Annotated in this window: 59 protein-coding genes (2 of these 59 running past the window's edge); 42 read left to right on the top strand and 17 right to left on the bottom strand. The window is 53.5% G+C overall.

Going from position 1 to position 56341, the window contains the following annotated elements:
• Nucleotides 1–377: the 5' portion of an MAPEG family protein gene (locus ACQ0MK_RS11655; protein ID WP_430472739.1), read on the bottom strand. 37 nt of this gene lie to the left of the window's left edge; only the first 377 of its 414 coding nucleotides appear in the window; its start codon is at nucleotides 375–377; its stop codon lies off the left edge, out of view.
• 144 nt (nucleotides 378–521) lie between these two features.
• Nucleotides 522–2597 (bottom strand): methyl-accepting chemotaxis protein, encoded by a 2076-nt coding sequence (locus tag ACQ0MK_RS11650; protein ID WP_430472738.1) that lies wholly within the window; start codon nucleotides 2595–2597, stop codon nucleotides 522–524.
• 339 nt (nucleotides 2598–2936) lie between these two features.
• Here ACQ0MK_RS11650 and ACQ0MK_RS11645 point away from each other — a divergent pair, with 339 nt between their 5' ends.
• Nucleotides 2937–4529, top strand: a complete 1593-nt coding sequence (locus tag ACQ0MK_RS11645) for a lysine--tRNA ligase (protein ID WP_430472737.1) — start codon at nucleotides 2937–2939, stop codon at nucleotides 4527–4529.
• A gap of 76 nt (nucleotides 4530–4605) precedes the next feature.
• On the opposite strand, the gene ACQ0MK_RS11640 is transcribed toward ACQ0MK_RS11645, so the two are convergent.
• The gene (locus ACQ0MK_RS11640; protein ID WP_430472736.1) at nucleotides 4606–5661 is read right to left on the bottom strand and encodes a hypothetical protein; all 1056 of its coding nucleotides are present in this window, start codon (nucleotides 5659–5661) and stop codon (nucleotides 4606–4608) included.
• 183 nt (nucleotides 5662–5844) lie between these two features.
• Here ACQ0MK_RS11640 and ACQ0MK_RS11635 point away from each other — a divergent pair, with 183 nt between their 5' ends.
• The 5 genes from ACQ0MK_RS11635 to ACQ0MK_RS11615 all read left to right on the top strand — a co-directional run bounded on the left by ACQ0MK_RS11635 (nucleotide 5845) and on the right by ACQ0MK_RS11615 (nucleotide 12789).
• The gene (locus ACQ0MK_RS11635; RefSeq protein WP_430472735.1) at nucleotides 5845–6810 is read left to right on the top strand and encodes a proline dehydrogenase family protein; all 966 of its coding nucleotides are present in this window, start codon (nucleotides 5845–5847) and stop codon (nucleotides 6808–6810) included.
• Between the two features lie 148 nt (nucleotides 6811–6958).
• Entirely contained in the window at nucleotides 6959–7555 is a 597-nt protein-coding gene (locus ACQ0MK_RS11630) for a TetR/AcrR family transcriptional regulator (protein ID WP_430472734.1), read from the top strand.
• Nucleotides 7552–8277, top strand: coding sequence for a hypothetical protein (locus ACQ0MK_RS11625; protein ID WP_430472733.1), 726 nt, complete (start codon nucleotides 7552–7554; stop codon nucleotides 8275–8277). The genes ACQ0MK_RS11630 and ACQ0MK_RS11625 overlap by 4 nt, the downstream gene beginning before the upstream one ends.
• Before the next feature lie 112 nt (nucleotides 8278–8389).
• The gene (locus ACQ0MK_RS11620; protein WP_430472732.1) at nucleotides 8390–8977 is read left to right on the top strand and encodes a DUF4136 domain-containing protein; all 588 of its coding nucleotides are present in this window, start codon (nucleotides 8390–8392) and stop codon (nucleotides 8975–8977) included.
• Between the two features lie 170 nt (nucleotides 8978–9147).
• Nucleotides 9148–12789: an AAA domain-containing protein gene (locus tag ACQ0MK_RS11615; protein WP_430472731.1), complete on the top strand. Its 3642-nt coding sequence runs from the start codon at nucleotides 9148–9150 to the stop codon at nucleotides 12787–12789.
• Nucleotides 12790–12867: 78 nt separating this feature from the next.
• Here ACQ0MK_RS11615 and ACQ0MK_RS11610 read toward each other — a convergent pair whose 3' ends face one another.
• The 9 genes from ACQ0MK_RS11610 to ACQ0MK_RS11570 all read right to left on the bottom strand — a co-directional run bounded on the left by ACQ0MK_RS11610 (nucleotide 12868) and on the right by ACQ0MK_RS11570 (nucleotide 24044).
• Complete coding sequence (locus tag ACQ0MK_RS11610) at nucleotides 12868–13746, bottom strand: branched-chain amino acid aminotransferase (RefSeq protein ID WP_430472730.1); 879 nt, start codon at nucleotides 13744–13746, stop codon at nucleotides 12868–12870.
• A 131-nt stretch (nucleotides 13747–13877) separates the two neighbouring features.
• Entirely contained in the window at nucleotides 13878–17084 is a 3207-nt protein-coding gene (locus tag ACQ0MK_RS11605; protein WP_430472729.1) for an MASE1 domain-containing protein, read from the bottom strand.
• A 162-nt stretch (nucleotides 17085–17246) separates the two neighbouring features.
• Nucleotides 17247–17867, bottom strand: coding sequence for a S24 family peptidase (locus ACQ0MK_RS11600; RefSeq protein ID WP_430472728.1), 621 nt, complete (start codon nucleotides 17865–17867; stop codon nucleotides 17247–17249).
• Nucleotides 17868–17950: 83 nt separating this feature from the next.
• The gene (locus tag ACQ0MK_RS11595; RefSeq protein WP_430472727.1) at nucleotides 17951–19255 is read right to left on the bottom strand and encodes a four-carbon acid sugar kinase family protein; all 1305 of its coding nucleotides are present in this window, start codon (nucleotides 19253–19255) and stop codon (nucleotides 17951–17953) included.
• Between the two features lie 2 nt (nucleotides 19256–19257).
• Nucleotides 19258–20529 (bottom strand): RuBisCO large subunit C-terminal-like domain-containing protein, encoded by a 1272-nt coding sequence (locus ACQ0MK_RS11590; protein WP_430472726.1) that lies wholly within the window; start codon nucleotides 20527–20529, stop codon nucleotides 19258–19260.
• Nucleotides 20530–20532: 3 nt separating this feature from the next.
• Nucleotides 20533–21072, bottom strand: a complete 540-nt coding sequence (locus tag ACQ0MK_RS11585; protein ID WP_350043421.1) for a VOC family protein — start codon at nucleotides 21070–21072, stop codon at nucleotides 20533–20535.
• 10 nt (nucleotides 21073–21082) lie between these two features.
• Nucleotides 21083–22360: a TRAP transporter large permease gene (locus ACQ0MK_RS11580; RefSeq protein WP_350160038.1), complete on the bottom strand. Its 1278-nt coding sequence runs from the start codon at nucleotides 22358–22360 to the stop codon at nucleotides 21083–21085.
• Nucleotides 22357–22947 (bottom strand): TRAP transporter small permease, encoded by a 591-nt coding sequence (locus ACQ0MK_RS11575; protein WP_430472725.1) that lies wholly within the window; start codon nucleotides 22945–22947, stop codon nucleotides 22357–22359. Before ACQ0MK_RS11575 ends, ACQ0MK_RS11580 begins: the two co-directional genes overlap by 4 nt.
• Before the next feature lie 86 nt (nucleotides 22948–23033).
• Complete coding sequence (locus tag ACQ0MK_RS11570; protein ID WP_430472724.1) at nucleotides 23034–24044, bottom strand: TRAP transporter substrate-binding protein; 1011 nt, start codon at nucleotides 24042–24044, stop codon at nucleotides 23034–23036.
• A 184-nt stretch (nucleotides 24045–24228) separates the two neighbouring features.
• Between ACQ0MK_RS11570 and ACQ0MK_RS11565 the strand changes: the two genes are divergently transcribed.
• Complete coding sequence (locus tag ACQ0MK_RS11565; RefSeq protein ID WP_430472723.1) at nucleotides 24229–25263, top strand: LacI family DNA-binding transcriptional regulator; 1035 nt, start codon at nucleotides 24229–24231, stop codon at nucleotides 25261–25263.
• Nucleotides 25264–25732: 469 nt separating this feature from the next.
• Here the strand turns inward: ACQ0MK_RS11565 and ACQ0MK_RS11560 are convergent, their stop codons facing one another.
• Complete coding sequence (locus ACQ0MK_RS11560) at nucleotides 25733–26020, bottom strand: hypothetical protein (RefSeq protein ID WP_430472722.1); 288 nt, start codon at nucleotides 26018–26020, stop codon at nucleotides 25733–25735.
• 407 nt (nucleotides 26021–26427) lie between these two features.
• On the opposite strand from ACQ0MK_RS11560, the gene ACQ0MK_RS11555 reads away from it, so the two are divergent.
• The 6 genes from ACQ0MK_RS11555 to ACQ0MK_RS11530 all read left to right on the top strand — a co-directional run bounded on the left by ACQ0MK_RS11555 (nucleotide 26428) and on the right by ACQ0MK_RS11530 (nucleotide 30388).
• Complete coding sequence (locus ACQ0MK_RS11555) at nucleotides 26428–26868, top strand: hypothetical protein (protein ID WP_430472721.1); 441 nt, start codon at nucleotides 26428–26430, stop codon at nucleotides 26866–26868.
• Between the two features lie 62 nt (nucleotides 26869–26930).
• Nucleotides 26931–27386, top strand: coding sequence for a hypothetical protein (locus ACQ0MK_RS11550; protein WP_430472720.1), 456 nt, complete (start codon nucleotides 26931–26933; stop codon nucleotides 27384–27386).
• Between the two features lie 118 nt (nucleotides 27387–27504).
• On the top strand, nucleotides 27505–27741 hold the full coding sequence (locus ACQ0MK_RS11545) for a hypothetical protein (RefSeq protein WP_430472719.1): 237 nt from the start codon (nucleotides 27505–27507) through the stop codon (nucleotides 27739–27741).
• Nucleotides 27742–29343, top strand: a complete 1602-nt coding sequence (locus ACQ0MK_RS11540; RefSeq protein ID WP_430472718.1) for a portal protein — start codon at nucleotides 27742–27744, stop codon at nucleotides 29341–29343.
• Nucleotides 29340–29579: a hypothetical protein gene (locus tag ACQ0MK_RS11535; protein ID WP_430472717.1), complete on the top strand. Its 240-nt coding sequence runs from the start codon at nucleotides 29340–29342 to the stop codon at nucleotides 29577–29579. The genes ACQ0MK_RS11540 and ACQ0MK_RS11535 overlap by 4 nt, the downstream gene beginning before the upstream one ends.
• 71 nt (nucleotides 29580–29650) lie before the next feature.
• Nucleotides 29651–30388, top strand: a complete 738-nt coding sequence (locus ACQ0MK_RS11530) for a capsid assembly protein (RefSeq protein WP_430472716.1) — start codon at nucleotides 29651–29653, stop codon at nucleotides 30386–30388.
• Nucleotides 30389–30420: 32 nt separating this feature from the next.
• Here ACQ0MK_RS11530 and ACQ0MK_RS11525 read toward each other — a convergent pair whose 3' ends face one another.
• Nucleotides 30421–30798, bottom strand: coding sequence for a hypothetical protein (locus ACQ0MK_RS11525; protein ID WP_430472715.1), 378 nt, complete (start codon nucleotides 30796–30798; stop codon nucleotides 30421–30423).
• Between ACQ0MK_RS11525 and ACQ0MK_RS11520 the strand changes: the two genes are divergently transcribed.
• From ACQ0MK_RS11520 to ACQ0MK_RS11430, 19 genes are all read left to right on the top strand, one after another.
• Nucleotides 30763–31578 (top strand): phage capsid protein, encoded by an 816-nt coding sequence (locus tag ACQ0MK_RS11520; RefSeq protein WP_350043408.1) that lies wholly within the window; start codon nucleotides 30763–30765, stop codon nucleotides 31576–31578. The two genes, ACQ0MK_RS11525 and ACQ0MK_RS11520, sit on opposite strands and share 36 nt — an antisense overlap.
• Before the next feature lie 143 nt (nucleotides 31579–31721).
• Nucleotides 31722–31997 (top strand): hypothetical protein, encoded by a 276-nt coding sequence (locus ACQ0MK_RS11515; protein WP_430472714.1) that lies wholly within the window; start codon nucleotides 31722–31724, stop codon nucleotides 31995–31997.
• 92 nt (nucleotides 31998–32089) lie between these two features.
• Nucleotides 32090–32698 (top strand): phage tail protein, encoded by a 609-nt coding sequence (locus ACQ0MK_RS11510; RefSeq protein WP_430472713.1) that lies wholly within the window; start codon nucleotides 32090–32092, stop codon nucleotides 32696–32698.
• An 83-nt stretch (nucleotides 32699–32781) separates the two neighbouring features.
• On the top strand, nucleotides 32782–33309 hold the full coding sequence (locus tag ACQ0MK_RS11505; RefSeq protein WP_430472712.1) for a phage tail protein: 528 nt from the start codon (nucleotides 32782–32784) through the stop codon (nucleotides 33307–33309).
• A gap of 66 nt (nucleotides 33310–33375) precedes the next feature.
• Entirely contained in the window at nucleotides 33376–33954 is a 579-nt protein-coding gene (locus ACQ0MK_RS11500) for a hypothetical protein (RefSeq protein WP_430472711.1), read from the top strand.
• A 255-nt stretch (nucleotides 33955–34209) separates the two neighbouring features.
• Complete coding sequence (locus tag ACQ0MK_RS11495; protein WP_430472710.1) at nucleotides 34210–36144, top strand: hypothetical protein; 1935 nt, start codon at nucleotides 34210–34212, stop codon at nucleotides 36142–36144.
• Nucleotides 36144–36578 carry a hypothetical protein gene (locus tag ACQ0MK_RS11490; RefSeq protein ID WP_430472709.1) on the top strand — a complete coding sequence of 145 codons (435 nt, stop codon included), beginning with the start codon at nucleotides 36144–36146 and terminating at the stop codon, nucleotides 36576–36578. Before ACQ0MK_RS11495 ends, ACQ0MK_RS11490 begins: the two co-directional genes overlap by 1 nt.
• 29 nt (nucleotides 36579–36607) lie before the next feature.
• The gene (locus ACQ0MK_RS11485) at nucleotides 36608–38032 is read left to right on the top strand and encodes a hypothetical protein (RefSeq protein WP_430472708.1); all 1425 of its coding nucleotides are present in this window, start codon (nucleotides 36608–36610) and stop codon (nucleotides 38030–38032) included.
• 52 nt (nucleotides 38033–38084) lie between these two features.
• Complete coding sequence (locus ACQ0MK_RS11480; protein ID WP_430472707.1) at nucleotides 38085–39182, top strand: phage head spike fiber domain-containing protein; 1098 nt, start codon at nucleotides 38085–38087, stop codon at nucleotides 39180–39182.
• 9 nt (nucleotides 39183–39191) lie between these two features.
• The gene (locus ACQ0MK_RS11475; RefSeq protein ID WP_430472706.1) at nucleotides 39192–39533 is read left to right on the top strand and encodes a hypothetical protein; all 342 of its coding nucleotides are present in this window, start codon (nucleotides 39192–39194) and stop codon (nucleotides 39531–39533) included.
• A gap of 80 nt (nucleotides 39534–39613) precedes the next feature.
• Complete coding sequence (locus tag ACQ0MK_RS11470; protein ID WP_430472705.1) at nucleotides 39614–40603, top strand: hypothetical protein; 990 nt, start codon at nucleotides 39614–39616, stop codon at nucleotides 40601–40603.
• Nucleotides 40604–40797: 194 nt separating this feature from the next.
• Nucleotides 40798–41211, top strand: coding sequence for an MbcA/ParS/Xre antitoxin family protein (locus ACQ0MK_RS11465; protein WP_430472704.1), 414 nt, complete (start codon nucleotides 40798–40800; stop codon nucleotides 41209–41211).
• On the top strand, nucleotides 41208–41921 hold the full coding sequence (locus ACQ0MK_RS11460) for an RES family NAD+ phosphorylase (RefSeq protein WP_430472703.1): 714 nt from the start codon (nucleotides 41208–41210) through the stop codon (nucleotides 41919–41921). Before ACQ0MK_RS11465 ends, ACQ0MK_RS11460 begins: the two co-directional genes overlap by 4 nt.
• A gap of 341 nt (nucleotides 41922–42262) precedes the next feature.
• Nucleotides 42263–42508 carry a type II toxin-antitoxin system ParD family antitoxin gene (locus ACQ0MK_RS11455; protein ID WP_430472702.1) on the top strand — a complete coding sequence of 82 codons (246 nt, stop codon included), beginning with the start codon at nucleotides 42263–42265 and terminating at the stop codon, nucleotides 42506–42508.
• Nucleotides 42509–42765: 257 nt separating this feature from the next.
• A complete protein-coding gene (terL, locus tag ACQ0MK_RS11450) occupies nucleotides 42766–44325 on the top strand; it encodes a phage terminase large subunit (protein WP_430472701.1) in 1560 nt (519 codons plus the stop codon).
• Between the two features lie 270 nt (nucleotides 44326–44595).
• Nucleotides 44596–44901 (top strand): hypothetical protein, encoded by a 306-nt coding sequence (locus tag ACQ0MK_RS11445; protein WP_430472700.1) that lies wholly within the window; start codon nucleotides 44596–44598, stop codon nucleotides 44899–44901.
• Between the two features lie 204 nt (nucleotides 44902–45105).
• The gene (locus ACQ0MK_RS11440; protein WP_430472699.1) at nucleotides 45106–45423 is read left to right on the top strand and encodes a hypothetical protein; all 318 of its coding nucleotides are present in this window, start codon (nucleotides 45106–45108) and stop codon (nucleotides 45421–45423) included.
• Nucleotides 45413–45877 carry a cell wall hydrolase gene (locus ACQ0MK_RS11435; protein ID WP_430472698.1) on the top strand — a complete coding sequence of 155 codons (465 nt, stop codon included), beginning with the start codon at nucleotides 45413–45415 and terminating at the stop codon, nucleotides 45875–45877. Before ACQ0MK_RS11440 ends, ACQ0MK_RS11435 begins: the two co-directional genes overlap by 11 nt.
• 175 nt (nucleotides 45878–46052) lie before the next feature.
• Nucleotides 46053–46541, top strand: coding sequence for a 3TM-type holin (locus ACQ0MK_RS11430; protein WP_430472697.1), 489 nt, complete (start codon nucleotides 46053–46055; stop codon nucleotides 46539–46541).
• A gap of 57 nt (nucleotides 46542–46598) precedes the next feature.
• On the opposite strand, the gene ACQ0MK_RS11425 is transcribed toward ACQ0MK_RS11430, so the two are convergent.
• Nucleotides 46599–46913: a hypothetical protein gene (locus tag ACQ0MK_RS11425; protein ID WP_430472696.1), complete on the bottom strand. Its 315-nt coding sequence runs from the start codon at nucleotides 46911–46913 to the stop codon at nucleotides 46599–46601.
• Between the two features lie 383 nt (nucleotides 46914–47296).
• Between ACQ0MK_RS11425 and ACQ0MK_RS11420 the strand changes: the two genes are divergently transcribed.
• The 5 genes from ACQ0MK_RS11420 to ACQ0MK_RS11400 all read left to right on the top strand — a co-directional run bounded on the left by ACQ0MK_RS11420 (nucleotide 47297) and on the right by ACQ0MK_RS11400 (nucleotide 50555).
• A complete protein-coding gene (locus ACQ0MK_RS11420; RefSeq protein ID WP_430472695.1) occupies nucleotides 47297–47767 on the top strand; it encodes a helix-turn-helix domain-containing protein in 471 nt (156 codons plus the stop codon).
• A gap of 6 nt (nucleotides 47768–47773) precedes the next feature.
• On the top strand, nucleotides 47774–47995 hold the full coding sequence (locus ACQ0MK_RS11415; protein WP_430472694.1) for a hypothetical protein: 222 nt from the start codon (nucleotides 47774–47776) through the stop codon (nucleotides 47993–47995).
• A 41-nt stretch (nucleotides 47996–48036) separates the two neighbouring features.
• On the top strand, nucleotides 48037–49416 hold the full coding sequence (locus tag ACQ0MK_RS11410) for an AAA family ATPase (RefSeq protein WP_430472693.1): 1380 nt from the start codon (nucleotides 48037–48039) through the stop codon (nucleotides 49414–49416).
• Complete coding sequence (locus ACQ0MK_RS11405) at nucleotides 49409–50044, top strand: RloB family protein (protein WP_430472692.1); 636 nt, start codon at nucleotides 49409–49411, stop codon at nucleotides 50042–50044. Before ACQ0MK_RS11410 ends, ACQ0MK_RS11405 begins: the two co-directional genes overlap by 8 nt.
• Before the next feature lie 151 nt (nucleotides 50045–50195).
• On the top strand, nucleotides 50196–50555 hold the full coding sequence (locus ACQ0MK_RS11400; RefSeq protein WP_350043223.1) for a DUF952 domain-containing protein: 360 nt from the start codon (nucleotides 50196–50198) through the stop codon (nucleotides 50553–50555).
• 169 nt (nucleotides 50556–50724) lie between these two features.
• On the opposite strand, the gene ACQ0MK_RS11395 is transcribed toward ACQ0MK_RS11400, so the two are convergent.
• On the bottom strand, nucleotides 50725–51834 hold the full coding sequence (locus ACQ0MK_RS11395) for an NADH:flavin oxidoreductase (protein WP_430472691.1): 1110 nt from the start codon (nucleotides 51832–51834) through the stop codon (nucleotides 50725–50727).
• 155 nt (nucleotides 51835–51989) lie between these two features.
• Between ACQ0MK_RS11395 and ACQ0MK_RS11390 the strand changes: the two genes are divergently transcribed.
• The 5 genes from ACQ0MK_RS11390 to ACQ0MK_RS11370 all read left to right on the top strand — a co-directional run bounded on the left by ACQ0MK_RS11390 (nucleotide 51990) and on the right by ACQ0MK_RS11370 (nucleotide 55873).
• A complete protein-coding gene (locus ACQ0MK_RS11390) occupies nucleotides 51990–52373 on the top strand; it encodes a winged helix-turn-helix transcriptional regulator (RefSeq protein WP_430472690.1) in 384 nt (127 codons plus the stop codon).
• 90 nt (nucleotides 52374–52463) lie between these two features.
• Nucleotides 52464–53597, top strand: coding sequence for a quinone-dependent dihydroorotate dehydrogenase (locus ACQ0MK_RS11385; protein WP_430472689.1), 1134 nt, complete (start codon nucleotides 52464–52466; stop codon nucleotides 53595–53597).
• Between the two features lie 152 nt (nucleotides 53598–53749).
• A complete protein-coding gene (locus ACQ0MK_RS11380) occupies nucleotides 53750–54631 on the top strand; it encodes a TIGR01459 family HAD-type hydrolase (RefSeq protein ID WP_430472688.1) in 882 nt (293 codons plus the stop codon).
• A gap of 270 nt (nucleotides 54632–54901) precedes the next feature.
• Nucleotides 54902–55153 carry a hypothetical protein gene (locus tag ACQ0MK_RS11375; protein ID WP_430472687.1) on the top strand — a complete coding sequence of 84 codons (252 nt, stop codon included), beginning with the start codon at nucleotides 54902–54904 and terminating at the stop codon, nucleotides 55151–55153.
• 261 nt (nucleotides 55154–55414) lie between these two features.
• Nucleotides 55415–55873 (top strand): pyridoxamine 5'-phosphate oxidase family protein, encoded by a 459-nt coding sequence (locus ACQ0MK_RS11370; protein ID WP_430472686.1) that lies wholly within the window; start codon nucleotides 55415–55417, stop codon nucleotides 55871–55873.
• A 173-nt stretch (nucleotides 55874–56046) separates the two neighbouring features.
• On the opposite strand, the gene ACQ0MK_RS11365 is transcribed toward ACQ0MK_RS11370, so the two are convergent.
• Nucleotides 56047–56341, bottom strand: partial view of a DMT family transporter gene (locus ACQ0MK_RS11365; RefSeq protein WP_430472685.1) — the final stretch only. The gene runs 590 nt beyond the window's last position; 295 of the gene's 885 nt are visible here — the last part of the coding sequence; its start codon lies off the right edge, out of view; it ends in the stop codon at nucleotides 56047–56049.

Below are 56341 nucleotides of genomic sequence, written 5' to 3'. Positions count from 1 at the left end.
TGGATCAAAAGCCAAACCGCGGTAATCAGCAGGGTCAGATGCTGAATGATCATTGCCGGGGCGACAAGATGTTTGCGCATCCGCTGGAAGGTTCCCAGAACGTGCAGAATGCGGGCCCCGATAAGAAGCCCCGCGACCAAGGCAACCATGCCCGATGTCGCCAGAAGTGATTCCACGGCAAGGACAACCAGCGCACAGAGCGGGGCATTTTCAATAAAGTTGCCATGGGTCCGGATACGGCGCCGCAGGATACGGTCATCGCCATCCCCGATCGCAAGGTTCAAATCACGCCGCCGGAATGACACGGCAAGGCTCAGCCCGCATAACATGATGGCAAAGATCGCAATGGTGCAGATCGTGACAGGAATTGGCAGCATCTGGTTGATCCTTTGAGAATGGCGCAAGTGGCACAAGGTGCAATCACCTTTGGCAATTCAACCACTGAATGGACTATGTAGCAACAAAATGGCGGCATCGAGAACGATGCCGCCTTTAATATATTTGTCTGGGTTAGGTTTGCCCTAGATATTGCGCAAACGATCAAGGAAGCTTCTGACCTGTGTATCAAGGTTGCGGGCTTCTTCGGCAAGTTGGGTTGCCCCGGCCTGAACGTTTGAGGCGGCTTCACCGGTTTCCTGCGATGCATTGCGCACAATCCCGATAGAAGAAGATACCTCGTTCGTGCCTGCGGCGGCCTGTTGGACATTGCCGGAAATCTCGGCGGTGGCGGCACCCTGTTGTTCGACGGCCGATGCGATGGCGGTTGCGATTTCGTTGATGCTTGAAATGGTTTCGGTCACCCGTTCGATCGCCCCGACCGTGTTTTGGGTTTCGGACTGGATTGATCCGATTTGCTGGGCGATGTCGTCTGTTGCCTTGGCGGTTTGATTGGCAAGGTTTTTGACTTCTTGTGCAACCACGGCAAAGCCTTTGCCCGCTTCGCCAGCACGGGCAGCTTCGATGGTGGCGTTAAGCGCCAAAAGGTTGGTCTGGGCGGCAATGTCATTGATCAGGTTGACGACTTCGCCAATACGGTCTGCGGCCTCGGCAAGGCCGGTGACCATGGTATTGGCGCGGGATGCTTCTTCAACGGCGGTGTTGGAGATATCCGATGATTTTGTCACCTGAGAACTGATTTCCTGAATGGAGGCAGACAGTTCTTCGGTGGCCGAGGCAACCGTTTGCACATTGGCGCTGGCTTCATCGGCAGCAGCGGCAACAACAACAGCCTGTTCGGAGCTTTGATCTGCAGCCCGGCGCATCTGGCGGGAAACAGCTTCCATGTTTCCGGCACTGTCCGAAACATTGACCACAATCGAACCAACCGATTTTTCAAACTCGTCCGCCATTTGCAGGCGGGTGCGGTTGCGTTCTTCGCTGGCACGTTGTTCGGCCGCCAGCTTTTCGCGTTCGGCCTGCTGCATGCCAGAAGACGCTTCCTTGAAAGCTTCGAGGGCCTTGGCAATGGCGCCAATTTCATCATGACGGCCAAGATAGGGAACCGCGACGGCAAAATCGCCTTTTTGCAAGTGATCAATCACCCCTGCAACACGGGTCATCGGGCGTGATACAAGGCTGTTGGTTGAAAACAGAACCACTGAAATCACGATAACAAGCAAGATGACGCCACCAATCAAGGTGACATTGCGCAGATTGTCTGCCGGGGCAAATACCGTGGCAAGCGGGACATTCACAACCACGCTCCAGCGGTTTGGATAGCCTGCGATGTCGACCGGAACGATCATGTGCATTGTGGTTTCGTCATCAATGCGCAGCGGTTCGGTGCCTTTCATGGTATTCAGAATGGCTGCATCAACGGCATTGCCTGCATCAAGTTTGGTGCCGCGAATGTCGGGGTCTTCGTGGGCAACCCAGGTTCCTTGTGCCGAAACCAGATTGACCGTGCCGGTGCCAAACGGGGTCAGTTCGGCAAACCGTTCGGACAGGGCGTTAAGTTCAAGATCAACCCCCAGAACGCCAAGGAACTTTTTGGCTTTGTCTTGCACCGGATAGACAAATGAGGTCAGGACGACATCGCGCCCCTGAATGTCATAAGTGATCGCATCAGTGACATAGGGCTGATTGGTTGCCTTGGGGGCGGTGTAATATTCGTTGACTTCCGGGTTATCAAGCCCGGTCAGATGATAGGGCGTAATGCCATCGCCGAAATTGTAATAATAGGTCACATATTGCCCGGAACCGTCGCCAAACGGTTCGCCTTCATCCTTGTAATCGGCATCCTTGCCATCAAGGGCATTGGGTTCAAACCCCGACCATGCACCGGCCAAAGACGGGTTGTCGATCAGGGTTCGATTAAGAATTTCGTTATAGCCCGAACGATCCACACCCCCCTGATCGCGGATGGCGCGAAACGCCCCGGCAAGGTTTTGGGCAACGGCCATGCCACCGTTCAAGACGTGGCCAGCTTGTTCTGCGTGATAGAGCGCGACTGACCTTGCCTCGCCAACGGTGAGTTCTTCGGTGGTGTCAGTTGTTTTAAGTGTCTGGAAGAAAATGCCAACAATCAGGCAGGTGGCGATGGCGACTGCGCTAACAAGTGTCAGCTTTGCACCGAGGGACAGTGTGGAGAAGCGCATCAGATCATCCTTATCAAGCCTATGCTTTCGGGCAGTATAGAGAATGTGGATATGCAGCCTCTAGTTTCAATAAGTTGAATGAAATAGACAAGAGGTTTCGCACCGCACTCTGTTCTTTCGTGATTGTCTGTTATTACCACGGATTTCAGCGCAAACCGGGAAGACGAAATTGTGAAATCTGATCATGAGATGTCGTGATTATTTGGCAGCCATGCGCAACAGAAGCTTGATCTTGCGCCAGAGTGGGGTATAGCTTCGCACGCGCGTCGTCCGGGTGATGACGTGCTTTGACGTTCTCCAGATAATTTAACGATCCAACTGACAAACAAGGTTTCAAAAATGACAGCCGATCTTCGAGATGCCGCACTTAACAGCAACGTCTGGGCTTTTCAGGAAGCCAGCAAGCTGGTCAAGCGGTATAAACAGAAGGCGCCTGAAAAGGGCTATGTCCTTTTTGAAACCGGTTATGGTCCGTCGGGTCTGCCACATATCGGTACCTTTGGCGAAGTCGCACGCACGACCTATGTCCGTCGTGCGTTCGAAACCATGTGCGATATCCCGACCAAGCTTTTCTGCTTTTCCGATGACATGGATGGCCTGCGGAAGGTTCCTGACAACATTCCCAACAAGGAAATGGTTGGCGAACATCTTGGCAAGGCATTGACTTCTGTGCCCGATCCGTTCGGCACGCATGAAAGCTTTGCCCACCATAACAATGCCCGCCTGCGCGACTTTTTGGACGGGTTCGGCTTTGAATATGAATTCAAATCATCGACCGACTGTTACCGTTCGGGCATGTTTGATGACGCACTCTTGCGTCTTTTGGAACGCTATGACGCGATCCAGAAAATCATGCTGCCAACATTGGGCGAAGAACGCCGCGCGACCTATAGCCCGTTCATGCCGGTCGAACCGGGAACCAATAAAGTCCTGATGGCCAAGGTGACCGAGCTTAATGTCGAAGCCGGCACCATTGTCTATGAACATCCAGAAACCGGGAAACTGGTTGAAACCCCGGTCACCGGTGGCAATTGCAAACTGCAGTGGAAACCCGATTGGGCGATGCGCTGGTATGCGCTGGGCGTTGATTACGAAATGGCCGGTAAGGACCTTATTCCGTCGGTTGAACTGGGCAACAAGATCGTCAAGGCATTGGGCGGCACTCCGCCAGAAGGCTTTAACTATGAGCTGTTTTTGGATGAAAACGCGCAGAAAATCTCGAAATCCAAGGGCAATGGCATTTCGATGGAAGACTGGCTGAAATATGCGCCAGAAGACAGCCTGTCGCTGTTTATGTTCCAGAAGCCAAAAACCGCCAAACGTCTGTATTTCGATGTCATCCCGAAAACCGTGGATGAATATCTGACCTTTGCCGAAAAGCTTAAAACCGAAACCGATCCGACCAAGATTTTGCAGAACCCGGCTTGGCATATTCATGCCGGAACTGCACCGGACCGCGAAATTCCGCTGTCCTTCGGCATTCTTTTGAATCTGGTGTCGGTTTGCAATACCGATGATCGCGATCTTCTGTGGAAGTTCATTTCACGCTATGCCACGGGCGCAACCCCGGAAACCTCACCGTATCTGGATAAGCTGGTTGGCTATGCGATCAATTATTACAGCGACTTCGTCAAACCGTCGAAAAAATACCGCGCTGCGACCGAGGCCGAACAGGCAGCCCTGAAAGACCTGCGCGACGCACTGTCAAAAATCGAACAGGGTACGGAGCCATCCGACATCCAGACCGAAGTTTTCACCGTGGGCAAAAACCACAATTACGAAAACCTGCGTGACTGGTTCAAAACGCTTTATGAAATCCTGCTGGGGCAGGAACAGGGGCCGCGTATGGGCTCCTTCATCGCCCTGTATGGCCTTGATGAAAGCGTTGCCTTGATTGACCGCGCACTTGCCGGTGAAGACCTTAGCGCCTGATTACGGTTTGCTGATCTGAAATGACAAAGGCCCGCATCGTGATGATGCGGGCCTTTGTGTTTGAGTGTGTGCAGCGTTAACTTGGCGGCAGATAACGCCGCCATGCATGATCCTCGAACGGGCTCAGGATCACATGGCGGGCTTTTTGCCAGCCAACGCCAAAGGCCATGACCAGCCCGCCAATGATAAAGCAGACCAGAACAACTGTGACGGATGGGTCAATGGCAACGCCTTCGAAACCCGATTGCAGCAAATAGCCAACATAAATCAGCGCACTGATGATCGGGGACCGGCGGTCAACCACCAGTGAAAATAGCATGGCAATGATAATGACCGGCACCATGACCCATGCCGATGCCTCAAAGGCGATGGCAACCGAATGGATGGTCATTGGCGCACCCATGACATAAAGCCAGAACGCGCATTCCGCCCAGCCATTGATACGATCAGGATCGCGGCTGTCGATATAGACACCAAGGCCGAGTACCAAAAGCCCGGTCACCGTGATCAGGGCATGTTGATAATTGGCAATGTCCGGGCCGATCAACGCGGTCAAGCCGGACCACATCACGCCAAGAATCCCGGCTGCAATCAGGGCAAAGGATACCGGCAGCCGATAACGCAGGAAAAATCCGACCTGAAACGCAAATCCGATCAGGGAAACCACCACCAGCACATTGACCGATCGTTTGCCAAATTCAGCGATCTCTTCAAGGGACGATGCCGCATCTGACTGCACGGCAAATGACATATAAAGCGCAACCGCATAAAGCATGATGGTCACGCCAAGCGATACCATGATCGCAATGGAAGGCAGGGATGCCTTGAGCTTTCCGGCAATATATTCTGCCAGCGCGACATAGGCTGCAATGGCAAGTAATGGTGCGACCCAGAAAGCCGGGCTTGCGATCAGCATGCCCCATAGAATGAACCAGCCAACACTTAGGGCGACGACACCAAGGGCAATGAAGATATCATTCATGCCGCGAAACAGCGTGAATTTCTCTGTTTCGGCTGCTTGATGCGATTGGGCGGTCAGGAAGCTTTCAAGCTTTACGAAAGACTCTTCGCTTATGACACCGGCCGAGATGGCATTTCGGATGTCTGCAAGTGTGAATTGACGGTTTTCCACCAATGCTCCGGTTCTTTGTTGTTTCGGGGGCTCGTTGAATATGACTGTGATACACGGCAATCACGTCAGGTTCAATTTCGACAGTAGATCGTCCAAATTTGTTGGGCCTGTGGCGCATATCATTCAATATTGATCATTTGAGGCCGTGTTACGTTGATCAGCGCCATCAGAAAGGAGACATACATGGGGATCTGGCAGAAATGCATGATTGCAGTTGCCTGTAACACATCGCTGCGCCGTGCGGGCGAGGCCGTTGGGCGAAAAACCGGTTTGGCAGAACAGTTTGTCAGTGCCGCCGATATCAAAGGGCATGTTGCGCGCGCCACCCGGCTTGGGGGCGAAGGGGTTAGCATATCAAGCTTCTACCTTGGCGAATATGTCACTGACATCGCGCAGGTAACGGAAACCACTGCGCAATTGCGCGACCTTGTCCCGGCCCTTAATCAGGCTGGCGGGGATGTGCATATATCAATTGATCCGTCCCAGCTGGGCTATATGCAGGGCCGCGATATTCTGGACCGCAATGTTGATGCCATTGCCGATCTGATCCGTGGCCTTGGGCCAGTACAGAGTGAAAAGCAAACGGCGCGGACCATTCGATTAATGATCGATATGGAAGATTTCGACATGATCGACGAGACGCTGGCATTGCATAACCGGCTTGATGATGCCGGGGTGCCGGTAGCGCAGACATTACAGGCGCGCCTGTATCGAACCGAGGATGATCTTGATGCGATGATCCGGCGCGGGGCGATGGTGCGTCTGGTCAAAGGGGCCATGGCGCCGCCAGACACAGTGGCCTTTACCAAGCGTCCCGACATCGATGCCAATTATCTGATGCTTGCGGGAAAGATGTTGTCCGATGATGCGCGGAAATCAGGGTTCTTTCCGGTCTTTGGCACTCATCATCGCGACCTTGCGATCAAAATTGGTGCGCTGGCGGATCAAAACGGATGGTCGCGCGATGCGTTTGAATTTGAAATGCTTTATGGCGTGAACCAGCCGATGCAGCGCGAATTGCGCAATGCCGGATATCGGTTACGCCTGTATGCGCCATTTGGTCATGACTGGTGGGCATATGCCTGGCGTCGGGTTGGCGAAAACCCCCGAAATCTTGGTTTATTGTTGCGATCTGGCCTGAACCGTTGACCCTTCACATGCCGCCCGATTGATCTGGCGGCATTTTTTAAGGGCAGCGTTCGGGGAGGGGCGCGGGAAATAGCAAGCGGCACGTTGACAGTTTTTTTATCAATCCAATATTAAGTTAGTTAACTTACTTGTTTTGGATGATGGTGATATGGCAGTCAAATTCAGTTCTGAAGAAAAACGTCAGAAGCTGGCGCGTGCGGCAATGAATGTGATCTGGCGCGATGGATATCATGCCGCCACCATTCAAACCGTCGCCAAGGAGGCCGGATTGCCAGCCGGTGGCGTGTTTTACAGGTTCCCCAAAAAACATGATCTCGCACAGGCGGCGATGGAAACCATGGAAGCGGAATTTACCCCGCTTTTGGCGACCATTGCGCCGAATGGCACGATTGAAAAACGGGTGTCGGTGTTTTTTGATTATCTCGATGCGATGACGCCGCGCCGGGTAAGCTATGGCTGTCCGGTGGCTAAATTGATGCTTGATATCCCGGTTGATGCGGGGTTTGACGCTACACGCACAATCGGGCAGGCGATCTTTACCACTCTGATCGACTGGGTGGCAGATCAGTTCATTGCTGCCGGCGTGGCCGGGGCATCGGCACAAGATGAAGCACGGCGGATTGTTTTGCGCTGGCAAGGGGCGATTGTGTTGGCCCATTCATACAATGATCGCGCCATTCTTGATGCTGAAATTAACGATCTTCGCCAAACCGCACAGCAATTGATGGCGGGGGCCAGACGATGAGCCGTATTTTAACCACAGAGCTTGCGCGCGATTCAAAAGCCGCTCTGATTATGCGGTTTGCGCTTTTGGGGATCCGCGACAAGTTTTATCGCATCCGCCAATCTGTCGGGGTTGGGCTGCCGGACCGGGCTGTGCAAGATCACCTTGGCGTTCCCGACAGTCCGATTGCCCGTGAGGCAACCGCGTGGGCGGCATCACTCCAGCCCGATTTTGTGCAGTATCATGGATTGCGCAGCTTTGCCTTTGGCGTCGCATTGGCCGATTATCATAATGTGCGGTTTGACCGCGAAATGTTATATATTGCGTCGATCCTTCATGACATTTCGCTAGTATCACCTGAATGCGACGGCCCTGGATCGTTCGAGGTGGAGGCCGCCGGGTGCGCGCATCGCTGGCTTGGTGATCAGGGGTATGACCGCGATAAGGCCGACATCATTCATGAGGCCATGGCGCTGCATTCCGCCGTTTGCCATACTGGGCCGCGCGATGCAGAAGGATTGCTGTTGCATCTTGAGGCCGGGGTCGATGTGGTGGGGATGCAGATGATGAATGTTCATCCCGATGTGCGGGGTAAAATCCTGCGTGACTATCCGCGAACCGGCTTTGTCCGTGATTTTGGCAAGCTGGTGGCACGTCAGGCCGAGTGCAAACCGGGGTGCCATATTGCCGGGCTGGTCGGGGTCGGTTTTATGAAGGCATTGGCATCCAATCGGCTGGATTAACGGCTACACCCTTAAATTGCCATTATGAAACCAATTTCTGTTGATGGTATTGTGTCTGCCGAACGTCATATAAACAAAGACAGTTTCTGGTTGAAGCAAAGGGACCGACACCATGCAGATCATTAAAACCGCCATTGCGGGCATTCTCGTCGGGATGCTGGCGGCCTGTGCGAGCGGGCCGCGCGTCTACACCGATGCGGACCCGGCAGCCGATTTCGGTCGTTATCAAACCTTTGCCTTCTTTGAAGCGGCGGGCAAGGAAGCTGAGGAAAAATACACAACCCTGTCAGGCCAGCGTATCGAAGATGCGATCAGTACCGCACTTGAAGCACGCGGCTATCGGGTTGATATCCACAATCCCGATTTCCTTGTGAACTTTCATCTGAAAACCGAAGAAAAAACCCAAACCTCGCCCCCGGTCTATATGGGCGGGTATTACGGATATCGCGGCGGGATGTATGTCGGCTGGCCGGGCTATGTCGAACCGGGCACCACCAGCACCTATACCGAAGGCACGCTGAGTGTTGATTTCGTTGATCGCCAGTCAAACCAGATGATCTGGGAAGGAACCGCAGTTGGACGGGTTACAAGTTCAGTGCGCGAAGCACCCAATGAAAGCATGCGCACCGCGGTGGCGTCGATCTTTGCCAAATATCCCTATGTCGCGGGCAGCAGTGCGCCGGTGCCATTGGCACAGTAGTCTTTTTACAGATGCCGAAACCAAAAACGGGTCGGAATTTCCGGCCCGTTTTTCATTTGGAGCTGAACCTGTCGGTGGATAAGTCAATAAAAATACAATTTTAACTTGCTATGATGCATTAGGCCTCGCTAAACCGAATGCATAGAGGTTTTCACAGCAAGACAGATGTAATGAACAAGCTACTGATTGATTACTGGCGCCACTCCATTGCTGATACACAGCGTATGTCTCCATCCATAAGTGGGGAAACTGTTTTTGAACTAGACAATGCATACCTCTCTCAAGGGCACATTCCCTCAAGCATCGCGGCTAAGCTTGTTGATGAACATAGAAAAGAAATACGGCGCCGAGATAAAGATGCTGATGTCGAAAACGTTACGTCTGCACCGGTAGCAATTACACCATTTGTGTTACTGGAACGGCTGGAACATACCCAGGTTCGTAAGAGAAGTTCCCAGAATGAAGCGGCGGCGGTCTGGATTGTCGGGAAGGTCAATGAAGAAGGTCATCTTTTCTCGAATCCTGAATGTTTACCATGGATTGAACGCGCAAGTCTTACACCGGTAGCAACACGCTCATTCGTGGTTGGTACAGTTGACGATGTTGACCGTTATCTTGAGACACATAAGCCATCTGAAACAGCAAGCTGGCGAGATACGTTCGAATATGCGGCTGATTTCTGGAAAACGGTAACGTCAAAAGATCTGCTCCAGCCAGAGTTTGACGATCACGCTATTGCAGTTGGTCGTATTACGCTGTTTTCAGAACAAAAACCGGCTGGCAAAAGCTTGATTGAGCTTTGTGACAAGCTTCGCGATTATGAGCTTGAAAGTAGTGCCGAGAAAGATACTGCTTTACACAGAATTATTGATCAAGGTGATGTGCCCTGTCGTGCCGCGCCAGTATTTGTGTCAGCGGAACATGCCAAGGCACATTTGGGGCATATTGGCGAACATACATTGGCAAGTAGTCAGCGACAGGCTTTGACCTGTGTTGTCGAAAGCAATGTCGGTGATATTGTTGCTGTTAACGGACCACCCGGCACAGGGAAAACTACGCTCGTACAAAGTATTCTTGCATCAGGTGTTGTCAAAGCTGCACTGGCCGGTGAAACCCCGTTCACGATGCTTGCATGTTCGACCAACAATCAGGCTGTTACCAATCTTATAGACAGTCTGACCAAGGCGGCAACACCGATCCCCGACGATATTCTGTCTGAAAGGTGGATTCCAGAAGCAAGCTCTTTGGGTTTGTATTTTGCGTCATCGGATGCGCGAAAACGCAATGATAATGGAAAATACCTTTTTGCTGGGGTGCCGGCCTACAGTTTTCCGGACCAGATCGAAAACAGCGAATTTGTCGAGAGTGCAAAACAAGTCTTTCTCGAAAAGGCCAAACTGTATTTTGGTAATGATACCCTTGATTTTGAACAAGTTGGCCAGAATCTTCATGCCCAACTCAAGAACCTGAACCAAAGTTTTGAAGCTGTGATTGATGATGTGTTCAGCCTTGCGGATGGACTCAACGCGCTTAAGTCATCCGGACAGGATAACTTTTCCGGGTGGATTGAAACGCGGAAACAACAGGTTTTAAGTGCGAATGAGCAATTTGACAGTGTAAAAAAAGATGTAGCCAAAGCCCAACAGGGCATTGATCGTTCAACGCAGCAGGCGCGCTCACTTAGACGTCGTGTGCAGTCCCAGTTAAATGCAGCAAACCTGATCGAACTCCTGCTTGGCTTTATGCCCGATATTCGACGGCGTAAAATAAACCGTGCAATCGAAGCTATTGAAACAGCGGGTTTTCACAAAGAAGGCAATCGATTGCACGACCGCTCAGCATCACTCGAAGATGTCGATACGGTATGTGCAGACATTGTGCGTAAAGCGAGCGCAGCATCGATCCCTCAAGAGATCAGTGAGAATTTGCGACAGGCTGAAATCAATCAGAAGGACGCGATCACCAGTTTTCAGATCGCAGAAAATGCAGCAAAAAACTGGGAAGAAAAATGGTCTTTGGTTGCATCATCCATCAATAGTTTCAATGAAATGACAGTAACCGCCGGTTTATCGAAACTCACGGTCGATGGCCTGAAAAATCAATATGGTGGTGACCCAAAGACGTTGCTTGATGAACTCGACACGTTGCTTCGTCGGCGCCTGTTCTTCCTGTCATTACGGTATTGGGAAAATCGATGGTTATCTGCTGCTGAGAAGCTGACACCTGAAGACCGTAAGCGTCAGGGGGAGAAGCACATCAAGGAACGGTTTGAACGATATGCGATGCTTACACCTTGCTTCGTTGCAACGTTCCATAAAGCTTCTGCTGTTTTCCGGCATTATGGGAAGGTGCCTTCAAATACTAATGAGACGCCGCAAAGGGCCGAACGTCCCCTGCGCGGGTTCTTTGATCTGTTGGTCGTCGACGAAGCAGGACAGGTGTCTCCTGAACTCGGGGCTCCGTGCTTCTATCTGGCCAAACGTGCCGCTGTTGTTGGAGATACATTGCAAATTCCCCCGGTCATTACGCTTAACAAGCATGTTGATCATGGCAATTTGCATAAGGCGGGACTGGATGATTTCTCAGATGACCTTAGTGAAAAGGGATATGTTTCGACAACCGGGAACATCATGAAAATGGCTCAGAGCCTTACAAGCCATACGCTTGATGATGTGCCGGGGCTGTTTTTGTCCGAGCATCGCAGATGTTATAATGAGGTTATCGCTTATTGTAACAAGTTTTACCAAGGTCGGCTAAAACCCATGCGGGGGCCTGCGCCAACGGACGAGGGAGCTTTACCGCCAATAGGCTACGCCCATATTGATGGTGAAGCCGCCCGAATTTCGGGGAGCTGGGTAAACTCCGGTGAAGCACGGGCCATTGCAGACTGGATTTTGCGCAACCGCCAGAGGTTGGAAAAACGGTATTCAAAACCGATTGATGAAATCATGGCCGTTGTCACGCCATTCCGTCGTCAGGCCAACCTGATTATCACTGAACTTGAAAACGTTAATCTGAATGCGAAGCCGGGTAAGAAAAATGCGATAACCGTTGGTACAGTACATAGCCTTCAAGGTTCAGAGCGGGAGGTGGTCCTGTTTTCATCGGTCTATGACCGGACCAATGATCCAAAGTATTTCTTTGATAACGAGCATTCTATGCTCAATGTCGCAGTCAGTCGGGCCAAAGACAGTTTCCTTGTTTTTGGCGACATGCATATTTTCCGTCCGGGGAAAAGCCATTCGGGCCAGCTTGCGGATCTTATGTTTTCGAAAGAAAGCAATGAAATCGGCGATGTGCTTGCCCCGCAAAAACTTCTAACGATTGCACAGACCGAAGTGCAGCACATATCGACACTTGAGGGTCACCGAGAAGCTCTGGTTAAGGCATTTAATGATGCTACAGAAAGGCTTTTGCTTGTGTCTCCGTTCCTGTCGATCAATGCCGTAAATAAAGATAACATCATCAGTCTGGTGAAAGCGGCAATGTCACGAAACGTCGATATCAACATCGTGACCTGTGCAGAAAATATTGTGACGTCTGGAACGCGGGCTCGTGATGCTGTTACCGCACTGGAAGCAACCGGTGCAACGATTACGAAGAAATCGCGTATTCACAACAAAACCTTGGCTGTGGACAGTAAGACCCTGATTGAGGGATCGTTTAACTGGCTGTCGGCCTCTCGCGATGAGAAGTTTTCACAGCAAGAGCGGTCTTTTGCATATCACGGGGAAAAAGCCGGTCATCTGATCCAATCTGCTTGGGATGACGCCATGTCAAAAGACAAAGGGTCTCAAAACAAGAGGACCTGACATGTGGTAGACTGAAACTATGATCCAAAACGGGCCGGAATTTCCGGCCCGTTTTGGAGTTGGATGTATACGATGGGGTCAGTCGGTGCTGGCGGCGGTAAACGCCATATACAGCTCTTGCGCGCGCCGCGTGATCGGGCCGGGTTGAAGGTTACGCTCATCAAGTTTGACGCAAGGGGCGACCTTGTAATAATTGCCCGTGCCAAAGATTTCATCGGCGGTTTCAAGTTCTTCGTATTTGCAGGTTTTCTCGACCACTTCCATACCATCTTCGCGCAGAAGGGTGATGACGCGCTGCCGGGTCAGGCCGTTGAGGAACGTACCATTGATCGCCGGGGTATAGACTTTGCCGCCCTTGGCAAAGAACAGATTGGCATAGGAAAACTCGGCGACATTGCCAATCGGATCGAGCATCACGCCGGTATCAAAGCCGGAACTGGTCGCCTCGGTCACGGCACGGCCGACATTGGGATACAGGCAGGCTGCCTTGGCCTCTGTCGGGGCACTTTCGGGCGACGGGCGGCGGAAACTTGATTTTCGCGCACTAAACCCGGTCTGAACGGCTGCGGGCATTTCAGTAATTGAAATGCATAAAACGAACTGGGCACTTTCGGGAACGGGGGCAAGGAAGCCTTCGCCGCCATAAACAATCGGTTTGATATAAAGGGCGAGTTCAGGATCGAATTTGGTGACACCTTCTTTGACCAGTGCCACGATTTCATCAGTGGTGATGGCCGGTTTCAGGCCCATCAATTCAGCCGATCGCAACACACGCGCACAATGGGGATAAAGATCGGGCATCTTGCCATTCATGCGGCGTGCACCATCAAAGACGGTCGAGGCCATCCAGACACCGTGGGTTTGCGGGCCCATGATGTTGGGGTTGCCTTCATGCCATTCGTCTTTGTACCACGTCCAGGTGGTGACGGTGCTGTCGGTGGCGGCGTGATGACCCATTCTATGCTCCTGATGATATGCGCGGATGCCAAGGAAAATCTTGGTCATGTTGGTGGGGCGGTATGAAGTTGGCGCACAGAATAGGATTTTTGCCCAAGCCGGGTCAAAGAAAACATCACCAGTGGCGATGGTTAGTCATCGACCTTTTTTGCGATTTGGCGGCGTTGATCAGGCATGCGGTCGGCAAGGCGTGCAAGTTCGGAATTGATCGCCTTTATATCAAGCGGTTTGGTGCAATAGGCGTCAAACCCTGCTGCGCGAAAGACGGTCAGGTTTTCGTTGGAAATATCGGCCGTCAGAGCAAGCACAGGAATGGTCGCCTTGACCGGATCTTCGGAGGTGCGTATTTGACGGGTCGCTTCGAGCCCGTCGAGAACGGGCATGTGAATATCCATCAAAACAGCATCGAAATCCTGTTTGGCAAGGATATCAAGTGCTGCCTGACCATCGCCTGCCGGGGTAATGGTGTGACCTTCTTGTTCCAGAAGCTTTTGCGCAAGAATACGGTTGATTGCAATGTCTTCAACCAAGAGCAGGTTACGACCGACAATCTTTGGTTTTTCCTGTGGGTCGATGTCTGTGTTGTCCTGACCTTCAAGTTCGCGCGCTGCTTGTTCGGAGCTGCGCGGCAATGTCAGGTCAAACCAGAATGTGCTGCCTTTGCCTTCGGTACTTTCAACTTCAATTGTTCCGCCCATGGCTTGCACCATACTTTGACAGATGGCCAGACCAAGGCCCGTTCCCCCGTAACGCCGCGCGGTTGACGTATCGACCTGTGCAAAGGCTTCGAAAATCGATTTCAGTTTGTTGTGCGGGATGCCGATACCTTCGTCCTTTACCGTAATGCGGAAGCTCAATTCGGTGTCGGTTATCTTTACGGCAGAGGTTTGCACGTTAATGTTGCCAAATTTGGTGAATTTGACCGCATTGGACACAAGGTTGGTAACAACCTGTTTGAGACGAACCGGATCACCAATCACCCAGCCGGGCATGTCGGGATCAATTTCCAGATGAAGTGTATTTTCCTGATTGCGGGCGGGAACCATCATCATGGATGTCACTTCTTCGCACACCCGGCGCAGATCGAACGGCACTTCTTCAAGGATGAGTTTTCCGGCCTCGATCTTGGAAATATCAAGGATGTCGCCGATGAGTGACAAAACGTGGCGTCCGGCACCGCGAATGGTCGACAGATAATTTTTCAAGGTTTCGACAGAAAACTCTGCCTGGAGGCTGTCTTCTGCAAGCTGTGTGTAGCCCAGAATTGACGTCATGGGTGATCGGAATTCGTGGCTCATATGGGCGATGAATTCTGATTTTGCTTTGTCGGCTTGTTGGGCCTGGTTCATTGCACTTTCAGCCGCTTCACGCGCGTTTTCAAGTTCGCGGGTACGGATTGCGATCAAATCGACAATCTGGCGTTCGGTCCGCGTTAATGACCGCAAATAAACCATCAGAAGGATACTGATGGTCGCACCGAAAATGAAGATTGCCCAAGGTTGCCAGTATGTTAGTCCACTATATAAGCGTTCTTCTTCATGTAGGACAATGGTCCAGTCCCGATACCCGAAGGTGAAATTAGAGACTTTCGGATTATAACGGATTTCCTTTTCCTTGATGATGTGATCAAGCGCGTATCCCTGCGGACGATTGGAATAAATCATCTTTTGGTTACTGCGCGCATCAAGGTCGGCAATATGGATTTCGTAATTGGTCGGTAAGCGCGCCACCCGGGCTGCGCGGGTGATCATGTTCGTCAGTCTCAGGACACCAATTGCAATGCCCAATGGTGGTCCGGACGGATCGCGACGGTTATTGATTGATAAAAGAGCCAAAGATGTGATGACCGCAGAGTTCGCCTGCATCAGATTAAGCGGTTCGGTCAGTGTGATGTTGCCGGTACGCAAGGCATTCTCGACGGCCTGTTTTCGGATTGGATCGCCATAAAGATCAAATCCGATAATTTTCTCGTTTCCTGAGCGCGGGAAAACATAGAAAATCGGAAAATAGCCATCGCGTTCAGGGGCGGGAACGGCTTTGCCATTTCGGAAATCACGGATGGCAAAGTTTTCAACACCGCTTAAATGGGCGTTTTCTTCGATTAATCTACGGGCACGTTTGGGCACAAAGGGGGCCCATTCCAGCGCAGCGACACCTGGACGCCGACTTACCCACGGTGCAATCATGGCATCAAATGTGCTGAACGATACGTTGCCGTGGACATCAAACAGGGTGCGAACCGCAACCAGTGAGTCTGTGGCGCGACCAAGTTCTTCGCGAAGGGATGCTTCAAAGGCGCGGCGATATTGTTCATTCTGTGCGCGGGATGCTTCACTAAGCTGGTTGTAGGTGTACCATGCCGCTACCGCAGAAATACCAAACCCAAACACAGCAATGAAACCGGCAAGCGCACGCCGTAGTCGATGGATATCGCGCGATATTTTTCCGTCACGTGCCCGGGTGGTGATGTTCCCTATCTTTTCAAATCCAGCCGCCATGAGGATGGAAATGAACGAGACGATCAGAATATAGCTGTGGATTTCACGGATGCCGTCTTTGGCGTTGACGTTAACAAATCCGCCAAGGCCCGCTGCGGTGAACCCGACAATTGTAATGGCGATTAAACCGTTGACCAGTGTTGTCCCCATCATGCCAAACCGGATCGCAGACCAGATCACGAAAGGCAGTGAGACAAAGATGAACAGGTATTCCGGGCGTGATGTTACGGGGGTTGTATGAACCGTTGAGCTGACGATCACAGCCGCAATGGCGATGAATATCAATTCCAGATAATTTGCAGTGCTTCTGGATTGCCATGGGTAATTGACAACACGCAGGATCAGGGGGGCGGCAATTAACACCCCGACCATGCTTGAAAGCGTCCAGCTTAGCCATAATTCGTTGAAATTGGCTGCTTCGGGCATGCCATTCAGAAAGACAAGGCCTGATCCCAGAAATGCCGCAGTCACAGGGGTCGCAAATACGCCAATCAGGAAAAAGGCAGTGAGGCCGCGGAGACTGCTCAGAAGGTTGTCTTTAAAGAAACGTCCAATGATCGCGGCAGAAATTGTGACCGAAATCGTTGATGTGATACCAATCAGCAGCGCAGGTAAAACCGGAATGCCTGAGAAGATGGTGGTTAAAATAGACCCAAGAAATACGGCCGGGAAGTAACGCCATCCCCAAAGGATCATTGTGCCAAGGGCGATGCCCGGTGGTAGCCAGACCATGGATTGGCTGGTGCCATGATATTGCAGCTGTAGCCCTGCAAATCCGGTGATGAAATAAGCGCCGAAAATCACCAAGAACCGCAAAATATGATGGCGTTGCAGGTGCAAGCAGGTCTCCTGTTTCCCTTAAGCGCTTTGCGCTATCGGCTCGGATCAAATGTCTGTCTTTATGTAGGAATGTCCTGCCGCAATTTTAACAGGCTATTTTCGATCAAAATCATATTGGCAGTATGTATCTTTCAAAAGTATTTCGGTTTTGGTGTGAAATGTCTATTGGCTGCACCACAGAACACGGGCAACCCAATCTATTTGGTCTGCGGGCACAAAACGATCCTCATACTCGGGATTAAACGATTTAAGCTCAACGCCAAGTGCGCCGCGCCGGATCAGTTCCTTGGCCATGACTTCGCCCTCAACGGTTTTGACAACCACACGGTCCTGCGGGCGAATGTTCGATGCCGGGCTGACAATGATCAGATCGCCATCGCGAAAAACCGGCGCCATGGACTCACCTGAAATCCGTAATCCATAGGCGGTCGGATCATGCAGGGCCGGAAAGGTGATGTCTTCCCACGATCCGCCAACCGGATAACCCGCATCATCAAAAAATCCACGATTGCCGGCCTGGGCAAAGCCAATGACGGGAATGCGCCCGGCACCATTGCCATCCACCAGTTCGGAAAATTCACGAAAACTGACATCGGTGACGGAAAGCACCTTGGAAATGCTTTCGGTTGACGGCCAGCGGGCCTTGCCCTGATTTGTGGTGCGTTTGGACCGGTTAAAGGTGGTCGGGTCAAGTTGCGCCAATCGGGCCAGACCAGACGGGGTTAAACCGTGGTCTGTCGCGATTTGGTCAAGGGCGGCCCAGATTTGCTGATGTCGGATCATGCCCCATCCTAGCAGGAGCAAAAGCCCCGGCGAAAGGAATTAATTCCTGCTTTTGGTCAAATCTTTGTCGTCTGGTTGGCGGACTAAACGGCGGCAACCGGCAACGTCGTTATATTATCAAACAAGGCCGGTTTGCCCATTTGCCCGCCTTTAAGCAACATCGGCAGTCCATCAAGTGTCGCCAAAGACGCATGCGCACGAATAATTGGTGCACCGGCATCAAAGTCAGCGGCGAATGACAGGCTGTCAATGCCAAGTTCCTGAACCGCAAGGCTGGATGTATCGCCCCCGGCAATCAGCAAAAAGCCAAGTTTGACGGTTTGACTGATACCGGCAATGAAAGTAGCACTTGTCCGGGCCAGATCATGGCTGGAAATGGCATGGGCGCGCTCATCGGAAAGCGAGACCAAAAGATGTTTGCCATCACCCAGAATGGCCAGGCATTCAGCGCGCAGGGCATCAAGGGCTGCTGGATCGCAAAGATCGGATGGGGCGATGCTGCGTTTGACATAGTTGCGCGCCAGCGCGACCTGATCAGCGGTCAAAGATGATCGGCTTCCGGCAAAGGCAAAGACCGGGCCGGGACGACGATACATCTGTGATGGCTGGTCTGTATTGGGGCTGAGCGACGGAAACAGCGCCTGTGCGACACTGCTTGCGCCAACGCACAGTGTTGCGGTGGTTTTGGCAATCTCGTGGATGGCTTCACCGATGGTCACAAGATCGGCTTCATCGCTGACATCAAACAGGGTTTCGGTTTCCCCGGTTGCCAGGCGGCGGCGAATTTCGGCAATGAGTGCAGGCGGGCCTTTGCGAATGATGGTGAAATCAATCAAGTCGATATCGGGCCAGCCTTGGGCGCAAAGATGACGGCGCAAATCGGATTCATGCATCGGGGTGACGGGATGAACCGACATGACCGGATGGCGATCAATGCGATAAAGCTTGCTGTTGCCCGCCCCGGCAAAAAGATTGCCCAGCAGGCAGAACCGGCGAAGCGATGGTTGCCCGCCAATAACCGCCTTCCATTTCGCGCCGACAGAAACGGCATAGCGATCGGCAACGGCAGCGATATTGCCGGTTTCAGGGCTGCTGTCAAAGGTCGAGCAGATCTTGAAATGATAAAGGCCAGAACCAGCGCCTGCCAGTTTGGGGGCAATCGCGCCGATGGTGGCAACGCCGTCTTCGACCCCCATAGCACGGAGCGACGTTGCGACACCAAAGGCGTCAAGACTGTCAGGACCAAGATCAGGATCGTTTTTGCCAACCGACTTTGATTGGTCCGGGGCGGACAGATACAGACGTGCATTCAGACCCGCACGCGCCAGCGTCGCCAGCGTATCGGACGCCCCGGTAAAATCATCGGCACAAAAAACGATTTTGGTCATGATCAGCCTTTTGCCCCGTAAAAGGACAGGGCTTCGGACAAGGCCGAATTGGTCTTGGCATGGTGTTCCAGGCTAATGCCCGCTTCGCAGGCTTCCCATGCCTGGCGCAGGCTGGTTATCCCGGCTGCCGGGCCTGATGGATGGGCCAGAATGCCACCCCCGGCAAGGAACATGAAATCAGCCGATCCAACCGCGTCATGGGTGGCCGGAACCGTCCCGGCCCACTGACCAGATGAGAAGACCGGAAGAACATGGTCTTCATCGCCGTTTCCGGGGGCGAGGGGTTGGGCACAGATTTGGGCAGATGCCTGAACTTCGCTGTCTTCGTCGCAGAACTTTCCGCCCATACCATGAACATGCATGTGATCCATGCCGGTCAAACGATACAGCGTTTGATAGGCCGGAAACGCCATGCCAATCAATGGATGGCGCGAAAACGCCCCAAAGCCGTTGCGGTGGCCATGCAAAACAAGGCCGGTTGATTTGCGCAGGGTCTGAAGGGCCGAAAGCCCGGCCCAGTTCATGCTGACCATCGCGCACGCACCGCCTTCTTTTTCAATCAGATCGGCATGCTTGCGCATGGCATCGGTTTCATCGGTGATGTTAAACGCAATCATGACATCGCGTCCGGTGCGATCGCGATAGCGGCGCACACGGTCCATCACGGCCGGAATGCGTTCGGCAAGCGGCGAGGATTCCGGATTGGCACAGACTTCATCATCCTTGATGAAATCAACCCCGGCTTCACAAAGCTGTTCGACCAGATTGGCAATATCGGGGGTGCGCATGCCGACATTTGGTTTAATGATCGTGCCAAAGAACGGACGATCCTGCACATTCATGCGCGCCCGTGTGCCTTTGGTCCCGGCGACCGGATAGTCATAAAGATCGCGATAGGGTTTGGGCAGTTTGAGATCAATCAGTTTAAGTCCGGTGATTTCGCCGAGATCATAAAGATTGCCCGATACGGTTGATGCCAGGGTTGCCAGATTGCGCCCGATATTGCCGGTCGGAAAACCGATGCGGATTTCAGCCCGGCGGTATGGCCCCGTAACCCCGCGTGCGGTCAAATATGCACTTTGCAGGCTGGGCTGATTGGCAGGGGTAAGTTCGCGAAGGGACAACACCCGTGCCGAACAGCGTTCGCGCAGTTCGTCGGTTTCACCAGCCACACGCACAAATGTCCCACTGCTTTGCTCGCCAGCCATGATGGTGGCGATCTTTTCAGGGTCCATCGGTGTTTCAATAAGATACCGGGCTTCAATCAAGTCCATGGGTCAGATTTCCGAAAGCGATGGGAAAGGACGGATCGGATCAGTGCCATCCCAGTCAAGGGACGCTTCATAGATCGATTTGAACAGGCGGCCTTTCGGGCCGACAACTTCGGAAAGTTCGATCACGGTGCCCGGATGCATTTCCTTGTCGAAATAAACGAAACGACCGGCTTCGCCGACCTTGCCGCTCATCTTGACGGTGAAGCCTTTGCTTTCCATCAGGGCCAGATCGCTATCAAAGCTTTCGGTCCAATAGGCAACATGCTGCAGACCGGTATTTCCGGCCTGTTGGAAGTCGCGATACATCGAGGGTGCATCATTGCGGGTCTGGATCAGTTCGACCTGAACATATCCGGAATTGGCAAGCGCGACCGAGTTGTGAACGTCATAAGATTTGCCGTCATAGCGGTAATCTTCGATCGGAACGCGCGGATTATAATACCACGGGCCAACGCCCATTGTTTCGGCCCAATAGTCCATGGCCGCTTCAATGTCGGGCACGACGTAACCGAGCTGGCGAATTTCACCAAGAAATCTGCTCATGTTTCCTCACTTAATCCAGAAGGTTGGGCAACCAGGTAGAGATTGCCGGTATGCAGGTCACTGCAAGCAGTGACAAAAACAGGGGGAGAAGGAAGGGCAATGCACCACGGATCACCCGGTGCAGTGGCATCTTGGCGATGATGCTGACCATATACAGGCTCATGCCGACAGGCGGGGTCAGAAGCCCGATCATAAGGTTAAGGACAAAGACAACACCAAGCTGCAACGGATCAACGCCTGCGGCCGTCATGGCCGGGGTAATGATCGGTGCAATGATCAGGATGGCGGCAATTGATTCCAGGAACATGCCGACAACAAGCAAAAGCACATTAACAATCAACAGCAACACCAGCGGATCGCTTGACAGGCCCAGCAAGAACTCGCTGGCCGTGACCGGCAGGCGGTCCATGGTCAGAACCCAGGCAAACAGGGCCGCGGTCGATACGATGAACAGGACGTTGCCCGTTGCATCGACACTGTCACGCGCGGCAAGCACAACCCGTTTCAGATCAAGCTGACGATAGACGAATTTGCCAATCAAAAGCGCATAGGCCACCGTCACACCGGCAACCTCGGTCGGGCCGAAATAGCCTGAAATCAAACCACCGATCAAAAGAACCGGGGCGGCAAGGGCGGGCAGGGAAATGACAAACTTGCGGGCAAAGGCGGCAATGTTGAATTTAACATCGTCACGCGGCAGCTTATAAATCTTTGCCATTACCCCGACCTGCGCCATCAGAAGAAGCGTGATCAGAATGGCGGGAACGATCCCGGCAATCAGCAATTTGACCGCAGATACATTGGCGACTGAGGCAAAGATAATAATCGGAATGCTTGGCGGGAAAATCGGACCAATGGTTGCTGCTGCCATGGTGATGCCCGATGCAAATTCAGGGGTATAGCCCTGTTTACGCATCATTTTGATCTGAACCGCGCCCAAGGCACCGATATCGGCAAGGGCGGCACCAGAGACACCAGAAAAGATCAAACTGACCAGAACGCTGACCTGAGCCGTGCCACCGCGGATCCAGCCGACCATCATGCGAACAAGTTCAAACAGATGGTTGGTCACACCCGACAGGCTGAGAAGATTGGCCGCAAAGATAAACAGCGGCACGGCCAAAAGCGGGGTGGAATCAAGGGCATTGACCGTGCGCTGTGCCAGAACCGTCATCGGCAGGTTAAACAGGATCATGACGGTTGCCGATGACAGGCCAAGGCAAATGGCAATCGGCAAACGAATGATCATGAGTGCCAGAAACAGGATAAGAAGGGTTGCACTCATCATTTGTCGGAATCCCCACGGGATGGATCAGGCGAGAGTTCAGACGACATTTCTTTTGCAATCGCATCGGCAATTGCGTTGCTGCCATCATCAGATTCATAGTCAGGGGCGGTTTCGGTGCGCGTGATCAAGCGATAAAGCGCAACAGCCAGCAGCAGGAAAATGGCAATCACCGCCGGGGCATAAACCGCATAATTCGAAAGATTGAGCGACGGGGTGGTGAATTTGCCCGCCCGCATCAGAAATTTATAAAGACCAAACAGGAAAATGGCGGAAAACACGGAAATCAGCGTGTAGTTGGCAAAGCGCAGGATGGCTTTGCCGCGCGGACGCAAGGCGCTATAGAGCAGATCAATTGCGATATGGCGGTTATGGAGCATCAGGGCGGGAACCGCGAAAAACACCAATGCGACATTTGAAATGCGCGACAGTTCATCCGCCCATGGCAGGCCAAGATCAAACATATTGCGCATGATCACCTGACCAACGACCAGCACCGTCATCAGTGCCAGCATCACCATCGAAAATGCGGTCAGAACCCGGCAAACACGGTCCAGTCCCCTATAAATCGGGGAGTTCCTGTAGGGCATGACGATACCTGAAAATCAATTGGGCACAGAAAATTCGGGACGGCTTTGGCGAACAAAACGTTCCACAGGGCCGCCCCGAAGCGCGATTATTTTACGGCAGCAATTTCTTCGTAATACTTGCCGAATTTGTCGTCGAAACGTTCGTGAACAAGTTTCTCGACACCTGCGCGGAAGGCGGCAACGTCAAGCCCGTCATCCGGGCCAATGATCGTCATGCCGGCTTCTTTAAGTTTGGCAAGATCGCCTGCTTCCTTATCAAGGATCATCTGCGATGCTTTCATCCGCACGGTTTCGGCCGCTTTGGTGATGGCGTCCTTGATGTCTTGCGGGAAGCTCTGCCACAGGTCTTCGTTGATCACGACGATCTCGGCGGCTGAAATATGCCCGGTCAGCATCATATGTGTCTGAACATCATAAAGTTTGTGATCCACGGCCACATTGACCGGGTTTTCCTGGCCCTGAACGATGCCGGTGGCAAGGGCGGTCGGAACTTCGGACCAATCAACCGGCACCGGTGCCGCACCAAGGCCTTCGACAGCGGTCAGGTAAACAGGGGATGGAATGGCGCGGATTTTAACACCGGCCAGATCCGCCGGGGTTTTAACAGCCATATTTGCAGTCAACTGACGGGTGCCGAAATAAAACGCATAGAGAACGCGCATGCCGGTATTGTCGATCAGGCCCTGATTAAGTTCGGCCATGACAGGGGAATTGATATCGACAACCTTCATCAGGTGATCATAGTCGCGGTACAGATACGGGGTATCAAGCACGCCGAAATCTTCATAAAGCGAGCTTAGCGCACCAGCCGTGTTGTGTGACAAGGCGATGGAGCCCATCGATACGCCTTCGGCCAGTTCCTGAATCTTGCCAAGCTGGGATGACGGATAAACGTCAATCTTGACCGCGCCATTTGTGTTTTTGGCGACTTCTTCTGCCAGCCAATCGGCCTGTAGACCAACCACGCTGGTCGGGGAATTCATGTGGCCGTAATTCAGTTCATATTCCTGCGCCTGTGCGCCATGCGCCATGACGGTCAGGGATGCAGCAGCAGCGAGGGTCGTCGCGATATGACGAAATTTGTTCTGAATGACCATGGTTTCCTCCCGTGATGGTCTATGCGTTCTTTAGGGGCAGAAGCCGTCAACTAACAGGCGCTGACCCTAGTCTATTTTGCGGGGATTTTGTTTTTCTTTTCCCTTGAATGTTCTCAGAGTACGTGAAACATTTCCCATCATCAAACATCATAAATTGATGTGTTTTGATGTTTTTGAGGGTGCGATGCCAAAGACGAGCGGACCGATTATCAAGGATATTGCCGACATTTCCGGTGTTTCACCGGCAACGGTCGACCGTGTTTTGAACAAACGCCCCGGCGTGCGCGAACGCACGGCAAAGCGCGTTTTGCAGGCCGCATCCGAACTTGGCTATCTGCCTGAAACCGATATGCAGGAAGTCTTTCGGCCCAAGCCGATGCGGGTGGTGTTTTTGCTGCCATCAGGCACCAATCCGTATTTGCAATTGCTCGGTGATCGGATCAAAACCGCGGCAGAGGCGATTACGGGCTTTAACATCCGGGCACGGTGCTTTTTCATCGACAGTTTTAACCCGCAGCTTTTATCCGAAGCTCTGCGCCAACATGGCGAAAAGGCCGATGGCATTGCCTTTATGGCGATTGATCATCCGCTGGTGCGTGAAACCGTGTCGGATCTTCAGGGTGCGGGCAAACACATGATCACGGTGGTTTCCGATATTTCCGGCGTGCCACATGCGGCCTATGTCGGGTTGGATAACCGGGCGGTGGGCCGCACAGCAGGCTATTTGCTGGGCCGGTTTATGAAACCGACGCAAGGTCGGGTTGCGATGATTGCGGCCAGCCGGACGTACCGCGCTCATGAAGAACGCGAAATGGGTTTTCTTAGTCTGATGGAAGAAGCCTTTCCCGATATCCGGGTGGTTGCGGCCCGTGAAGGCCATGATGATCGCAGCGAAAACTATCTGCATACCAAATCGCTTCTGGCGGAATATCCCGATCTGATCGGGATTTACAATGTCGGGGGATCATCAGACGGGGTGGCACGGGCTTTGCGCGAAAGTGGCCGGGGGCGTGACATCATCTTTATCGGCCATGGCCTGACGCCCGATACACGGCGGTTTTTGCTTGAAGACATCATGGATGTCGTCATCACCCAAAGCCCCGGCGTGATTGTGCAAAATACGCTGCGGATTTTTGAAAATCTACGCAACGGGCTTGATGCCAATGCAGATGTTGCCAAACTCACCATGGAAGTCGTGGTGAAGGAAAACCTGCCTTAGTTAAAACTGATGCAGATTTTGACGTAAAATCTTTCGAATTTACTATTCGCAGAAGGCATGTGTCTGCCGATGCCCGTCAACGATGTAGGTATCGCCGGATTTCTTTGCGGTCAATGTATGCACGCAGGAATCTGAGTACGGTATGTATGTTGTTGTAGAAGGCCCAGACACGGGAACAACCCCGCCAGTTACTATATTCCATTGGTATGCGCGACGGTCGTCTCCAAGCTCAATCACATTGATTGGAGGGCCGTAATCAAGGATCGGTTCTTGGATTGATTTGCCAATGTAGCCTTTCATGATTTGGCCTGTGCAACCAGCCAACAACAAGAAGGCAAAGACAGCAAAAGTCTTCACGGAAACTCCCCCTATTACAGCGTCCAATGATGAGAGAATTCTCTCATATTGTGGCGTTCTATGCGAGGGCGAGTTGTTTTCGTGATTGCATGTCGATGGCTCTGAAAACCGATTAGCCCAAAAGTTTAAGCGCGCTTTCATTTCCAACCAGCAAGATCACATCCTTTTTCGAGGGGCGTGGGCAGGCTGTGGCCGGGCGCATGGCAAGGGCGGGTTCGGCAAGTTTTTTGGCATCTGGTGAAAGAAAATAGGCATCATCGGTGCCAAGCTGAAGCGAGCAGAAAAGACCCACATTTTCTGGTGCGTTGGCTGCTTGGAACAGTTTTTCAAAACTTTCGATAAAGCTGTTTGAGATGCCCAGTGCTTCTTGTTCTGTCATCTTGATGCTGAACCAGCCCATGGGAGTCTTTGCCTTATCTTGTGTTGATCAAGGGCCTATTATTCATTCAAACGGCCCCAAGTCGAGCAATTTCAGGGCATTGAGAAAATAGGAAATTAATCCTTTGCAATGAGAACAAAAAGGGATTATAGCTTGCATATCAACACCGGAACTGCATCCAGAAGTAAGTCCTGATCGACCTGGATATCGGCAAAGGCCTGGCGCTGACGTCATGTGCAGCGGCAAGAGGGGTGGGTAATCCACCATCGGGGAAATCACAAACCGCAATCTTGATACCGCGCGCACAGTCTTGTGCCCGTGACGGTCAAATATTGCCTTTTGCCGGATCATAACTGGCGGGTTTGCGCTGTTTCCCCTGGCATGCATGCACGGCGTTGAACGCAGGATATAACCAGCAGGAGGGCGACGTGACCGAACAAAGACTTTTCCCAAAACCCCTGTCAGAGCGCGAAATTACGCCGTTTTCCAGTGCCCGTCATGCGTGGTTCTGGTTTGTGCGCTGTCAAACCGCACGGATCGAAGGGGCGCGTGTAATTGCCGATGCAAGCGAGGTCGTGCGCCCGTGTGATCCCGATGATGTGTATAACGCGGTGATGCGCTTGAAACATGATGGCACGCTTCAGGATCGGCATTTGCAAGTGCTTGAATATTATGGGCTTGTCGAACGCGAACCCGATCCGCGCGACCGGCGCGAAGGGGCGAAATATGATCTGTGGCAACAGGCGCTTGATGCGCTTGAAACGGTTCTGATCAAACGCGGCATTGTCGAACTTCGCAAGGATGAGAATTTCCACGAAGAAGACGTTCTGGTCGAACTTAGCGGGGATTTGTCACCATGCGGGATGTGATTTCAAATACCATAATCTCAGCCAATGCGAATGAACCCGTATTGGCCAGCAGCGTTCAGGAAATGAGTGATCGTTGGGTCGCACAATCTGCATCCGGGCGCGAAGTTTCGGTGCTGGTGGTGTTTGCCGATGCGCCGGAAAAGCGGGTTTTAAAATTCCTCAAACCCGGGTTTCGCCATTGCTTTGTGCTGGTTTCCGGGGTGCGGGCCGGGGAATGGATTTTCCTTGATCCGCAAAGCCATCGGGTGCGGTGTGAAAGCTGGTGCTATTCGCCGATCTTTGATCCATGTTCCTATTACCGGTCCATCGGGCATCACTGTATCTGGGCGTCTTATCCGCAATCAGTCGCACAGAAAATCCGCATCGGTCCAATGAGTTGTGTCGAGCTGGTCAAACGGTTACTGGGCCTTTCAGGGTTCTGGATCGTCACCCCCTGGCAGCTTTATCGACACTTGCAAAAACAAAGTGATGCCACAGCAGAAATCAGGAATGTGCATTTTTCTGAAAAATGTTCTTGATTTGTTCTTTTTATGGTGCTATAAGAGCCACATCAACGCGATAATTGCGCCCGCAAGGCTTTTGCCCTTGCGGGTTTTTCGTTTGGGGTGCGTGCATCCCAACTTGCAGGAGAACCCGATGGGAAGCCTGTTTTCCACACCAAAGCCGGTTGCCACCAGCAAACCGGTCACAGCATCAAATTCAAGCAGTACAGAAACCGAGACCAGTGCGGAACAAGCGGCAAGCAATGCCCGCAAAGAGGCGCTTGAACGGCGACGCTATGGGCGATCAAGCCTGATTGCGACCAGCTATCGCGGGCTTTTGAATGACCGGATCAATCAGGCCGTGGGTGGCAAAAACTTGTTGGGGGATTAAATGCAACATGTTTTAGCGGTGATGAAGCAGGCGGCCGTCAACGAAGCGGCAACAAAGCGCGACCAAATTCCGGCAACAGGGCCAAGCATCGCATCTTTGCGCACCCGCTATCAAAAGGCGGTTGGCAAACGGCGCACCTGGCAAGCCCATTGGCAGGATTGTTATGAATTTGCCTTGCCACAGCGCAATGGTTCCACTCAGCAAACCGATGGCGGCAAACGCCTTGATCGGGTGTTTGATGCAACCGCCCCCGATGCGGTCGAACAGCTTGCCGCCAGCCTGATGGCTGAAATCACCCCGCCGGGCGGGGGATGGTTTGACCTTGAACCGGGTGGCAATGTTTCAAGTGATGACCGGCAGGTTTTGACCGAACAATTGGGCCGTGCTGTCCGCATTTTGCAGGGGCATTTTGATCGGTCAAACTTTGCGGTCGAAATGCATCAGGCGTTTCTTGATCTGGTCACGGCGGGAACCGCGTGTTTGCGCCTTGAAAAGGCCGACCTGCGCAGCCCGTCTGCCTTTCGCTTTGCCGCGGTTCCGTTACGTGATCTGGCATTTGAAGAACGCAGTGACGGCAAGATGGATGCGGTGTTTCGCAAACTCTTGCTGACCTTCGATGAAATTCAGCAAAACTGGCCGGATGCGAAAAACCTGCCGGCACAGGGTGGCAATGAGGCCGGGCAAGGCGAGCCAAAACGCTTTACTGTGATCGAGGCGGTCATTCCCAAAACCGATGGCGGGGCGGGATATGATATTTGCGTGTTTCTTGAAGATGGAACGACGCCCAATGGTGGCACAGGTTCGGGCACGGCTTCATCGATTGCGCATGATGATGTGATCTATCGCGACCATTTTGATGTGTCGCCCTATATCGCCTTTCGCTGGATGAAGGCACCGGGGGAAACCTATGGCCGATCCCCGGTGATGAAGGCACTGCCCGATATCAAGACCGCCAACAAGGTCGTCGAACTGGTGCTGAAAAACGCCTCCATCGCGGTGACGGGCATCTGGCAGGCCGATGATGACGGGGTGCTGAACCCGGCGACCATCCGGCTTATCCCCGGCAGCATCATTCCCAAGGCGGTGGGATCGGCGGGACTTAAACCGCTGGAGGCTCCGGGGCGGTTTGATGTGTCTGATCTCGTACTTTCGGACCTTCGTGATCGTATTCGCCGTTGTTTGCTGGCCGATCGATTGGGGCAGGTTGATCAACCGGGCATGACCGCGACCGAGGTGCTTGAACGGGCATCGGAAAATGCGCGGCTTCTCGGCGCAACCTATGGCCGGTTGCAGGCAGAATTGCTGTATCCGTTGATCCGCCGGGCACTTTATATCCTGACCAAAACCGGCGAACTTCCCGACATTCCGATTGATGGCGATGTCGTGGTTTTGCGCCATTCCGCACCGCTTGCACAATTGCCCAAACGGGTGAAGGCGGGACAGGCGCTTGATTGGTTATCACACATCGCAACCCTTGGCCCCGAAGCACTGGGCGAGGTTGATTTGCCGGTCATGGTCCGCTGGCTTGCCGATCAGTTTGGCGTGCCTGACCATGTGTTGCGCCCGGCCTTGCCACCCGAAGTGTTGGAGGGTGTATCATGAGCGGCTGGGACTGGTTCGACCCGATACCCGAGATGCCAGAGGGTGCCGATATCGATCACTGGCAGGCATGCTTTGATACTTCTGCCGGGCAACAGGTGCTTGCCGATCTTGAACGGCAAATCCTTCACACGTCACTGGGGCCGGATGCCAACAGTCACGCGATCTGGATGCGCGAAGGGCAGCGTGCCTTGGTGCTTCAGATGCGCAGGCTTGCATCGGGACATAAGGGCGACTGAGCACGCGGCTTGGGACTCTCAAACCGCACGTACCAAACCACTTTTCTCAAACCACATTGCGGAGTGTCAGCATGACAACCGATCCCGATCAGGGTGAGCAGCAAAAGGATGTGGCGTCGCACGATTTGGCAAGCCCGCCCACGACGCCTTTGGTGAATTTCGGGTTGCCGGGGGCAGATGACGCCACCGGTAATCTGGATGCGGGTGTAGGGGATAGCGCAGCGGATGGTGTTACGGATGGCAGGGTGCATGGTGCTTCAGGCGATGACGAAAACCCGTCGTTCGATATCACGCAAATCCCCGAAAGCCCGGATGCCTATGCCTTGTCGATTGATGCCGGATTGGGCCAAGCAGACCCGGCGTTAAATCAGCGTTTGTTTGATGCCGGGTTTAGCCACGCACAGGCGCAACTGGTTTATGATCTTGCCGGTGAAATCCTGAACCCGATGATGGATGAACTTGATCAGGCTGCAAAGCGGGCGACCGATCGCGCGGATTTGATCGCGGCATTTGGCGGGGTGGAAAACTGGCAAAAGCTTGCGCCGAAAATCGAAAGCTGGGGCCGGGCAAATCTGCCAAAAGCTGCCTTTGATGCCATGTGCCAATCCAAAGACGGGGTCACAGCCCTGCATCGATTGATGGGCCAGTCCCAGGAAGCCAAACTTGGCCGGTCACATGATACGGATGCCAATGACGATGTTCGGGCCGAAATTCGCCGCAAAATGAACGATCCGCGCTATTGGCGGGATCGGGACCCGGCACTGGTTGCCGATGTGCAAGCAGATTTCGCCAGCCTGTCCCGTCCATAAGCGGCAGCGTTCTTCGCAGCATTTGGCTGGTGTTAGAAAAGAAGCTCGAACCGGTTCAGAACCCCGTCGATATAGCCGGGTATCGGGGTCAGCGGCAGGATGAAATAGGCCGCAACACCAAGCCCGATCAGGGTGAAGATAAGCAGAACCGATTTTCGCAAAACGTAAAACTCTTCATCAGGTTTGAACAGGGGAAAGACCCGTTTGGGGCAACAGGCCGGGGGCAAACCGGCATGTGTTCCATTACGGAACTGCGTTCTTTTACCCATCAACCATGACCGGAAAATGACCAGTTTGCGGACAATTGTGGCAGGCGCTGCAAGGGCGCGTGGGCGGGCCGGGATAACCTTTTTGAACCAAGGGGAAAACACACCATGAGCGATACGATTGATCAAAGTTTTGTCGATCATTTTCAGGCCGATGTGCATCAGGCCTATCAACGCATGGGATCAAAACTGCGCAATACGGTGCGGGTGAAAAACAGCATCAAGGGGGCGAGCACCGTTTTTCAAAAAGTCGGCAAGGGCACGGCCACCACCAAGGCCCGCCATGGCAAGGTGCCAGTGATGAATGTTGATCACGAAGCAGTGCGTTGTGATCTGCGTGATTACTATGCCGGCGACTGGGTCGATGCTTTGGATGAGCTTAAAATCAACCATGATGAAAAGATGGTTCTGGCCAATGCCGGGGCCTATGCGCTAGGCCGTAAAACCGACGAGCTGATCATTACCGCCCTGACTGCGACCGATGACATCATCCCGGACAATGCCGAGGGCATGACACTTGAAAAAGTCATGATGGCGTTCGAAGGGCTTGGCGAACGCGATGTGCCCGATGATGGCCAACGCTTTGCAATTGTCGGGTGGAAACAATGGTCGGAACTGCTTCAGATCGATGAGTTTTCCCGATCTGATTATATCGGTGATGACGATCTTCCCTGGAAGGGCACACAAGCCAAACGGTGGTTGGGGACGCTCTGGATGCCTCATTCGGGCCTTCCGGTTGCAAGCGGCATTCGATCGTGTTTCTGGTATCACCGCACCGCCATCGGCCATGCGATTGGATCAGATGTTCAGTCCGATATCACCTGGCATGGCGATCACGCGGCACACTTTGTGAATAACTCCATGAGCCAGGGTGCTGCCCTGATTGATGGCGACGGGGTGGTGTGCCTTAAAGCGCAGGAATAATGCCCGCCATCGCACGGACCTGTGGCCCAAGGTCCCCGCCAGCGCGGGGATGACGGTGCCAGAACACTCGCATGGAACGAACGTCATTCCCGCGCAGGCGGGAACCCCGAGCCACAAGATCAAAAGAATAAAGGAGACCCAAAATGGCAGAAGGTTTCAAAGCCAGAAACCTCAGTGTTCTGGCCTATGCCAACGGCTTTACGCTGTGGCACTATATCACCCCAGATCTCGCCTCTGATGTTGATACCGCCGATTACTTTGCCGATGCGCGGGACATGCTGCGCATCGGCGATTTCATCATCGCCAACACCAACCGTGACGCCACAATGTCGGGCGGCATGTTCGTCGTCGCAAGTTCGGGTGCAGCCGGCGTTGATGTCCGCGACATGACGGCAATCGGTACCGGCAACACCGACTGATCCCAACCTTATTCTCTCTCTTCTTCCTCCCTCGACCTCGCCCCGGCAGCATCCGTTGCCGGGGTTTCTTTTACCAACCAAGGAGACTGCTCATGCAGGGTTCAACCCCGGTGGAATGCGAAGTTCTGAATGTTATTCAGGGCGCAGGCATCTGGCCTGATTGTGATGACAAAACCCAACTGCTGCAGGCAATCGAAAGCCTGATCGCAGGTGGTGGTTCTGGTGGCGGTGGTATCACCGGCAGCGAAATCGGTGCTGTTTCCGCCTTTGCCATGCCAACCCCGCCAGAAGGCTGGCTGGTTTGTGATGGTTCGGCTGTTTCACGTGCCGAATACGCCGATCTTTTCACCACCGTTGGTACGCTTTGGGGTCATGGTGACGAAGTGTCGACCTTCAATCTGCCGGATTTGCGGGGCGAGTTTGTCCGTGGGTTTGACGATGGTCGAGGCGTGGATGATGGGCGTGCTTTTGCTTCTTCGCAGGCAGATGAATTCAAAGCTCATTTCCATGGTTTCATCGAACAACTTGGTGCTTCAGGTGAGACAGGCCATGGGTACATCGTTTCTGGCGATGGATCTGTTGATCAATCACTTGAGTTATCGCAGACGGATGCATCTGGCGGTTCAGAAACCCGCCCTCGCAACATCGCAATGACCTATGCGATCAAGGCGTTTTACCCAACGGTTTCGTCCGGCCAGTAAAGTCAATTGACCCGCTTTTAAACGACACCCGGCAGGCATCAGCTTGCCGGGTTTTTCTTATCCACAGACTTGGGAAGTTAGAGATGAGCGATTCAATTACGATTTGCTATGAAGCCGATATTAACCAGTTCGGGGCAATTGCAGTTCCAACCGCTACGATTTTGCCGTTTGCTGGGGTGGCTGCGCCGTCGGGCTACCTTTTGTGTGATGGCGCTGAAATTCTTGAGGCCGAATATGCCAATTTGTTTAGCGCAATTGGCAGCACCTATGGCGTTGGTCAGGCGCCGGGTAGTTTTAAACTGCCGGATCTGCGGGGTCGTGCCCCGATTGGTGCCGGGCAGGGGGATGGTTTGACGGATCGGGTGATTGCTTCAGCAGATGGCGCTGAGGTTCATCAGTTGACGATTGATGAGATGCCATCTCACTCCCACGATTGGGACAATGGATATCGTACTTTGGTTATGACAGCTCTGAGTGGGGGTGTCGAAGGGAGCGGTCAAGGGCAAACAGCCATCGCGCCACTTACTGAAACAGGTTCGTCTCGCGGCGGCGATCAGCCGCATAACAACATGCAGCCTTTCCTGGTGGTGAATTACATCATCAAGGTTTGATTGCTGCTGAGATCAGTCTTTGCGGGGTCCGGTTTTCCGGGCCCCGTTTTTGTTTGGGGGGATCAGATGGCGTTGAGTGATGTGGCATTGTGTGCGCGGGCCTTGGTGATGATCGGGGCGGCACCGATTTCATCGTTTGAGGAAGACACGGCGGAAGCGGAAATTGCCCGTCTGCTTTATCCGACCATTCGCGATGGCATGTTGGCGGGCTATCCGTGGCGGTTTGCGGCGCGCGGTGTGTGGCTGGCGCGGTTGGTATCGGGTGATGACGGGCAGGGTCCGCAAGGCGGCAGCCATTTATTTGCCCTGCCGCGTGATTTTATCCGGTTGCTGTCGCTTGAAAATGACGGCGGTAAAATCACCCGGTTTGAGCTGCGTGACCGGGCTGTTGTGTGTGATGGGGAAACGGCCTGGCTTTCTTATGTCGGGCGCTTGGCCGAGGGCAGCTTTCCACCGTGGTTTGATCTCGCCCTGATTGCGCGGTTGGCGGCTGAATTCTGCCTGCCACTGACTGAAAGCAGCACACGGGCGGAATATCTGTTTAAGCGATCCGAAGATCAGTTTCGTCAAGCCCGCCTTGCCGATGCGCAGCAATCCACCCCGCAGGAGATTGAGGGGTTTTCGCTGATCGCTGCACGGGGGTAGGGCGGCGAGAACTGCGCATGTTGTGCGAATTCCCGCCGTCGCGGGGATGACGTTCGTTCGATGCACGTATTTTTGCCGTCCGTCGTTCCCGCGCCGGGACCCATTCCGTCGCAACATTCCAGTAGCAGCATGGATCCCCGCCTTCGCGGGGATGACGGCGCCTGAAACAGCAGGCTGGACCGAATTTCATCCACCCGCAGACACGGGCCACGAACTGCAAGCTTTTAAGCCGTCACTTTCATCAAGGAGCCGCCAATGGCACGCCGCGTTTTGGAGAAAAACACATTCTCGACCGGGGAACTTGCGCCGGAACTTTGGGGGCGGTCGGATTTGACAGCCTATGCCAATGGGGCGGCACGGTTGCGCAATGTGTTTATCGAACCATCGGGCGGGGTGCGTCGCCGTCCCGGCATCCGGTTGGTCGATGAGCTGGACGGACCGGTTCGCCTGATCACGTTTGAGTTCAATACCGAACAAACCTATCTTCTGGCCTTTGGTGATAAACGTGCGGTGGTGTTTGAAGACGGGGTGGCAACGCGCTGGTTTGAAACCCCGTTCGGGGTTGAGCATCATGATCTTTTAAACTGGACGCAAAGTGCCGATACGCTTTTGGTTGTCCATCCCGATGCATCGCCGGTGCGACTGACCAGAACACCATCGGGTGACTGGCGCATGACCCTGTGGGTCTGGCGCGCAACCAATTATGACACTGCCCAGCCCTATTACAAATTCATTGATCCTGCGGTGACTTTAACCCCGTCGGGGACCAGCGGGTCGGTAACAATTACAGCCAATGCGGATGTGTTTGTTGACGGGCATGTCGGCACATTGTGGCGGATTACCGGGATTGAGGGCGAAGTCACCCATGTTGCCGGGCCAAGAGTGGCAACCCTTGCGCTGAAAGACACCTTGCCAAATACCGATGCCACCATCGACTTTAGCGAGCAGGCCTTTTCCGATGTGCGCGGATGGCCGCGCAGTGTGACATTCCATCAGGACCACATGGTGATTGGTGGATCGCGCGATTTGCCCAATAGGTTGTGGATGTCAAAATCGGGCGATTTGTTTAATTTCGACCTGGGCGAAGGCCTTGATGACGAGGCGATTGAATTTGCCCTTTTGGCCGATCAGGTCAATGCGATTACCGGGGTGTTTGCCGGGCGGCATTTGCAGGTTTTCACCAGCGGGTCGGAATGGATGGTGACGGGCGATCCATTGACTCCCGCCAATATTCAGATCACCCGGCAAACCCGGATCGGCAGCCAAAGCAAGCGCACAGTGCCGCTGGTTAATATTGACGGGGCGACGATCTTTGCCGGGCGCAGCGGGCGGGAAATTCGCGAATTTCTGTTTACCGATGTCGAGCAGGCCTATGGATCGGCTGATCTGGCGTTGCTATCGCGCCATCTGGTCAATGATCCGGTCGATCAGGCGTTTGATGCCGATCGTCGGTTGCTGCATGTGGTGATGGGCGATGGGTCGCTTGGAACCCTGACCCTGTATCGGTCTGAAGCCATCACGGCCTGGTCGGCGCAAAGTGTTGCTGATTGCCAGTTTCAATCGGTTTCGGTTTCCGGGGGCGATGTCTATGTCTGCCTGCGCCGGGGGGATCGGTATTATCTTGGCGTGTTTGATGAAGCTTGCGGGTTTGATCTGCAAACCAATCAAGATGTTGGCGCCAATGAAGCCGCCCGACGCCATTGGGGAAATCTGGATGCGCTTGATGGCTTAACGGTCAGTGCATGGGCGGAAGGCACATTGAGTGATGGCCTTTTGGTGGCCGGTGGCACCGTGACATTGCCGGAAAACGTTGGTTCGGTTTCTTCGGTCAAAATCGGGGTGCCCTTTACCCATGAAATTTATGCCCTGCCACCGGCGGGACGCGATGGCAGTCGCCCGCATGGCGGCAATGCGGTGCGGTTGGTGTCGCTGACATTGCGGTTACAGCAAAGCGGGCAGCTTCGCGTTGATACAGGGCGCGGATTGCGCGACGTTGCCTTGCCGGTTTCGGATGCGAAGACAGAAACGGAACCAGACGCACTTTATAGCGGGGATATCACCTTGCGAAGTCTGGGGTGGCGGCGCGGCAGTGGCGGGACAATCAACAGTGGTTTATGGCGCATCGCCGGGGAAAATCCCCGGCCTTTTTTATTGTTGGGTGCGGCAAGCGAAATGGGGGTGAATGACTGATGGGCGGGTTTACATCAATTGTGCCAATGGCCGCATCGGCCTTGCAAACCGGGCAAAAAATTCAGGCAGGTCAGGCCGATGCCCAAAGCCAGATTAAACAGGCCCAAGCCGCCCGACAGGCCGAACTGGGCGACCTTGCCGCCAAGCAAAAACAACAGGATGCGACGCGCGAAGATGCCCTGCGCCGCCGACAGGCAAGCCTTCGTGCCCGGCAAGGGGCATCGGGGCTTATGGCCGGTGGATCTGGTTCTGCCAGTGCGGTTTTGGCCGGGTATGAAAAATCCGCCTTGCAGGACGCGGCATCGGATGAGGCGGAAGCAACCCGCAAACGTAATCAGATCAACAATCAGGCAAGCTGGCGCGAAAAGTCTCTTTTGCGATCAACGCAGGATGACACGGTCGCGCGCCTGACCGCGTGGTTTTCGCAACGCTGATCAAACGCCGATTAAGGGGGAGGCAGGATATGGGCACGGTTTTTTCCAATCAACAGGTCGCATCGATCCGGTTCGAGGGCGACGGCGCACGCACCGCCTTTCCGTTTGATTTTGAAGTGTTTGACAGCGGCGATCTGCGCATCACGATTGATGGTGACGAGATCATTTCGGGGTTTCACATCAGCCTTGGAACAACTGGTCAAATCGGTGGCCAAATCGGTGGTCAAACCGGCGGAACAGTTAAGTTTGAAACCCCGCCTGCCATGGGCAGCACGATTACAATCGCGCGGGTGTTGCGATTGCGGCGGTTAAGTTCCTATGACGCCATGTCGGTCCCGCGCGGCGATGCGATTGAACGTGATCTTGATTTTATCACCGCTGCGATTGGCGATGTGGATCGCGGGCTTGGTGGCACAGTTCGATTGGCGGCGGGGGATGTTGATCTGGCATCGGCGGAATTGCCCGACATCACGCCGGGTCGGGCCTTGGTCTGGAACGCCGATGGGGATGGCATCGCCAATGGCCCGCAAGCGCAAGAGATCAGCGCGGCACAGGATCACGCCACGCGGGCCACCGATGCGGCGAACCGGGCGGAGGCCGCCGAAACGCGCTGCGAAACAGCACGGAAATCCTTTGGTCGCGAAGATGCCGGTGCGATGCTTGATCTTGATTTTCGCAGCGGCAATTTGCTGGCGTGGGAGGATGAGCGCCGGATGCCGGTTCTTGATGCGCCGGTCAACCGGATCATGGATATCCGCGATACCGGATCGCTTGTTCGGTTGTCCAACGGGGCGCGATTGACCCTGCCCAATGCGGCGATTGCACGCAATGGGGTGCGATACCGGGTGTTTAACGGCGATGGGACATTGGTGGATGTGACCGCCGCGAGTGGCGATGTGATTTTGCCAACCAATGGGGCGGCGCAAAACGCGATTTATGGCCTGCCGTTGCGTGGCGATATGGTTGATGTAATTTGCGATGGCGGGCGGTGGATTGCCTGCCCGGTGCGCGAAGCCGGACCTTTGGTCAAATTGTTGAAAACCGGTAGCCAAAGCATCCCGGCCGGTGGGGCGTTTTTGATCGAATGGGATCAGGTGATTGAAGACAGCCACAGTCTTTATGACATCGCCCATTTCGGGCCGATGGGAGTGCCGCCGGGCTTTTATCATATTGATATCGGGGTGCGGTTTCCGGTGACAGACGAAACGGTGATGACGACCTTATCGGTTGAACGATATGACGGCATAAACTGGTCAAGCCACCTTCAGGCCAATGATATCACTGCGATTGGCACGGGGGCGGCGCATACATTGCGCTTAAGCGGGATGGCGCGGATTGATGCGGGGGCGGCAAACGGATTGCGGGTGCGTCTGGCCCATACAGACAGTACGACGCGCGACATCGGGCAAAGCGATCTTTTGAGCTTTTTCCATCTGCACCGCATTGGTGGTTAATCCCCGCAATTCCGCCAATTATCCGACATTTCGTTTCAAGGAGATGCATCCAATGGGATTGCGTTATCAGCCGCTTGGCACCTGCATGAAGCTTTCACGTGCGAGCACCAAATTGATCCGTGGCGAAAACGGATTGTTGCACAGCCATGCGATTGATCAGCCGGGTTTTGATCATGATGCCTTGGGGCGCAGGCGGGGGATTTTGATCGAAGGTCCTGCCACCAATGCATTGCGTTATTCCAACGATTTTACCAATGCACTTTGGGAAACAAATGCCGGGGTGACGGTTACCAGCAGCCTGATTGCTGCCCCGGATGGCAGCATGAGCGCGACACAGCTTACCCTTCCCGGTGGCGCGGATGGGCTTTATCAGGATGTCGGTGATCTTGATGTTGGTGAAACGTATAGCTTTGCCATCTGGATGCGGACTGTTTCCGGCGTTGCGGATATTACCCTTGGCGGGATCAACGGGGCATCGAGCCACGCGGTTTTGGTCGATGAGACCTGGAAGCGTGTCTGGATTTCCGAGGCCGCATCGGGCAGTGCCCGCTATCCCAAAATAAGCACCACCCTTTCCGGCCTTCCGACATCGATCCTGATCTGGAATGCGCAGCTTGAATTGGGGGCAGTCCCAACCAGCGATATCATCAGCGGCGGCATTCCGGTCACACGGGCCGGGGATGATGTCAGCCTTGATCCGGGTGACTGGTTTGCCCAAGGGGCCGGGACATTTGTCTTTGATCTTGAAACCGCATCGGGCTGGCAGGGCATCTGGCGGATATTGCAGCTTTATTCGACAAGCCTTGATGAGGATCATCTTGATCTTGGTTATGACAGTGCCGCCGATCAGTTGCGCATCTCGCTGCGCCGGGACGGGGTGCCGATCATCACCCAGTCACTTTATGGCACGTTGGCCCCCGCGACCTGCCACCGGATTGCACTTGCATGGGAGGATGACGGGGTTGCGGTGGGGCTTGATGGGGTGGTTTTAAAATCCCCGGATGGCTTTGCCATGCCGCGCAATTTTTCCAAGATCGTGCTGGGGTCTTATGACGGGGTGGATAGGCACCTTAACGGGCATTTGCGCAATCTGGCCTATTGGCCTGAGCGGCTTTCAGATGCGCGGTTATCAGCACTTTGCACAGCGTAAGGATCGGCGATGGGGGAGCCAGAAAAGAGCGATCCGTTGGCGGATTTGCGCGCGGAGATGTTGCGCGATTTGCCCGGTGACATCAGCCGGGTGCGCAAGGCCTATCGCCGGGCGGCACAGCAGGCAGCCCTTTTGCGCGATGCCAAGGATTTCACCGCCCATCAAGCGGCCTGCAAGGCGGGGCTTGGCCATCTTGAAATCCTGATCAAGCTTTTGCGCTGGGCGTCTGGTGCAGAGAATGATGCGTTGAGCGGCAAGGCGAAGGAGGGGGAGAGTTTGGATGTCGAGAAACTGATCAAGGAGGCGCGGGGGGCGTTGGGGGAGGGGAAGTTGAAGGAGACTTACCAATAGTTAGCGCTTAAAATAGGGTTTTCATCCGAGCAAGATTCGATCAATTCTGCAACAATAGGAAACCGTTGAGGGTGTTTCTAATGAGTGAAATGAAAAACAGAGACGCAGAAACAGGGTCGAATCATGATCAGGTTAAAACTATTCTTGAAGCCGATATCAGATCATTTGTCTTGGAAAACCTTCCATATGATCGGGCTAAAACAGCGACGGTTGCCGAGTTAAAGGCGAAGAGTGCCGAAGAGCTGTTGCTCTATTACATGAATTGGCTTCAAAGGCTTGTGCCTAATCTCCCGAGGCGGGCGCATCTATCCTCATCTTTGCTGCTTAATCCCTTGTTCTTGGAATACAAAGACGCATTCGCAAAAATCAGAAACCTAATTGAAACAGGTGCTTCGTTACAGTCGTATCTTAGTCACAGAGTTGAGCTTGGTTACGTTCGTGACAAGAAGCTTAAAAATCGTCAGCATTTGGATCTGCTTTTTAGTGAGTGTGGCATCCATCATTTGCATTTGGATAAAAAGCCTAACCCGGAACGCAAAGGTCTTGGATCCGATCATTTGCTTTTCTGCATTTTCAGGCAAAATGACGCCTATCTGATTGATATCTTGCCGCATAACCAAGATGGGTTATGGGCTGATAGTAGTTTGTTCAGAACAATAGTAGAGAACTGGCCAAACCATAATTTGCTGGTTCGATCCCCAAGTGTTCAAGAAGAATTGCGAGAGCACAATGCGACAGAGCACCTGATCCAGAGGAACAAAGGGGCCAACTCATCAATATGTATTGATGGTCAGGCATTCTTTGGAACTGGAATGATGTCACATGCGGGACTGTCTCAACATTTGACCCTTATGTATAAAAAGCTTGTTTGGCCCGAGTTGTTCAAATTTTACTATAGATGGCAAACTGACAGAGAACAGCTCTGCACAGAGCTTCTAGCTCAGGGAGCTTATTTGTCTTCGTCGTCAAACCCAAGATTCCACATTGATCCAGATGGCAGGTTCGGCGTTTTTGAGCATTCTCAGAAAGCATTTATGTGTTTGGGAAAACTGGCTCTTTTGTTGAACTGACTTGGAACGCAAAGGGCAGGAAATAAGCAACGTTTGGCCGCCCGGCATATCTAAGACGGGGTGATTTTCGCTTTATGTTGATGTTATCGACACATCACGCCGACGTGTCGAAATTTTGTGGTTTTATCGACATAACGCCTCAGATTTGCCATTTGGCATAAATGTGATATATTTTTGCCAAATGGAGGTGCGTGATGGAATTCGCGATTGTAGAGCCGATTGGCGCGCGGCCCGGTGCGGCGGTGATTACCGAGGATGAGGCGGCGGCATTGGCGCGGGCCACGGTCAATCTGTTTGGTGTTTGGAATTTAAGCGATCAGGAAGCGCGCGTGTTGCTGGGCGATATGCCTGCGCGAACATGGGCGCGATGGAAGAAAAAGGATATCGGGCGGATTGATCGTGATTTGCGTACGCGCATGGCGATGCTGATCGGGATTCATAAGGGGCTGAGATACCTGTTTCGCGATCCGGCGCGTGGTTATGCCTGGGTTCGCAAGCCCAATGCGGCGTTTGGCGGTGCAAGTGCGCTTGAAGTCATGATGCGCGGCGAGATCATGGATATTGCCGATATCAGAAGCTACCTTGATGCGGAGCGTGGCGGCTGGTGAGTGCGGTGAAAGAAGGACCGGATGATGTGCCAGCCAAGCATGTTGCGTGGCCGCACTGTGTTCGGATGATCCGGTCGATCTATCCGCCGATTGACCTGTTTGAAGACATTGCCGATCCCGCCGACTGGGAAGCATTGGCATCGGCTGAAGCCAAGATGAACCCGCGCATTCGAGACAGTATTGGCAATCTGGCCAAGGTGCCGGTCGCCCGCCGCGTCGCGGGGCCGGGGGCCAGTTATGTGATGGCGCCGTTTGTTCATTGCTCGCCCCATCGGCCGGGGCGGTTTTCCGATGGTACATATGGGCTTTATTACGCGGGCGACAGCCGGTCCGTGGCGATTGCCGAAACCGTGCATCATCATGCGCGTATGATGCGCGCAACCGATGAAGCACCGGGCTGGACATCGCAGTTTCGCGAGCTGATCGGCAAGATTGATCATGTGTTTGACGATGTGAGCGGCATGGGAGATCTGCTTGACCCTGATGATTACGCCGCGTCACAGAAATTCGGCGCGGCACGGCGGGAAGCCGGATCGGACGGGATTTACTGGCCCAGTGTGCGCTTTGATGGCGGCAAATGCATTGCGGCATTCTGGCCCGATGTGGTGCCGATCCCCGTACAGGGCGATCATTTTTCCTATCACTGGAACGGCGAGGCGGTCGATTATGTCCGCAACCTTGCCAGTGGAGAGACATGGCGGGTGATATGAACTCGCGCGATGTTATATCGCAATTGCAGAAACGATGAATACCAATATATAATACATATTGGTATTAGGGGCCAGACTCGTTCACATAACCGCCCCGGCAACTGATATAAAGGAAAACTCTGCGTCAAATTCCTTGACCGGGGATCACCCCGCTCGGCGGTCTTTTCCTAGTGTTTTCCTTTATATCAGTTGTTCTTCGGATCACCCGTATTTACACGGGCTACTTTGGCGCAAAACCTTGAAAGATGTATATCTTCCTGCGGTTTTGCTTCGCGTATCCGCACAAATACGGGTGACCGGGGTGGTTATGTGAATGAGTCTGGACCCTAAGGAGGCCCGTCATGGCGCGCAATACATCGGTTTCGTTGGGGGATCATTTCACCGGTTTTATCGACGGACAGATCCAGTCGGGGCGTTACGGCTCGGCCAGTGATGTTGTGCGGGCGGGATTGCGGCTTTTGGAAGAGCATGAGGCGAAAGTCCGTGCCTTGCAGGATGCGCTGAAAGAGGGCGAACAATCGGGCGCTGCGACACCGTTTGACGGTGAGGCCTTCCTAGCGCGCATGCGGGCCAAGCATGGCGGGTAATTCGCGATATCGGCTTTCGCCGCGGGCAGAGGCTGATCTTGAAGATATCTGGCTTTACACACAGTAGCGCTGGTCCGGAACGCAGGCAGGTAGCGCCATCGAGGTTGTCCGTATCCTGCATGGCCGGATGGATGTGAACCGACATCTTTGACGACAACGGGTTTCGGTTCGTTCTTCGGCCCATTTTTTGTTTCCAGACAGGTTAAGTGAATTTGCAAAACCGGCGATGTAAGCCGCCGGAACGAAGGGGTGTGGGCATGTCACAGGTGATTGAGCGCAGCCATGAGACGTGTGCCCGTTTTGCCGAATTCGTCTGGATCTGGGATCAGAGGTTGGGGTTGTCCTTGCCCGCCCATCACCGGAGAATGGCCGATTGGCTGGAAGAATGTTGGCAGTCGGGTCGGCGCGAAATGCTTCTGATGGCGTTTCGTAATTCGGGGAAGTCAACGCTGGTCGGGTTGTTTTGTGCCTGGCTTTTGTATCGCGATGCGGATTTGCGCATTCTGGTTCTGGCGGCGGATCTTGATCTGGCGAAAAAGATGGTGCGCACTGTGAAGCGCGTGATTGAACGTCATCCTTTGTTGGCGGCCCGTCTGCCGGAACGGTTGGTGGATTGGGGGAGTGAGCGGTTTACCGTTACCCGCGCGGGTGTTTTGCGTGATCCATCGATGCAGGCGGTGGGGATTGGCGGCAATATCACCGGGTCACGCGCCGATATCGTGATTTGCGATGATGTTGAGGTTCCGAAAAATAGCGATACGGCCCATAAACGATCGGAATTGCGCGAAAAGTTATCCGAAATTGCCTATGTCCTCTCGCCCGGTGGGGCGCAGCTTTATGTTGGCACCCCGCACAGTTTTTATTCGATCTATGCCGATGAGGTGCGCCCGGAAACCGGCGAAGTGGCGCCGTTTCTGGATGGTTTTTCACGTTTTATGTTGCCCATCGTCAATAAGCACGGGGCGTCAAACTGGCCGGAGCGATTTGATGATGCCGCGATTGCCGACATGCGGGCGAAAACGACGGATCGTAAATTTCAAAGCCAGATGATGCTTGAAATGGTCGCCCCGGTTGCCGGGATGCTGGATCCGGCGAAGCTTCATTATTATGACGCCAGTACCGAAATCGACTATGTCAATGGCCGCATGTGCCTGTCGATTGGCGGACGCAAGATGGTGGCAAGTGCGTGCCATTTTGATCCGAGCTTTGGGGCGATGAACGGCGATGGGGCGGTGGTGGCCTGCGTTTATATCTGCGATCAGGGTGAATATTGGCTTCATGATATCGCATGGCTTCGCACCATTGATCCGCAAGAGCACGGTCATGACGGGCAGGGCCAAAGCGTTTGGCGCGATGAAGCCAGCCAGCTTTGTGACCAGGTGGCCGAATTTATGGTGCGCAATCATTTGCCATCGCTTCGGGTCGAGACCAATGGCATTGGCCGGTTTTTGCCCAATATCCTGCGCCGGGCCTTGAAACAGATCGGATGGGCGGCCAGCGTCGTAGAACATTATGAAACGACCCATAAGGCGACCCGGATCGAAGATGCGTTTGGGGCTGTGATGGGGGCCAGGTTGCTTCATGTTCATCAGTCGATTGGCAAAACGCCGTTCCTGCGCCAGATGCGCGAATGGCATCCCGATGGAAGCAAAGCCGATCACGGATTTGGCAAAGGGCAGGATGACGGGCTTGATGCGGTTGCCGGATGCATTTTAAGCGAGCCCGTGCGCCTTCCAAGGGTCGATTTACCGTTAAAACGGGCGGATTGGCGGGCAAATAGTGGTGTTTTCCATGCACAAAATCGTTTCAATCCGTAAACACATAAAAACTTTTCGCACAATCTCAGGTGGTTAGCGGGGTTAAGTATCACTTTTGTGAAATATTCATGGAAAATTCAGGTTTAATGCTTACGTTTATTATATGAAAGCATAGTAAAGGCATTTTTAACCTATACTAAAGGGCAGTTTAAGCCAAGCCAGACACGGGTGGATTGCAGGAAACGGCCAAGGTCAATTTTTTGATCAATTTAGCAGTGCAGGACACCAAGACGCCCCTTTGGGCGCACCTGACTGTCAGGAGGCCTGACCATGTGGAGAACACTGAGCTTGATTGCTGTAATGGCAGGTGCCGTTACAGTGGCGATCCCGGAAGCCTCGGCATCCCCGGTGTGCGGTGATCGCAGTAAAGTCATCGACAGCCTGAGTGCCAAATATTCCGAAGAACCGGTTGCTGTTGGCGTGACCTCGAACGGTGGCGTGATCGAGGTGCTTAAGGCACCCGACGGGCAAACCTGGACCATCTTGTTTACATATCCATCCGGGCCAAGTTGCCTTGTCGCCTCTGGCGAGGCCTGGCAGGATCTTGAAGAAAAGCTTAAAGGACCAGCGGCTTAGAGCAGGCATTATGATTGATGCCGCCTGACGACGCTGCCTGCAACGGGTGCTCCGCCAACATCAAAGTTGGCGTGATGCGCCGGTGACCAGAGTTTTGTACCGCTCATCGAATTCGGGATGTGCCCGATGCAGATGACCTCCCTTGACTGACCCGCAATCCGATTGGTTTGCGGGTCTTTTTTTGTGCAAATCACGAGGCCCTCTATGACGGAGCTGACCCAACCTGTCGATGTGATCTGGTGGATTACGGCGGTGGAAATCCCCGCTGTTGCCAGCCTGTTCTGGCTTCATTGGCGCATGCGATCCGAACTTCTGACCCGGATAGAAGACCAACGAAGCCGCCATGACCGGGATGTTGGCGACCTGCGCGACGGTTTGGCGGAATTCAAGCTTGATGTCGCGCGCAATTACGTCTCGATCCCGTATCTCAAAGACATTGAAAAACGCCTCACCGGCCATTTGCTTCGGATAGAGGCAAAGCTTGATGTCCCGATTAAAAAGGAACCCGCCCATGAGCATTGATCTTAAATCCCGACCAAGCCAAACCGCCGTTGACCCCGAAAGTTTGAGCGAAACAGAAATCCTTGCCCGCACCCTTTATGGCGAGGCGCGCGGGGAAGAGCTTGCCGGGATCGAGGCGGTGGCATCGGTGATTTTAAACCGGGTGGCATTTGCCCAAAAACGCGGTCGGTATTGGTGGGGGAGTGATGTTAAGGGCGTGTGCCTTAAACCGGCACAGTTTTCCTGCTGGAACGCGGGGGACCCCAACCGCAAAAAGCTTCTGGCACTCAGCGCGCGTGATCCGGCATACCGTCTGTGCAAGCGCATTGCCCATCGGGCGGTGGCGGGGGATCTTTGCGATCAGACCGACGGGGCGACGCATTATCACACGGTGGCGGTTGATCCTTATTGGGCGCGTGGCCATGTGCCGGTTGCCGAGATCGGCGGGCATTTGTTTTATCGCGATATTGGATAATTTGATCGGTCGTATTGGCGTCAGAGTGGGCAGAAAAGCGCCATTGGCCAAGAACCTGCTGCTTCTCACGCTGTTGCAATTACGTGATGCGCGGGTTCTTCCAATGCACCTTTTCCGCCGCGTCCTCTGACGCCAATTCCTTTAATCTGCTTCGCATTCCTAAAGGAGGTATCAGGTGATACCAGCTCTCCTTGCCCAAATCGGCCTACCGCTTTTGATCAAAGCGGTCGGTGCCGGGCTTGATCATATCGACAACCCGATTGCCAAAACCGCGGCGAAGGGCCTTAAACAGGTTGAGGCCGCCGTGACCAAGGGGGATGTCACCCCGGCCGAAATCATTGAGGCCAACCGTCACACTGAGCGCATGGCCGAACTTGAGCTTAACCGCGATACCGAGACGCTTAAATCGGTCAACCGCACCATTCGGGCCGAAGTCGCCAGCGAAGATGCGTTTGTGCGCCGCTGGCGGCCAAGTTTTGGCTATGCCGTTGCCCTCACATGGATCATGACCATGGGGGCAATTGCCTATGCCATCATCCTCACCCCGCTTCAGGCCCCGGCGATCATTGCTGCATTGGTCAATACCAGCCCGATCTGGGGCATTGCGCTTGGTGTGCTTGGGGTCAGCGTGGTTAAGCGTAGTGCAGACAAAAAGCTGCAATAGTTGGGACGCGGGGCGCGCGTCAGGAAGGATGCGCGCGGAGGACGCCCCGTTTTCTTGTTATTTCAAGATCGGTGCCAACTCGGCGCTGATATACATTGCCAGCGTGATCAGTGCGACACCGGTAAGGGCATAGGCCGCCACGGTCGGCAGATATTTCTTTTTGGGTTTCGTGTTCTTGGCACTGGCATCATCAACCAAATAATTCGGGCCGCGCAACACGACATTCGGTTTTTCAACCTCGTCATTCGATGCCCAACGATGGCGGTTTTCCGGCAGGTCAACGCGCGGACGATCGGCATTTTTCGTCCCCTTGCACATTTGGGGCGTCATGTTTGAATGCTGATTGTTAAAGACGGGCTGACAAAGGGTCATGACGTTTCTCCTTCCGGGCAAGGTGCCTGTTTCGTGATGGCCTGATCCTACGTTTTTGCGCGGGAAGGTCTATATGGCAGTGTGTTGCCTCTATGTTAGTGGAGTGTAGGAAAGGGGGCGGTTGCCGATGCCATCGTTCTCACACGGCTTCAGGCCCTGGTGATCATTGCAGCATTGATCAATGTCAGCCCGATTTGGGGGATTGCGTTGGGGGTTCTGGGGGTGAGTGTGGGTAAGCGGCGTGGGGATAAGAATGTGCGCAGGTTATTTCGAATATTTCGATTGTTTCGAATATTGCGTTTATGGTGGGGCGGGCATATGATGCAGATGCATCTCGGGGCGCATGCGCCTCAAGCTGCGGGAACAGGGAATGGAGATGAGAGATGTCGGCAATTCGCAAAGACGATTTTGGCGGTCGATTGCCAACGCAGATCGAGAGTGCGACGGCGGATCAGCTTCGCCGGATTATTGCTTCGCAGACCAAGGAAGGTGAGGATACCAAGCTGACCGTCATGCCCGGTAACGGGAAGCCGGAAACAATTACATTGAGCCCGGCATTAACGGAAAGCCTGATGGATTTGTTGCGGCTGGTGTCGAGCCGTCAGGGATTTCAGATGATTCCGCTTTCGGCAGATTTGACGACGCAACAGGCGGCAGATCTGTTGAATGTATCCCGGCCTTATTTGATCAAGCTGCTTGAGGCAGGCGACATCAATTATGCCACCGTCGGGCGGCATCGTCGGATCAAGGCCGAGGATTTGTTTGCCTATAAGGAAGCCCGGGATGCAGAGCGCCGAGAAGCCTTGTCCGAACTGGCAAAAATGGACGCAGAGCTTCTTTTGGAAGGGTACTAAGCGCAGATGACATATCGGGCAGACCATTTTACAGCACTTCTTGATGCCTGTGTTCTGGCCGATGTGTTCAAACGTAACCTTTTACTTCACCTTGCCGAGGCCGAACTTTTCCGCCCGCGCTGGAGCCCGCAAATCCTTGATGCGCGCAAAAAAGGGGACTGTCCCCTTTTTCCGGGGGATTGCGTTGGGGGTTTTGGGCGTGAGTGTGGTGAAGCGGAGTGCGGATAAGAGGGGGTAGGCTAGTTTGGAAGTATCAAGTTTGTCATTTTATGCGGATATTTGTTGATATTTTGCAAATTTCACGTAAAAAGGGCATTCAAATTTTGTTGGAGAGTTCCATCGTGTTGCTGCGATTTGCTGTTTCAAACTTTCAGTCGATCTATGAAAGACAAGAGATTTCTTTTGTCGCGAGCAAGCTTAAAGATTGCAGCGACGGTCTGATAAATCATTCTGCGGTGCCCGGGATAGATATTTTGCCAGTTTGCTTGGTTTATGGAGCAAATGCTTCGGGTAAGAGTAATGTTATCAATAGTTTAAGATACATGAAAGCTCATGTTCTCTACTCTCATAGTAAGGGAAGTCCCGAAGGTGGAGTTCCGCGGAGCAAGTTCGCCTTGGCAGATGAAGATAGCTCAGACAACAAAGAGCTGTCTTCAATGGAGATTGATTTTGTTGTTGACGGAGTTAGATATCATTACGGCTATGAATATGACGATCAGTCATTCCAATCCGAGTGGCTTTATTCTTATCCCGAAGGCGTGAAAAGAACGTTGTTCGAGAGGGTGAGCCCTACCTCTGTGGTGCCAGGAAAGACACTGAGGGGAGAGAAGAAGACGCTGGAAACATTGATGAGGCACAATAGTCTTTATGTTTCTGTAGCTGCTCAAAATAACCATGAGCAACTCTCATCTGTGTATAAGTTCTTTAGGGATATTAAGTTTAACGCCGCGATATCCGTCGATCAAAATATGGTTTCTAGAAGTTTCCAAAAAAGCGATATCGACAACCGCGCTATTAAATTCTTAGGAATGATTGGTACCGGGGTTACTGGGGTACGCAAGACTAAACTTGAGGTGGAGCCGGACGGCGAAATAGCTTCTTTCAGAAAAGAGTTCAGCAACATTCTTCAAAAATACGTGGGATCGGTAAACTACGAAAAGGCGATAAATGAGGACAGGTTTTCAGTCGAATTGTCTCATTCCGCAAAAAGCGGTAAGGAGGTTTATTTCAAAATTGAAGATGAAAGTGCTGGTACCCGTCGTCTTTTAGTTGTCCTGTCTTCCGTTTTTAAAGCCTTGGATGCAGGTGATACTGTCGTAATTGATGAGATAGATGCAAGTTTGCATACCAAGGCAAGTGAAGCTATCGTCAAGCTCTTTTTGAATAAGAAGACAAATCCAAAAGGTGCGCAGTTGTTGGCGACGACTCACGACACAAACATGCTCATTGCTAAATGCATGAGGAGAGATGAAGTGTGGTTTGTTGAGAAGGACGATTTTGGCGCAACTGAATTGTTCCCTTTAACTGATATTGCGACGCGCAAAACAGATGACATTGAAAAGGGTTATCTGCAGAGCAGGTTTGGTGCGGTCCCGCCTGAGTTGAATGTTGAAGACGTTCTTTGTGACGAGGGTGACTTGGATGGCTAGGAAGGTAGCTCGTTTGGACAGGCGTCGGGCCAAAAGAACCGCTAAGGCCAAATACTACTTGCTTTGTGAGGGGGCAAACACGGAGCCTGACTATTTCAACTGCCTAAAGAATGTGGCCTGCTCAAATTTGCTGGAAATTGAGATTGTCGGGGGAGGTGGGGTGCCGCTAACCTTGGCGGACAAGGCCGTTGATAAGGCAGTGTCTCTTGGCTTGACTCGCAGAAAGGGAGCAAAGAAGCCGAGAGAGTCGTTTGAGGAGAGCGACAAAGTGTGGGCTGTGTTTGATCGTGATGAGCACCCAAACTTTGACGAAGCTATTCGTCGATGCGATGGGGCTGGGGTCGGAGCGGCGTGGTCCGATCCATGTTTCGAGCTATGGTTGCTCTTGCACATTAAGGAGTATGATCGTGCGTGTACGCATCACGAAGCTCAGGATGATTTGCAAAAGCTCTTGGAGGGATACAGTAGGGGGCGCGGCAAAACATGTGATTTCTCTGAGATACTTAAAAATATTAAGATTGCGGAAGGGCGTGCAGAGCGGCAGCTTAACCGACGCTCAGAAGAAGGGGCGGAGAAAAACCCTTCCACTAATGTTTATAAATTAACTCGCGAACTCAGAAAAAAATAGTATTTGGTTCGTTCGTTTTTTGCGTAAAAGGTGACAGTCCCCTTTTATACGGATATCCGAGGTGTCGGGCGATAATTTTACCTATGGGTAAAATTGAGGCTTCTGCAATTTGGGCCTTGTTGTTGGTGGTCTGTGGACATAAATTCCCCTCATGACAAACACATTAGACACCACGATCTTCCGTGTGCTGGGTTCGGATGAATGGGCGACTGCCCTTGCGACCGGCAAGTATGACGGTGCTGCGCATGATAAGGCCGATGGCTTTATTCATTTTTCGACCCGTGACACGCTGGCCGCGACATTGGCGCTGCATTATGCCAAGCGCACCGGGTTGCGGTTGCTGCATGTGACGGTGGCCTCGGTCAGGGACAAGCTGAAATGGGAACCGGCGCGCGGCGGTACCTTGTTCCCGCATTTATATGATGTGCTGTCGGTCGAGCATGTCACGCGGGTCGATGAATTGCCGCTTGATGATAACGGCGTTCACATTTTGCCGGAAGATTTGCGCTAGGTGCTTTCGGCTGTGATTAGGCCGATCAAACGAAAACCGGGCAGCACCATATCGGTGCTGCCCGGTTGTTTTTTGCGTTTGGGGGAAACGCAAAAGCGATCAGGGATGACCGCGCGGGTAGGGTTGGGGGTTCGAGGTGGTGCTTGGTGATGCTTGGCGGTTTGAGGGGTTAAACCAGTTCGGCCAAAGCAGCGGCGTTGAAATCTTCAAGCTGATCAAACGCGCCTTTTTGAACTTTGTTGGTCCACTGGGGATCGGAAATCAGCGCACGGCCAACCGCGATCAGATCAAATTCGTTGCGTTCCATGCGCTCGACCAAGCCATCAAGGTTGGATTTTTCCGATGCTTCACCGGAAAATGCGCCGATGAAATCAGATGACAGGCCGACAGAGCCAACAGAAATCGTCGCAGCACCGGTCAGCTTTTTGGCCCAACCGGCAAAGTTCAGACCCTTTTCACCGTCAAGTTCGGGGAATTCCGGTTCCCAGAAACGGCGTTGGGATGCGTGGATGATATCAACCCCGGCTTCAACCAACGGGCCAAGCCAATCGGTCATTTCATCGGGGGTGGTGGCAAGGCGGGCGGTGAAGTCCTGCTGTTTCCATTGGCTGACACGTAGGATGATCGGGAAGTCTTCACCGACGGCAGCACGCATGGCCGCAACCACTTCGCGGGCAAAGGTGGACCGTTCCTTGATCGTTTTGCCGCCAAAGCGATCGGTGCGCAGGTTCGTGCCCGACCAGAAGAACTGATCGATCAGATAGCCGTGCGCGCCATGGATTTCAAAGGTATCAAATCCGGCATTTTTGGCATCAAGGGCGGCCTTGGCAAAGGCAGCAATGGTGTCGGCAATGTCGGCATCCGTCATGGTGTTGCCGCGTGGCTCGTTCGGGCCAAGCAGGCCGGACGGGCTTTCGACCGGGGCATCGGGTTGCCATTCGGTATATCGGGTTGAGCCGGTATGCCAGAGTTGCGGGCCCATTTTGCCACCGGCCCCATGCACGGCCTTGGCAACATTGGCCCAGCCGGCAATCGCATCATCGCCATGGAAGAACGGAATGCCCGGATCATTGCGCGATGCCGGACGGTTGACCACGGTGCCTTCGGACAGGATCAGGCCAACGCCGCCTTCGGCACGTTTGCGGTAATATTCGGCATTGATCGCACCCGGAATGCCGTTTTCGGCCTTGGTCCGGGTCATCGGCGCCATGACGATACGGTTAGGAAGTTCAAGGGATTTCAGCTTGAACGGTTGGAACAGAATATCTGTGTTCGACATCGGGAATCTCCGAATCTGATGAAAGTCTATGATTGACACTAGATATCTGATATATACCTAGTGTCAATTAGGCACTTGAAAGAAACCAGGTATACAAAAGGAAACCGTACATTGCTGGTTGTGTGCCATACAGTCGGAAAGACAAGGAGGGCGTGATGGAAATGAAGGAATGTTCGGTCAAGGAATTCCATGCGGATTGCCCGTGTCGCGGGCTGATTGATCAGATCGCCGATAAATGGTCGATGATGATCCTGGCCGTTCTTGCCGACGGGCCGCTTCGGTTTAATGCGATCAAGCGCGGGTTGGAGGGGATAACGCAAAAGGCCCTGACCCAGACGTTGCGCAAACTTGAACGCAACGGGATTATCGAGAGGCGGGTTATTGCGACGTCCCCGGTCGCGGTTGAATATGAAATCACCGATCTGGGCCGCACGCTTATCGAGCCGTTCAAGGCACTTTATATGTGGACCAAGGACAAGATGCCCGAAGTCGAAGCCGCACGGGCGGCATTTGATGCGCGGTTGGAAGAGGTGGTTTAAGACCCGCCCTTTACGCTATTGATCCTTGCCCATCGGCGCTCAGCCGCGTAAGAAAAGGACAGGTTTTAAACGCTTGAGGGAGCCTGTCGCGTGGGGTGGTATAAGTCACTGGTATTGCCGATTGTCCGTTGGATGGATGCAGAGAGTGCGCATGGTCTTGCCATCTGGGCGCTGAAAAACAATCTGGTGCCGCGCGAAGATGGCGCGAGGGATGCAACACCAAGCCTTGAAACCGAACTGTTTGGCCGCAAATTTGCCAATCCGGTCGGGCTTGCTGCCGGGTTTGATAAGAACGGTGAAGTTCCCAATGCTGCCCTGTCTCACGGGTTCGGTTTTGTTGAAATCGGATCGGTCACCCCGTTGCCGCAACCGGGCAATCCCAAACCGCGCCTTTTCCGTCTTTATTCCGACCGTGCAGTGATCAACCGCATGGGGTTCAATAATGACGGGGCGGAGGCGGTTGCCGCGCGCCTGCGCAAACGTGCGCGCCGTGGCGTTTTGGGGGCCAATCTGGGTAAGAACAAATATTCCGAAGATGCGGCATCTGATTACGCCAAAGGGGTCGAAGCCCTTGGTCCCTATGCCGATTATCTGGTGGTCAATGTTTCCTCGCCCAATACGCCGGGGCTTCGTGCACTTCAGGGGCGCGCACCGCTTGAGAAGCTTTTGAAGGCGGTGCTTAAGGCGCGGAATTCCTTTGCCAAGGGCGTTCCGGTATTGCTTAAGGTCGCACCGGATCTGACCGAGGATGACAAATCCGACATTGCGGCGGTGGTGATGAAGGTCAAGCTTGATGGCATGATTGTATCGAACACCACGATTGATCGCCCGGTCGGGTTGAATAGCTATGATCAGGATGAAAAGGGCGGTCTTTCCGGCCCGCCTTTGATGGAACCATCGACCAAGGTTCTGGCCGATTTTTACCGCCTGACCGAAGGCAAAATCCCCTTGATCGGGGTTGGCGGGATTGCATCGGGCAAGGATGCCTATGAGAAGATCCTTAATGGTGCGTCGCTTGTGCAGCTTTATTCGTCGCTGGTGTATCACGGGATGGAGCTTGTCAGTGACATCAAGGAAGACCTTGAACGGCGTCTGCGCAAGGATGGCTTTGCCAATGTGTCTGATGCGGTTGGTGCTGCCTTCCCGGAAATTTCGGGCAAGGGCATTCCGGTTGATGAAGCCCGCGCGGCTAAGGAAGCACAGGCTGCAAAGTCTAAGGGGTGAGCTTGCCTTCCGGATGGATGCCCGCCTTTGCGGGCATGACGGGTAAACGGCACGATGTATGGTTGGGCACTCTTATCCCCGCGCAGGCAGCCCCGCGCAGGCGGGGACCTCGACCCGCAAGTATAACTGTTAAGCAGAAACGGAAAACACACATGCCGACCACGCCCTATAAAATGATCAATGGCCTTTCGGAAGTGATCGGCACATATGATGCCGTGATCCTTGATCTTTGGGGGGTGGTGCATGACGGGGTTAATCCGTATCCAAGCTCGATCCCGGCCATGACCGCGTTGAAAAATGCCGGTATTCCGGTGGCTTTGTTGTCGAACGCGCCGCGCCGGTCCTCGGTTGTGACCGCACGGATGGAAGATATGGGCATTGCGCGCGATTTATATGGTCCGGCGGTGGCATCGGGCGAAATCGCCTATGCCCAGCTTGTGAAACGTTCTGACCCCTGGTATGCCAAATTGGGGCGCAAGGTCCTGATGGTCGGGCCGGTGCGTGATATGTCGATGTTTGAAGGGCAGGATGTCGAGATCGTTAAAACGGTCGAAGATGCCGACTGGGTTCTGATCACCGGGCCGAACGAAGACCATGACCCTGTGTCAAAATACGAAGACCTTTTGCATGCGCTGAAGGCCCGCGATTTGCCGGTGCTGTGCCCGAACCCGGACCGCGAAGTGATCCGGGGTGGGGAACGCATCATTTGTGCCGGTGCCATTGCCGGACGTTATGAAGAACTTGGCGGCAATGTTCGCTGGGAAGGCAAGCCATTGGCCAGTGCCTATGATTTCTGCCTGCAGATGTTTGACAAGGGCCCGGATGCCAAATTGCTGGTGGTCGGTGACAGCATTTCGACCGACATTGCCGGATCAAACAATGCCGGGCTTGATGTTGTGCTTGTCACCGGTGGTATTCACGCCGCCGAGCTTGATGCCCCGCGTGGGACGTTGCCTGACAAGGGGAAGCTTGATGCACTTCTTGAGGCCACAGGTCGGCACATTACCTATGCGATGGGGGATTTCTGCTGGTAATGCGCTACCTTTGGTTTACCTATCAAGGGTAGGAAAACTGGGTTTCTCTGGTAAAATTAACATTATGATTGTCTAATTTCTCTTCTGAATGAAAATATCAGGAGGAAGTCGTGCCAAATTATCTTGTTAATAAAAACGCACAATCAACAGGCGAGCATGAAGTGCACGAAAGTACGTGCGGTCAGCGCCCCGATTATCCGAACCAACAACAGTTGGGGCTTTATGCTAATTGCCATGAAGCTGTGAATGCAGCGAAGAATTATTATCTGAATGTCGATGGCTGCTATTATTGCTGCAATCCCTGTCATACCCGATAGTGAACGTGTAATGCGCGAGATCACGATTGAAGAACTGGCGGAACGTATCAACCGGAAAAGAGCCGAGCTAGGTTTGTCCGGTACAGGTGACGTGCTGCCAAATTCTGGACGTCGACGCACCGAAAGCAAGCGAGCTCTTTTGCGCAATATTGCTGCTGCGGCGGCCGAGCGTGGTGAAGAGCCGCCGTTCAAGGCGAATTACTGAGGCTGATTTTCAAGTGATGTCTTGATATCTGATGTGCCCGCTTTCTGATGGAAGGCGGGTTTTTTGTTGTGCGGGTGGTGCTTGTGGGGCGAGATCCCCGCCGTCGCGGGGATGACGGGTGTTTTCAGGCAAAGGGGCTAACCGTCATGCCCGCATAGGCGGGCATCGCGAGGTTGGGGCATGTGCCGTGCATGTTTCCATACTGGCCTACATGGTGGCGGGATGCCAGAATGAGGCGGCGCCACAGGAAGGAAGTGCCCCATGCTCAATGATGATATTCGCGATTATGCCGACCGCTCGGTTCTGTGCTGGTTGGCAACAACGTCCGAAGACGGGCCGTCGGTCAGCCCCAAGGAAATCTTTGCCTGCTTTGGTGAAGATCGCATCGTCATTGCCAATATTGCCTCGCCAAACTCGGTAAAGAATATCGGTGATGAACCGCGTGTTTGTGTCAGCTTTGTCGATGTGTTTTCGCAAAAGGGCTGGCAGCTTTATGGGGATGCGGTGTTGTTGCGGGCAGGTGATGACGGGTTTGAGGATCGCAAGGCGATCTTGCAAGAACTGGCCGGGGATGCGTTTCGGGTCGCGACCCTTTGGGATGTGACCATAACCAAGGCCAAGGAAATCATAGCGCCGAGTTATCGGTTTAACCCGGATGTGAAAGAGGCCGATATGCGCAAATCTGCCATGCAGACCTATGATGTGAAACCGGTCGATTAAGTCTTCGGGTATGCTGGCGGGATTTGAAGCGGTGGCACTGCGGGCTGGATTCCCGCGTGCGCGGGAATGACGGGATTGGCGGTCGTGACTGTATCGGCGCGCGCTTCACTCGGTCGTCACGCCCGCTGACGGCGGGAGTCCATGGGGCTGCGGGTCCGGTCTTTGGCGGAGCTTCAACCTTCCGCCTCGACCTTTTTTTCACGGAAGATGATAAACAGCCCGCTGAGCGTGATGATGGCAGCCCCGACGAAGGTCAGGGCATCGGGTGTTTCGCCCCAGAAAATCCAGCCAAGGCCGGTGGCCCAGATCAGTGCTGTGTAATCAAATGGGGCGACTGTCGGGGCCTCGGCAACCCGGAAGGCCTGGGTGATCATGGTCATGCCGGCCGTTCCGAACATGGCAATGGCGATAAACAGCCAGATGTCCTCAGCCCGGATCGGGGTCCAGAAAAAGGTCACGATGGATCCG

The organism is Thalassospira lucentensis (genome assembly GCF_050516545.1).
Taxonomy (GTDB): Bacteria; Pseudomonadota; Alphaproteobacteria; order Rhodospirillales; family Thalassospiraceae; genus Thalassospira; species Thalassospira lucentensis_C.
Note: the sequence above shows the minus strand (reverse complement) of the source record. Positions and strands in the feature narration are given on the sequence as shown.

Coding starts and splice junctions, on each gene's coding strand:
- ACQ0MK_RS11650 (WP_430472738.1), bottom strand. CDS start 2,597: ATGCGCTTCTCCACACTGTCCCTCGGTGCAAAGCTGACACTTGTTAGC.
- ACQ0MK_RS11645 (WP_430472737.1), top strand. CDS start 2,937: ATGACAGCCGATCTTCGAGATGCCGCACTTAACAGCAACGTCTGGGCT.
- ACQ0MK_RS11635 (WP_430472735.1), top strand. CDS start 5,845: ATGGGGATCTGGCAGAAATGCATGATTGCAGTTGCCTGTAACACATCG.
- ACQ0MK_RS11630 (WP_430472734.1), top strand. CDS start 6,959: ATGGCAGTCAAATTCAGTTCTGAAGAAAAACGTCAGAAGCTGGCGCGT.
- ACQ0MK_RS11625 (WP_430472733.1), top strand. CDS start 7,552: ATGAGCCGTATTTTAACCACAGAGCTTGCGCGCGATTCAAAAGCCGCT.
- ACQ0MK_RS11620 (WP_430472732.1), top strand. CDS start 8,390: ATGCAGATCATTAAAACCGCCATTGCGGGCATTCTCGTCGGGATGCTG.
- ACQ0MK_RS11615 (WP_430472731.1), top strand. CDS start 9,148: ATGAACAAGCTACTGATTGATTACTGGCGCCACTCCATTGCTGATACA.
- ACQ0MK_RS11610 (WP_430472730.1), bottom strand. CDS start 13,746: ATGGGTCATCACGCCGCCACCGACAGCACCGTCACCACCTGGACGTGG.
- ACQ0MK_RS11600 (WP_430472728.1), bottom strand. CDS start 17,867: ATGATCCGACATCAGCAAATCTGGGCCGCCCTTGACCAAATCGCGACA.
- ACQ0MK_RS11595 (WP_430472727.1), bottom strand. CDS start 19,255: ATGACCAAAATCGTTTTTTGTGCCGATGATTTTACCGGGGCGTCCGAT.
- ACQ0MK_RS11590 (WP_430472726.1), bottom strand. CDS start 20,529: ATGGACTTGATTGAAGCCCGGTATCTTATTGAAACACCGATGGACCCT.
- ACQ0MK_RS11585 (WP_350043421.1), bottom strand. CDS start 21,072: ATGAGCAGATTTCTTGGTGAAATTCGCCAGCTCGGTTACGTCGTGCCC.
- ACQ0MK_RS11580 (WP_350160038.1), bottom strand. CDS start 22,360: ATGATGAGTGCAACCCTTCTTATCCTGTTTCTGGCACTCATGATCATT.
- ACQ0MK_RS11575 (WP_430472725.1), bottom strand. CDS start 22,947: ATGCCCTACAGGAACTCCCCGATTTATAGGGGACTGGACCGTGTTTGC.
- ACQ0MK_RS11570 (WP_430472724.1), bottom strand. CDS start 24,044: ATGGTCATTCAGAACAAATTTCGTCATATCGCGACGACCCTCGCTGCT.
- ACQ0MK_RS11565 (WP_430472723.1), top strand. CDS start 24,229: ATGCCAAAGACGAGCGGACCGATTATCAAGGATATTGCCGACATTTCC.
- ACQ0MK_RS11560 (WP_430472722.1), bottom strand. CDS start 26,020: ATGGGCTGGTTCAGCATCAAGATGACAGAACAAGAAGCACTGGGCATC.
- ACQ0MK_RS11550 (WP_430472720.1), top strand. CDS start 26,931: ATGAGTGATCGTTGGGTCGCACAATCTGCATCCGGGCGCGAAGTTTCG.
- ACQ0MK_RS11545 (WP_430472719.1), top strand. CDS start 27,505: ATGGGAAGCCTGTTTTCCACACCAAAGCCGGTTGCCACCAGCAAACCG.
- ACQ0MK_RS11540 (WP_430472718.1), top strand. CDS start 27,742: ATGCAACATGTTTTAGCGGTGATGAAGCAGGCGGCCGTCAACGAAGCG.
- ACQ0MK_RS11535 (WP_430472717.1), top strand. CDS start 29,340: ATGAGCGGCTGGGACTGGTTCGACCCGATACCCGAGATGCCAGAGGGT.
- ACQ0MK_RS11530 (WP_430472716.1), top strand. CDS start 29,651: ATGACAACCGATCCCGATCAGGGTGAGCAGCAAAAGGATGTGGCGTCG.
- ACQ0MK_RS11520 (WP_350043408.1), top strand. CDS start 30,763: ATGAGCGATACGATTGATCAAAGTTTTGTCGATCATTTTCAGGCCGAT.
- ACQ0MK_RS11525 (WP_430472715.1), bottom strand. CDS start 30,798: ATGATCGACAAAACTTTGATCAATCGTATCGCTCATGGTGTGTTTTCC.
- ACQ0MK_RS11515 (WP_430472714.1), top strand. CDS start 31,722: ATGGCAGAAGGTTTCAAAGCCAGAAACCTCAGTGTTCTGGCCTATGCC.
- ACQ0MK_RS11510 (WP_430472713.1), top strand. CDS start 32,090: ATGCAGGGTTCAACCCCGGTGGAATGCGAAGTTCTGAATGTTATTCAG.
- ACQ0MK_RS11505 (WP_430472712.1), top strand. CDS start 32,782: ATGAGCGATTCAATTACGATTTGCTATGAAGCCGATATTAACCAGTTC.
- ACQ0MK_RS11500 (WP_430472711.1), top strand. CDS start 33,376: ATGGCGTTGAGTGATGTGGCATTGTGTGCGCGGGCCTTGGTGATGATC.
- ACQ0MK_RS11495 (WP_430472710.1), top strand. CDS start 34,210: ATGGCACGCCGCGTTTTGGAGAAAAACACATTCTCGACCGGGGAACTT.
- ACQ0MK_RS11490 (WP_430472709.1), top strand. CDS start 36,144: ATGGGCGGGTTTACATCAATTGTGCCAATGGCCGCATCGGCCTTGCAA.
- ACQ0MK_RS11485 (WP_430472708.1), top strand. CDS start 36,608: ATGGGCACGGTTTTTTCCAATCAACAGGTCGCATCGATCCGGTTCGAG.
- ACQ0MK_RS11480 (WP_430472707.1), top strand. CDS start 38,085: ATGGGATTGCGTTATCAGCCGCTTGGCACCTGCATGAAGCTTTCACGT.
- ACQ0MK_RS11475 (WP_430472706.1), top strand. CDS start 39,192: ATGGGGGAGCCAGAAAAGAGCGATCCGTTGGCGGATTTGCGCGCGGAG.
- ACQ0MK_RS11470 (WP_430472705.1), top strand. CDS start 39,614: ATGAGTGAAATGAAAAACAGAGACGCAGAAACAGGGTCGAATCATGAT.
- ACQ0MK_RS11465 (WP_430472704.1), top strand. CDS start 40,798: ATGGAATTCGCGATTGTAGAGCCGATTGGCGCGCGGCCCGGTGCGGCG.
- ACQ0MK_RS11455 (WP_430472702.1), top strand. CDS start 42,263: ATGGCGCGCAATACATCGGTTTCGTTGGGGGATCATTTCACCGGTTTT.
- terL (WP_430472701.1), top strand. CDS start 42,766: ATGTCACAGGTGATTGAGCGCAGCCATGAGACGTGTGCCCGTTTTGCC.
- ACQ0MK_RS11445 (WP_430472700.1), top strand. CDS start 44,596: ATGTGGAGAACACTGAGCTTGATTGCTGTAATGGCAGGTGCCGTTACA.
- ACQ0MK_RS11440 (WP_430472699.1), top strand. CDS start 45,106: ATGACGGAGCTGACCCAACCTGTCGATGTGATCTGGTGGATTACGGCG.
- ACQ0MK_RS11435 (WP_430472698.1), top strand. CDS start 45,413: ATGAGCATTGATCTTAAATCCCGACCAAGCCAAACCGCCGTTGACCCC.
- ACQ0MK_RS11425 (WP_430472696.1), bottom strand. CDS start 46,913: ATGACCCTTTGTCAGCCCGTCTTTAACAATCAGCATTCAAACATGACG.
- ACQ0MK_RS11420 (WP_430472695.1), top strand. CDS start 47,297: ATGTCGGCAATTCGCAAAGACGATTTTGGCGGTCGATTGCCAACGCAG.
- ACQ0MK_RS11415 (WP_430472694.1), top strand. CDS start 47,774: ATGACATATCGGGCAGACCATTTTACAGCACTTCTTGATGCCTGTGTT.
- ACQ0MK_RS11410 (WP_430472693.1), top strand. CDS start 48,037: ATGCGGATATTTGTTGATATTTTGCAAATTTCACGTAAAAAGGGCATT.
- ACQ0MK_RS11405 (WP_430472692.1), top strand. CDS start 49,409: ATGGCTAGGAAGGTAGCTCGTTTGGACAGGCGTCGGGCCAAAAGAACC.
- ACQ0MK_RS11400 (WP_350043223.1), top strand. CDS start 50,196: ATGACAAACACATTAGACACCACGATCTTCCGTGTGCTGGGTTCGGAT.
- ACQ0MK_RS11395 (WP_430472691.1), bottom strand. CDS start 51,834: ATGTCGAACACAGATATTCTGTTCCAACCGTTCAAGCTGAAATCCCTT.
- ACQ0MK_RS11390 (WP_430472690.1), top strand. CDS start 51,990: ATGGAAATGAAGGAATGTTCGGTCAAGGAATTCCATGCGGATTGCCCG.
- ACQ0MK_RS11380 (WP_430472688.1), top strand. CDS start 53,750: ATGCCGACCACGCCCTATAAAATGATCAATGGCCTTTCGGAAGTGATC.
- ACQ0MK_RS11375 (WP_430472687.1), top strand. CDS start 54,902: ATGTCGATGGCTGCTATTATTGCTGCAATCCCTGTCATACCCGATAGT.
- ACQ0MK_RS11370 (WP_430472686.1), top strand. CDS start 55,415: ATGCTCAATGATGATATTCGCGATTATGCCGACCGCTCGGTTCTGTGC.